General features: G+C 66.6%; 55 protein-coding genes and 1 pseudogene (1 of these 56 running past the window's edge). 29 read left to right on the plus strand and 27 right to left on the minus strand.

The genetic code is table 11. The features are described from left to right. Positions 1-62: 62 nt before the first annotated feature. Both ACFVTE_RS14530 and ACFVTE_RS14535 read right to left on the minus strand, forming a co-directional pair. Positions 63-1465, minus strand: a pseudogene (locus tag ACFVTE_RS14530) (GntP family permease). A 74-nt stretch (positions 1466-1539) separates the two neighbouring features. Next, positions 1540-2118: a gluconokinase gene (locus ACFVTE_RS14535; protein WP_387101469.1), complete on the minus strand. Its 579-nt coding sequence runs from the start codon at positions 2116-2118 to the stop codon at positions 1540-1542. 190 nt (positions 2119-2308) lie between these two features. On the opposite strand from ACFVTE_RS14535, the gene ACFVTE_RS14540 reads away from it, so the two are divergent. Continuing rightward, on the plus strand, positions 2309-3043 hold the full coding sequence (locus tag ACFVTE_RS14540; RefSeq protein WP_387101471.1) for a FadR/GntR family transcriptional regulator: 735 nt from the start codon (positions 2309-2311) through the stop codon (positions 3041-3043). Positions 3044-3124: 81 nt separating this feature from the next. Here the strand turns inward: ACFVTE_RS14540 and ACFVTE_RS14545 are convergent, their stop codons facing one another. After that, positions 3125-3292: a hypothetical protein gene (locus ACFVTE_RS14545; protein ID WP_387101473.1), complete on the minus strand. Its 168-nt coding sequence runs from the start codon at positions 3290-3292 to the stop codon at positions 3125-3127. Positions 3293-3409: 117 nt separating this feature from the next. Between ACFVTE_RS14545 and ACFVTE_RS14550 the strand changes: the two genes are divergently transcribed. Then, positions 3410-5251: a tetratricopeptide repeat protein gene (locus tag ACFVTE_RS14550; RefSeq protein ID WP_387101475.1), complete on the plus strand. Its 1842-nt coding sequence runs from the start codon at positions 3410-3412 to the stop codon at positions 5249-5251. A 29-nt stretch (positions 5252-5280) separates the two neighbouring features. On the opposite strand, the gene ACFVTE_RS14555 is transcribed toward ACFVTE_RS14550, so the two are convergent. The 7 genes from ACFVTE_RS14555 to ACFVTE_RS14585 all read right to left on the minus strand — a co-directional run bounded on the left by ACFVTE_RS14555 (position 5281) and on the right by ACFVTE_RS14585 (position 10651). Further along, a complete protein-coding gene (locus ACFVTE_RS14555) occupies positions 5281-6534 on the minus strand; it encodes a plasmid pRiA4b ORF-3 family protein (protein ID WP_387101477.1) in 1254 nt (417 codons plus the stop codon). A 65-nt stretch (positions 6535-6599) separates the two neighbouring features. Further along, positions 6600-7499, minus strand: a complete 900-nt coding sequence (locus tag ACFVTE_RS14560; protein WP_387101479.1) for a patatin-like phospholipase family protein — start codon at positions 7497-7499, stop codon at positions 6600-6602. A gap of 273 nt (positions 7500-7772) precedes the next feature. Continuing rightward, positions 7773-7976 (minus strand): cold-shock protein, encoded by a 204-nt coding sequence (locus ACFVTE_RS14565; protein ID WP_076798513.1) that lies wholly within the window; start codon positions 7974-7976, stop codon positions 7773-7775. Positions 7977-8198: 222 nt separating this feature from the next. Next, complete coding sequence (locus ACFVTE_RS14570; protein WP_387101481.1) at positions 8199-8546, minus strand: PRC-barrel domain-containing protein; 348 nt, start codon at positions 8544-8546, stop codon at positions 8199-8201. Beyond that, positions 8533-8964 carry a hypothetical protein gene (locus ACFVTE_RS14575; protein WP_387101483.1) on the minus strand — a complete coding sequence of 144 codons (432 nt, stop codon included), beginning with the start codon at positions 8962-8964 and terminating at the stop codon, positions 8533-8535. Before ACFVTE_RS14575 ends, ACFVTE_RS14570 begins: the two co-directional genes overlap by 14 nt. Then, positions 8961-10187 carry an Nramp family divalent metal transporter gene (locus tag ACFVTE_RS14580; RefSeq protein WP_387101485.1) on the minus strand — a complete coding sequence of 409 codons (1227 nt, stop codon included), beginning with the start codon at positions 10185-10187 and terminating at the stop codon, positions 8961-8963. Before ACFVTE_RS14580 ends, ACFVTE_RS14575 begins: the two co-directional genes overlap by 4 nt. Beyond that, positions 10184-10651 (minus strand): hypothetical protein, encoded by a 468-nt coding sequence (locus ACFVTE_RS14585; RefSeq protein ID WP_387101486.1) that lies wholly within the window; start codon positions 10649-10651, stop codon positions 10184-10186. The genes ACFVTE_RS14580 and ACFVTE_RS14585 overlap by 4 nt, the downstream gene beginning before the upstream one ends. Before the next feature lie 233 nt (positions 10652-10884). Here ACFVTE_RS14585 and ACFVTE_RS14590 point away from each other — a divergent pair, with 233 nt between their 5' ends. From ACFVTE_RS14590 to ACFVTE_RS14610, 5 genes are all read left to right on the plus strand, one after another. Further along, positions 10885-11271 carry a TfoX/Sxy family protein gene (locus tag ACFVTE_RS14590; protein WP_387101488.1) on the plus strand — a complete coding sequence of 129 codons (387 nt, stop codon included), beginning with the start codon at positions 10885-10887 and terminating at the stop codon, positions 11269-11271. 2 nt (positions 11272-11273) lie between these two features. After that, a complete protein-coding gene (locus tag ACFVTE_RS14595) occupies positions 11274-12536 on the plus strand; it encodes a flavin-containing monooxygenase (protein ID WP_387101490.1) in 1263 nt (420 codons plus the stop codon). A 147-nt stretch (positions 12537-12683) separates the two neighbouring features. Next, positions 12684-13160: a hypothetical protein gene (locus ACFVTE_RS14600; RefSeq protein WP_387101492.1), complete on the plus strand. Its 477-nt coding sequence runs from the start codon at positions 12684-12686 to the stop codon at positions 13158-13160. A 26-nt stretch (positions 13161-13186) separates the two neighbouring features. After that, positions 13187-13708, plus strand: coding sequence for a trehalase-like domain-containing protein (locus ACFVTE_RS14605; RefSeq protein ID WP_387101494.1), 522 nt, complete (start codon positions 13187-13189; stop codon positions 13706-13708). Then, a complete protein-coding gene (locus ACFVTE_RS14610; protein ID WP_387101496.1) occupies positions 13644-15050 on the plus strand; it encodes a glycoside hydrolase family 15 protein in 1407 nt (468 codons plus the stop codon). The genes ACFVTE_RS14605 and ACFVTE_RS14610 overlap by 65 nt, the downstream gene beginning before the upstream one ends. 83 nt (positions 15051-15133) lie before the next feature. Here the strand turns inward: ACFVTE_RS14610 and ACFVTE_RS14615 are convergent, their stop codons facing one another. Next, a complete protein-coding gene (locus ACFVTE_RS14615; RefSeq protein ID WP_387101498.1) occupies positions 15134-15478 on the minus strand; it encodes a carboxymuconolactone decarboxylase family protein in 345 nt (114 codons plus the stop codon). A gap of 128 nt (positions 15479-15606) precedes the next feature. On the opposite strand from ACFVTE_RS14615, the gene ACFVTE_RS14620 reads away from it, so the two are divergent. From ACFVTE_RS14620 to ACFVTE_RS14630, 3 genes are read left to right on the plus strand one after another with little or no spacing between them, the layout of a single operon-like run. Further along, positions 15607-16479, plus strand: a complete 873-nt coding sequence (locus ACFVTE_RS14620; RefSeq protein ID WP_387101500.1) for a helix-turn-helix transcriptional regulator — start codon at positions 15607-15609, stop codon at positions 16477-16479. Next, positions 16476-16883: a cupin domain-containing protein gene (locus ACFVTE_RS14625; RefSeq protein ID WP_387101502.1), complete on the plus strand. Its 408-nt coding sequence runs from the start codon at positions 16476-16478 to the stop codon at positions 16881-16883. Before ACFVTE_RS14620 ends, ACFVTE_RS14625 begins: the two co-directional genes overlap by 4 nt. 37 nt (positions 16884-16920) lie before the next feature. Then, on the plus strand, positions 16921-18141 hold the full coding sequence (locus ACFVTE_RS14630; protein ID WP_387101504.1) for an MFS transporter: 1221 nt from the start codon (positions 16921-16923) through the stop codon (positions 18139-18141). Between the two features lie 125 nt (positions 18142-18266). Here the strand turns inward: ACFVTE_RS14630 and ACFVTE_RS14635 are convergent, their stop codons facing one another. Beyond that, a complete protein-coding gene (locus ACFVTE_RS14635; RefSeq protein ID WP_387101506.1) occupies positions 18267-18950 on the minus strand; it encodes a response regulator in 684 nt (227 codons plus the stop codon). A 536-nt stretch (positions 18951-19486) separates the two neighbouring features. On the opposite strand from ACFVTE_RS14635, the gene ACFVTE_RS14640 reads away from it, so the two are divergent. Together ACFVTE_RS14640 and ACFVTE_RS14645 are read left to right on the plus strand one after the other, a co-directional pair. Next, a complete protein-coding gene (locus ACFVTE_RS14640; RefSeq protein WP_387101508.1) occupies positions 19487-20200 on the plus strand; it encodes a hypothetical protein in 714 nt (237 codons plus the stop codon). A 2-nt stretch (positions 20201-20202) separates the two neighbouring features. Continuing rightward, complete coding sequence (locus ACFVTE_RS14645) at positions 20203-20781, plus strand: hypothetical protein (RefSeq protein WP_387101510.1); 579 nt, start codon at positions 20203-20205, stop codon at positions 20779-20781. A 207-nt stretch (positions 20782-20988) separates the two neighbouring features. Here ACFVTE_RS14645 and ACFVTE_RS14650 read toward each other — a convergent pair whose 3' ends face one another. Together ACFVTE_RS14650 and hisC are read right to left on the minus strand one after the other, a co-directional pair. Further along, a complete protein-coding gene (locus ACFVTE_RS14650; RefSeq protein ID WP_387101512.1) occupies positions 20989-22437 on the minus strand; it encodes an amino acid permease in 1449 nt (482 codons plus the stop codon). 83 nt (positions 22438-22520) lie between these two features. After that, positions 22521-23630 (minus strand): histidinol-phosphate transaminase, encoded by a 1110-nt coding sequence (gene hisC, locus ACFVTE_RS14655; protein ID WP_387101513.1) that lies wholly within the window; start codon positions 23628-23630, stop codon positions 22521-22523. Positions 23631-23723: 93 nt separating this feature from the next. Between hisC and ACFVTE_RS14660 the strand changes: the two genes are divergently transcribed. Both ACFVTE_RS14660 and ACFVTE_RS14665 read left to right on the plus strand, forming a co-directional pair. Continuing rightward, positions 23724-24227 (plus strand): Lrp/AsnC family transcriptional regulator, encoded by a 504-nt coding sequence (locus ACFVTE_RS14660; RefSeq protein ID WP_387101515.1) that lies wholly within the window; start codon positions 23724-23726, stop codon positions 24225-24227. 120 nt (positions 24228-24347) lie between these two features. Further along, on the plus strand, positions 24348-26009 hold the full coding sequence (locus tag ACFVTE_RS14665; RefSeq protein WP_387101517.1) for a thiamine pyrophosphate-binding protein: 1662 nt from the start codon (positions 24348-24350) through the stop codon (positions 26007-26009). A gap of 161 nt (positions 26010-26170) precedes the next feature. Here the strand turns inward: ACFVTE_RS14665 and ACFVTE_RS14670 are convergent, their stop codons facing one another. From ACFVTE_RS14670 to ACFVTE_RS14685, 4 genes are all read right to left on the minus strand, one after another. Next, positions 26171-26905: a hypothetical protein gene (locus ACFVTE_RS14670; protein ID WP_387101519.1), complete on the minus strand. Its 735-nt coding sequence runs from the start codon at positions 26903-26905 to the stop codon at positions 26171-26173. Between the two features lie 142 nt (positions 26906-27047). Continuing rightward, on the minus strand, positions 27048-27476 hold the full coding sequence (locus ACFVTE_RS14675) for a YybH family protein (protein ID WP_387101521.1): 429 nt from the start codon (positions 27474-27476) through the stop codon (positions 27048-27050). A 151-nt stretch (positions 27477-27627) separates the two neighbouring features. After that, positions 27628-28137 (minus strand): hypothetical protein, encoded by a 510-nt coding sequence (locus ACFVTE_RS14680; protein ID WP_387101523.1) that lies wholly within the window; start codon positions 28135-28137, stop codon positions 27628-27630. A 551-nt stretch (positions 28138-28688) separates the two neighbouring features. Then, on the minus strand, positions 28689-28928 hold the full coding sequence (locus tag ACFVTE_RS14685) for a hypothetical protein (protein WP_387101525.1): 240 nt from the start codon (positions 28926-28928) through the stop codon (positions 28689-28691). Positions 28929-29139: 211 nt separating this feature from the next. On the opposite strand from ACFVTE_RS14685, the gene ACFVTE_RS14690 reads away from it, so the two are divergent. Genes ACFVTE_RS14690 through ACFVTE_RS14705 form a run of 4 tightly spaced genes read left to right on the plus strand, consistent with a single transcriptional unit; the run spans position 29140 to position 35936 of the window. Further along, positions 29140-30639: a DUF3375 domain-containing protein gene (locus tag ACFVTE_RS14690; protein ID WP_387101527.1), complete on the plus strand. Its 1500-nt coding sequence runs from the start codon at positions 29140-29142 to the stop codon at positions 30637-30639. After that, entirely contained in the window at positions 30636-31289 is a 654-nt protein-coding gene (locus tag ACFVTE_RS14695; protein ID WP_387101529.1) for a DUF4194 domain-containing protein, read from the plus strand. Before ACFVTE_RS14690 ends, ACFVTE_RS14695 begins: the two co-directional genes overlap by 4 nt. Next, on the plus strand, positions 31286-34681 hold the full coding sequence (locus ACFVTE_RS14700) for an ATP-binding protein (RefSeq protein ID WP_387101531.1): 3396 nt from the start codon (positions 31286-31288) through the stop codon (positions 34679-34681). The genes ACFVTE_RS14695 and ACFVTE_RS14700 overlap by 4 nt, the downstream gene beginning before the upstream one ends. Next, positions 34671-35936 carry a Wadjet anti-phage system protein JetD domain-containing protein gene (locus tag ACFVTE_RS14705; RefSeq protein WP_387101532.1) on the plus strand — a complete coding sequence of 422 codons (1266 nt, stop codon included), beginning with the start codon at positions 34671-34673 and terminating at the stop codon, positions 35934-35936. The genes ACFVTE_RS14700 and ACFVTE_RS14705 overlap by 11 nt, the downstream gene beginning before the upstream one ends. Positions 35937-36044: 108 nt before the next feature. Here the strand turns inward: ACFVTE_RS14705 and ACFVTE_RS14710 are convergent, their stop codons facing one another. Next, positions 36045-36350 carry a hypothetical protein gene (locus ACFVTE_RS14710; protein ID WP_387101533.1) on the minus strand — a complete coding sequence of 102 codons (306 nt, stop codon included), beginning with the start codon at positions 36348-36350 and terminating at the stop codon, positions 36045-36047. A gap of 13 nt (positions 36351-36363) precedes the next feature. On the opposite strand from ACFVTE_RS14710, the gene ACFVTE_RS14715 reads away from it, so the two are divergent. From ACFVTE_RS14715 to ACFVTE_RS14725, 3 genes are all read left to right on the plus strand, one after another. Continuing rightward, on the plus strand, positions 36364-36507 hold the full coding sequence (locus ACFVTE_RS14715; protein ID WP_387101534.1) for a hypothetical protein: 144 nt from the start codon (positions 36364-36366) through the stop codon (positions 36505-36507). A 68-nt stretch (positions 36508-36575) separates the two neighbouring features. Further along, a complete protein-coding gene (locus ACFVTE_RS14720) occupies positions 36576-37598 on the plus strand; it encodes an FxLYD domain-containing protein (RefSeq protein WP_387101535.1) in 1023 nt (340 codons plus the stop codon). A 230-nt stretch (positions 37599-37828) separates the two neighbouring features. Continuing rightward, entirely contained in the window at positions 37829-38611 is a 783-nt protein-coding gene (locus tag ACFVTE_RS14725) for a GntR family transcriptional regulator (protein ID WP_387101536.1), read from the plus strand. Between the two features lie 53 nt (positions 38612-38664). Here ACFVTE_RS14725 and ACFVTE_RS14730 read toward each other — a convergent pair whose 3' ends face one another. From ACFVTE_RS14730 to ACFVTE_RS14740, 3 genes are all read right to left on the minus strand, one after another. Further along, on the minus strand, positions 38665-39906 hold the full coding sequence (locus tag ACFVTE_RS14730) for a S8 family serine peptidase (protein WP_387101537.1): 1242 nt from the start codon (positions 39904-39906) through the stop codon (positions 38665-38667). 273 nt (positions 39907-40179) lie between these two features. After that, complete coding sequence (locus ACFVTE_RS14735) at positions 40180-40503, minus strand: hypothetical protein (protein WP_387101538.1); 324 nt, start codon at positions 40501-40503, stop codon at positions 40180-40182. Positions 40504-40894: 391 nt separating this feature from the next. Then, on the minus strand, positions 40895-41680 hold the full coding sequence (locus ACFVTE_RS14740) for an IclR family transcriptional regulator (RefSeq protein ID WP_387101539.1): 786 nt from the start codon (positions 41678-41680) through the stop codon (positions 40895-40897). A 178-nt stretch (positions 41681-41858) separates the two neighbouring features. Here ACFVTE_RS14740 and ACFVTE_RS14745 point away from each other — a divergent pair, with 178 nt between their 5' ends. Together ACFVTE_RS14745 and ACFVTE_RS14750 are read left to right on the plus strand one after the other, a co-directional pair. After that, the gene (locus ACFVTE_RS14745) at positions 41859-42674 is read left to right on the plus strand and encodes an Asp/Glu racemase (RefSeq protein ID WP_387101541.1); all 816 of its coding nucleotides are present in this window, start codon (positions 41859-41861) and stop codon (positions 42672-42674) included. Between the two features lie 12 nt (positions 42675-42686). Continuing rightward, positions 42687-44063, plus strand: a complete 1377-nt coding sequence (locus tag ACFVTE_RS14750) for an SLC13 family permease (RefSeq protein WP_387101543.1) — start codon at positions 42687-42689, stop codon at positions 44061-44063. Between the two features lie 76 nt (positions 44064-44139). Here ACFVTE_RS14750 and ACFVTE_RS14755 read toward each other — a convergent pair whose 3' ends face one another. Continuing rightward, on the minus strand, positions 44140-44760 hold the full coding sequence (locus ACFVTE_RS14755) for a flavin reductase family protein (protein ID WP_387101545.1): 621 nt from the start codon (positions 44758-44760) through the stop codon (positions 44140-44142). Positions 44761-44802: 42 nt separating this feature from the next. Between ACFVTE_RS14755 and ACFVTE_RS14760 the strand changes: the two genes are divergently transcribed. Next, positions 44803-45549 carry a haloacid dehalogenase type II gene (locus tag ACFVTE_RS14760; protein ID WP_387101546.1) on the plus strand — a complete coding sequence of 249 codons (747 nt, stop codon included), beginning with the start codon at positions 44803-44805 and terminating at the stop codon, positions 45547-45549. Between the two features lie 89 nt (positions 45550-45638). Here ACFVTE_RS14760 and ACFVTE_RS14765 read toward each other — a convergent pair whose 3' ends face one another. The 3 genes from ACFVTE_RS14765 to ACFVTE_RS14775 form a co-directional block, all read right to left on the minus strand. After that, positions 45639-46556: a hydroxymethylglutaryl-CoA lyase gene (locus ACFVTE_RS14765; RefSeq protein ID WP_387101548.1), complete on the minus strand. Its 918-nt coding sequence runs from the start codon at positions 46554-46556 to the stop codon at positions 45639-45641. Continuing rightward, on the minus strand, positions 46556-47875 hold the full coding sequence (locus ACFVTE_RS14770) for a CaiB/BaiF CoA transferase family protein (RefSeq protein ID WP_387101549.1): 1320 nt from the start codon (positions 47873-47875) through the stop codon (positions 46556-46558). Before ACFVTE_RS14770 ends, ACFVTE_RS14765 begins: the two co-directional genes overlap by 1 nt. A 124-nt stretch (positions 47876-47999) precedes the next feature. Next, the gene (locus tag ACFVTE_RS14775; RefSeq protein WP_387101551.1) at positions 48000-48788 is read right to left on the minus strand and encodes an IclR family transcriptional regulator; all 789 of its coding nucleotides are present in this window, start codon (positions 48786-48788) and stop codon (positions 48000-48002) included. Between the two features lie 139 nt (positions 48789-48927). Between ACFVTE_RS14775 and ACFVTE_RS14780 the strand changes: the two genes are divergently transcribed. From ACFVTE_RS14780 to ACFVTE_RS14800, 5 genes are all read left to right on the plus strand, one after another. After that, positions 48928-49773, plus strand: coding sequence for an ABC transporter ATP-binding protein (locus ACFVTE_RS14780; RefSeq protein ID WP_387101553.1), 846 nt, complete (start codon positions 48928-48930; stop codon positions 49771-49773). Beyond that, positions 49770-50633, plus strand: a complete 864-nt coding sequence (locus ACFVTE_RS14785) for an ABC transporter permease (RefSeq protein ID WP_387101555.1) — start codon at positions 49770-49772, stop codon at positions 50631-50633. Before ACFVTE_RS14780 ends, ACFVTE_RS14785 begins: the two co-directional genes overlap by 4 nt. 31 nt (positions 50634-50664) lie before the next feature. Further along, positions 50665-51741 carry an ABC transporter substrate-binding protein gene (locus ACFVTE_RS14790; protein ID WP_387101556.1) on the plus strand — a complete coding sequence of 359 codons (1077 nt, stop codon included), beginning with the start codon at positions 50665-50667 and terminating at the stop codon, positions 51739-51741. 79 nt (positions 51742-51820) lie between these two features. Continuing rightward, complete coding sequence (locus ACFVTE_RS14795) at positions 51821-53818, plus strand: aconitate hydratase (RefSeq protein WP_387101557.1); 1998 nt, start codon at positions 51821-51823, stop codon at positions 53816-53818. 32 nt (positions 53819-53850) lie between these two features. Continuing rightward, positions 53851-55038 carry an MFS transporter gene (locus tag ACFVTE_RS14800; protein ID WP_387101559.1) on the plus strand — a complete coding sequence of 396 codons (1188 nt, stop codon included), beginning with the start codon at positions 53851-53853 and terminating at the stop codon, positions 55036-55038. 126 nt (positions 55039-55164) lie between these two features. On the opposite strand, the gene ACFVTE_RS14805 is transcribed toward ACFVTE_RS14800, so the two are convergent. Continuing rightward, on the minus strand, positions 55165-56249 hold the 3' portion of the coding sequence (locus ACFVTE_RS14805) for a helix-turn-helix domain-containing protein (RefSeq protein ID WP_387101561.1). 418 nt of this gene lie beyond the right edge of the window; 1085 of the gene's 1503 nt are visible here — the last part of the coding sequence; the start codon falls outside the window, past its right edge — the gene reads right to left on this strand; its stop codon occupies positions 55165-55167.

The following is a 56249-nucleotide window of genomic DNA, read 5'->3' on the forward strand; positions in this document are numbered from 1 at the left end:
ATTCCGAGGGGGGGCGGCCGGCAGATCTGCCGGCCTCCCGCCGTCGTACTTAAGAACGGGACCTAACCCGCGAGCCCGGCCACGGCGAAGATGGCTGCGGCGATGCCGAAGCCCATCACGCCGATCAGGGTTTCCATGACGGTCCAGGTCTTCAGCGTGGTCTTGACGTCCATGCCGAAGAAGCGGCCCACCATCCAGAAGCCGGCGTCGTTCACGTGCGAGGCCACAACGGAGCCCGCGGCACAGGCGATGACCAGCGCGGCCACCTGCATGCCGTTCATTCCGGCCGCTGCAACACCGGGGGCGATCAGGCCGGCGGTGGTGGTGAGGGCCACGGTGGCGGAACCCTGGGCGATGCGCAGGATGGACGAGATCAGGAACCCGGCCAGGATGAGCGGGATGCCCATGTGCCCCAGGACGTCGGCCAGCGCGTCGCCGATGCCGGAGGTGCGCAGCACGCCGCCGAACATGCCGCCGGCGCCGGTGATGAGGATGACCGAGCAGACCGGGCCCAGCGAGGATTCGAGCAGGTTCTCGAGGACGCCGTTGTTCACACCGCGGCGGGCGCCGAGGACGAACATGGCCACGAACACCGTGATGAGCAGCGCCACCGGGGTTTCGCCCAGCGTGCGCAGGAACTGGAACCACTGTTCGTTCTTGACGGAGGCGGGCAGCACACCGGAGGCGGCCGCGGTGTTCAGGCCGGTGTTGATGAAGATGAAGAGCAGGGCAGGAGCAGCAGGCCCATGATGGTGCGGAAGCGCGGCGGGTGGGACTCGGCCTCGGCGGTGGCGTGGCCCAGGAGTTCCGGCACCGGGAGCTCCAGCTTCTTGCCGGTCCACAGGCCGTACAGGTACGCGGCGAGGTACCACGTGGGGATGGCGGTGAGCAGGCCGGCGATGGTGACCAGGCCGATGTTCGCTTCGAAGAAGGCCGACGCCGAGACCGGGCCCGGGTGCGGCGGCAGGTAGATGTGCATTACGGAGAAGGCACCGGCGGCGGGGAGGCCGTAGCGCAGCACTCCCCCGCCCAGGCGGTGGGCCACGGCGAAGACCACCGGGAGCATGACCACGAGGCCGGCGTCGAAGAAGATGGGGAAGCCGAAGATCAGCGAGGCGAGGCCCAGCGCGAACGGGGCGCGCTTCTCACCGAAGATGCCGATCATGTAGTCGGCCAGCACCTTGGCGCCGCCGCTGGTTTCCACGATCCGGCCGAGCATGGCGCCCAGGCCGACGAGCAGGGCCACGGTTCCGAGGGTCGTCCCGAAACCGTTGATGAGCACCGGGACCACCTGGTTGGCGGGGATGCCCGTGGCGAAGGCGGTGCCGAGGCTGACCAGGATCAGGGCAAGCAGCGCGTGCATGCGCAGCCTGATGATCAGGAACAGCAGGACGCCGATCGCCACCGCCGCGATGAGCAGCAGTGGTCCTGCGCCCAGCGTTTGTGTCCATCCTTCGATGGTCATGATTCTCCTTTGAAGCAGATTTCTTGGGGGGTGGGTGCCGCGCGTCAAATGTGCGCGGCACCCGGGTGATGCAGTTAGTTGGCGCCGGGCGCCAGGTTGGAGGGGAGCTCCTCGTTGGTGGGGAGCCCGTTGGCAGGGAGCTGCAGCGCGGCCAGGATGGCGGCGATGAGTTCCTCCGGGGAGCGGGTGATGTCGAGGCGGAGGCTTCCGGTCTCGAGTTCTTCAGCGGTCAGCGGTTCCAGGGTGGCCAGCTGGCTGGGCAGCAGCGTCGGCGGCATGAAGTGGCCCTCGCGTCCCTGCATGCGCTGGCTGAGCAGCTCGGCGTCGCCGTGCAGGTGGATGAAGAGCACGCGGCCCTCGGCTTCGGACAGCAGCTTCCGGTAGCTCTGCTTGAGCGCGGAGCAGGTGAGCACGGTACTGTGGCCGGCGCGGGCCTGGTCCGTCATCCAGTTCTGGATCTGCTGCAGCCACGGCCACCGGTCCTCGTCCTGCAGCGGGATGCCCTGGCTCATCTTGTCGATGTTGGACTGCGGGTGGAATTCGTCCGCCTCCGCGCTGGCCCACCCGAGGTGCTTGGACAGGGCCGCGGCGATCGTGGACTTGCCCGAACCGGCAACGCCCATCACCACCAGATGCGTGGCTGGATACTGCATGTTTACCTCCGAAGAAGACGTCTTTGGCTTGTGGAAGAAGCTCAATCTGCAGCCCGGCTCGAACTGCGCTGGAGATAAGGTATCACCAATTCATCTAAAAGATACTATCTTTGCGTGTCACAGGTCATACCTTTGCCGTCTTCTTCCGGTACGCTGGAGGAGCGCCTCAGCGCAGAGGAAAGGCAGGATCATGTCGACGGCGACAGAAGACCGCGCGGATAACGCGTACGACGGCGGGTTGTCACCCGCCATGCACGAACGCGTCCTTGACGCCGTGGGCGTGGCCATCGCGTCCGGCGCCCTGGCGCCCGGAAGCCGCCTGACCCTTGAAGGCCTCCAGCAGGAGTACGGCATATCGCGGACGGTGGCGCGGGACACCATGAAGGTCCTCGAGTCGATGAACCTGGTCTACTCACGCCGGCGCGTGGGGATCGTGGTGCAGAGCCCGGACCTCTGGAACGTCTATGACCCCAAGCTGGTGCGGTGGCGTCTGGCGTCTGAGCGCCGCGCCGAACAGTACGCCAGCCTCACAGAGCTGCGCATCGCCGTCGAACCCATTGCAGCGGCGGGTGCCGCCCGCCGGGCGAGCGCGGCGGAACGGAGCCAGCTTGTGGCTTTGGCCGCGGACCTGCGCCGGCTGGGGGAAGCGGGAGAGCTTGAGGGATTTCTCGCAGCCGATATCGCGTATCACCGGTTGCTGCTGAAGAGCTGCGGCAACGAGATGTTCTCGTCCCTTGAGGGGATGGTGGCGGAGGTGCTCACCAGCCGCACGCATCAGGGACTCATGCCGTTCAAGCCCCGGCCCGAGGCCCTCGACGCCCATGAGGAAGCGGCCGCGGCCGTCGCTGCCGGGGACGCCACGGCAGCGGAGAGCGCCATGCACCACATCCTGGACGAAGTGCGCGAGGCGATGGGGCTGCACTAGGCGCTGATGGGCGGGCGCGGCTAGAGCCTGCCGAAACCAAGTCTCCTTGATTCCGGCAGGCTCAATCAGCGGTAAACGCTTCTACCAGAGCCGCGCGCTCGAGTACGGGACGCTGGGCAGGTCTCCCGCGTTCCACAACTCGTCGGAGCGGACACTGGGGGTGTGTCCCCGGCCGTCGGTCAGGACGGAGCGGACGGTGGCGGTGACAACCCAGAGTCCGGTGAGAAGTAGGATAACGAGCAGTGCCATGGTGTTTGCGCCTCGATGGTTGTGCGGATGGGGTGATTTCAGTGTCCGCAGCCGCCGTGTGAGCAAGCGTGTGAACGCCCGCTGACTCCGCGGAGGGCCGGGGCTAAAATGGCGCGTATGGCCGAAAGCACCATTCGGCTCCTCGGTCCGCCGGCGATCGAGTCCACTGACAGCGCTCCCCCGCAGCCCAGGGGCCGCAAGGCCTGGGCCGTGCTGGCCTACCTTGCGCTCCAGCCCGGCGGCGCCGGGCGGCCGCGGCTGGCAACGCTGCTGTTCCCGGATGCTGCCGATCCGCTCGGCGCCCTCCGCTGGAACCTCTCCGAACTCCGGCGGACGCTCACCGGCGTAACGCTCGACGGCGACCCGCTACGGCTGGCGTTGCAGCCGCCGTGGCGATGCGACGCCGTCGAGCTTCTCGGGTTGGGTGCCGTCGCAAGGCCGGACCCGCACAGCCTGAACGGCCAGCTGCTCGAGGGGCTGTCCTTCGTCGATTGCCCGGTGTTCGACTCCTGGCTGGCGGACCAGCGCTACCGGCTGGAGAACTGCGCGCAGTCGCTGCTGTACGAGTCGTCCGTGTCGGCCCTGGCCTCGGGCGATCCGCGGGAAGCTGCGGAGCTGGCCACGCGGGCCCTGCAGCGGGACCCGTTCCACACCGACTGCAATGCCGTGCTGGTCAGGGCGCTGGTGGCCATCGGTGAGCACCGGCGTGCGCGCGAGCACGTGGCCAAGTGCGCCAACCTTTACCGCGGCGAACTGGGCCTGCCGCTGCCGCCCGAAATCCGCATTGCACTGTCCGGCGCCGAACCGGAGGCAGACCCGGGGATTCCGGCCACGGTGGCGACCGTAAGGTCCTATCTCGACGCAGGCGGCGCCTCACTCTCCGCCGGCGCCGTGGACCGGGGGCTGGACCAGCTGCGGCTCGCCGTCGTCCTGGCGCAGCGGACGCCTGACCGGCACCTCCTCGCCGAATCCCTGGTCACGCTCGCCGGGGCGATGATCCACCAGGCCGGCGGCCGCGGCGCGGAGGTGGCAGACTTCCTGCACCGGGCGCTGTCGGCCGAAACACGGCCGGCCGAGGCTACTGTTGGGGCGCGGTCGGAAAAGTACGACGGCGCGTCCCCCACTTCCGCTGCCGCTTACCGCGAGCTGGGGTACCTGTCCGTCCAGCGGGGAGTTCCGGACCGCGCGGCCGGCTGGCTGCAGCGGGCCGGCCTTGCCGCGGTCGGATTCCCTGACGAGCAGGCCCGGGTCCTGGCGATCCAGGGAATGCTGGCGTCCGATACCGCCCGTTATGGCGACGCGGTGGAGGCGCTGACCGCATCCGTCAGGCTGGCACGAGAGGCGCGGAACCGGCGGCAGCTGGCGTTCAGCAGCGCACTCCTCGGCCGGGTCCGGCTCCTGCGCGGGGAGCTGGAGTTGGCGGCCGAGACTTTGGACCACGCACTGCAGTGGATCCTCGCCGAGCACTGGACCGCCTTCGAACCTTTTGTGGCGGGAGTCCGCGGCGAAACGTATCTCGCGGCGGGCGACCTCGAGGCGGCAGCGGAGATGATCGACCGGTCGTGGGTGATGGCGGACCTGGCCGCGGACCACTGCTACATGGCCCTCGCCGCAGGGGCGGAAGCGCGGCTGTTCCTGGCGCACGGCGACCTCGTCGCCGCGCAACACTGGGTGGACAGGGGGATGGAGCCCAAGCCCTGGTACCTCTGGTATTCGGCCCGGCTGCTGGACGTTGCCGCGGAGGTGGCCATCGCGGCAAGATCCGGGCGTGCGTCAGACGTGGTCGAGCGGCTCGGGGCGCTGGCGAGCCGGAGCGGGATGCGCGAGTTCGTGGTCCGGGCGCAGTCCCACCGCGCCGTGCTCGGTGACGAAGCCGCCGCCCAAGCCGTTCCCTGGCTGGCGATTGAGATCGACAACCCCGCACTGACGGCATTCCTGGCAGCCCGCGGGCAGCTGTGAGCTCAATCAACGGAAATCGCGTCAGCCGCCTATTCACCGTTGAGCAGCCCCTGCACCTGAAGCAGGAACTTTCTGCCGCCGTCGGTCAGCTTCGGAAGGTCCGTGAGGTGGCCGCCGCCGACCGTCAGCTTCAGGCAGTTCAGGGTCCAGCGAGTGTGAAGATACATTTCTCGGGCCACGTCCACCGGGACGGGCCCGGTCTTGATGCGGAACCCTGCGACGTTGAGCGTGTCGGCGATGACCCGTTCCCGCTCGTCCCAGCGTGGCGTGGTCCCGTCGAGCATCCACCGCACCACGACGCCGTTCACGACGACTGCCGCTTCGTCCGGCGGGTTGCCGATGGCGTCGGCGAGATAATCCCACAGGGGACGGCCGCCGTCGTGCATTTTGCGGCCGGCGGGCGAGAGCAGCAGCCGGCCCTTGGACTTCCGGAGCAGTTTCCAGTCCTGAAGCTGCTCCCGGAACCGCAGGACGGGCGGGGTCTGGGCTTCGCGGTTGGCCCTGCCGGGCCAGCTGTCCTTCAAACCGAGGGCTTCAAAGGCTTCCACGACAAAGGCTGGCTTGAGGTAGCCGTCCTTTGTCAGCGGCAACCCGTCGGATGGAACCTGCGACAGGAACCAGTGGACGGAACGGACCACGGCGTCGACCTCGCCATCCGTGGGCGGCTCCGGCCAAAGCTGCAGGGCGAGCTCGTCCAGCCGGGCGTTGAGGTCGCCGGCGTCGAACACGTCCGGTGTAAAAGTTGTGGCGTCCTGGCCGGTGGCGAACTTGTACCAGCCGGCGGCGTCCTCATATTCCGGGTGCCCGGGATCACCGAGGACCTCAATGAACCGTGCGTAGCCGCCTATGCCGCCCGCGTCCTCCACCGGGCCGCGGTTGGCGCCGCCCGTGCAGCGGAGGCTCTTCGCCGGAAGTTTGGCGGGCCCCATCAACTCGATTGTGTGCGTCCAGGAATCGCCGAAATCGTATTCGTATTCGAAGTCGGCGGATCCGGTCGCCTGCGCATCCAGGAGTTCAGAGAGCACGACGCCGGATGCCGCCTCGGCGTCGATGTCATCGGCCGCTTCATCCGGGCCAACGATGACGCGCCGTTCTCCGTGGATGTCAATGCAACGGATCCCGTAGAGGTGCCGGTTTTCCCACCCGAAGGCCGCCTGAATCGCGCGGTGGAATTCCGGGATGGTGATGGTTTCGGGCAGTTGCAGCTGCCGCCAGATCTCCGGTTCGGTGCCCTGAATGCTGATTCGCAGGTTGAAGGCGGGGACGGCGTCGGTTGGCTGCATGAGTGCCATTGTTCCAGAGCGCGGAGTGGTTGACTTTTGGCCAGTGGTTGGGTGTGCCGCCGACCTCATTGCCAGAATTCGGTGAGCTGTCCGGCGAGGGCCCTGCCTTGGTGGTATCCGGCCCCTGCGGCGGCCGGGCGCAGCGACAGGTCCATCGCATTGGCGCCGAACAGGTGCTCGGAGCTGCTGTCCGGAAAGATCGTTTGGACCTTGCTGCCGTGTGCGCGCAGCTCGTCGATCTGCGTGGCGAGATGCATGCCCCAGTCCTCCGGAGTCCGTGACCTGCCGCCGAACGGTGACAGCACCAGCACCTGTGCGTATCCGGCTGCCAGGTCGGCGTTGTCGGCGTTGGACCGGTAGCCGCCGTCGATGTACCGGCTGCCGCCAATGCCGTAGGCGGCGCCACTGGAACAGCTGGCGGCCACGGCGTCCACCAGGTCCACCCCGCTGTCACGGTCAAACACGACCGGTTCACCGGTACGGGCATCGACCGCCGTGATGAGCATTCGCTGTTGCGGCCAGAGTTGGCTGGGAAGGCGGGCCGCGACGGTAGAACGCCATTGCGTTTGCCGGGTGCCGTCCGACCCCGCATCCAACTCGAGCGCCGCGGCACCCAGTCTGCGGCGCATGTCGGCCGCGTCATCAGCGGCGGCGATGATCTTGCCCGTCCTCTCCATCTGGTTCATGACGGGCTTCACCGGGGCCGGTCCACGGCCGGATCCGGCCGGGCCAGTCCGTGGTTGGTTCGCGGCGGCGAGGATGTCCGCAAAGAGTTCAGCCGGGGTCGCGCCTGTTATCTGGGCCGCGGCGGTGGATCCGGCCGACGTCCCGACGATCAGATCGGCGTCGGTCACATCCAGCCCGGCCTCAGACAGGCCGGCGATGACGCCGATCAGCCACGCATTGCCTGTGGATCCGCCGCCGCCGAGGACCAGCGCCCGGCCTGGAAAAGGTGTTGTGTTCATGGGAGTCGCCCTTCGCGATGTGCCTGTTCGGCGCTCCCGGTGGCAACTGGTTCAGTCGCGCGATCGTGGACTGCAGGGAGCACCCATTGCGGATACTGCGTTCATGGGTCTCACCTCCTGCCAACCGGTCACGATCGCCACGACCGTAACATGCTGCTGCACGGCACGCAATCAGCGGGTGCGGCAGGCTCAATCAGCAGGTTAAACAAAAGCAGGGCCCGTCAAACTGGCGGGCCCTGCTCGAAACCTAACGGTCCCGGTTATCCAGGGAAATTAGAGAGCCTGGATGTTGACGGCCTGGGGACCCTTGGGGCCCTGCTCGGTTTCGAAGGAAACCTTCTGGTTCTCTTCGAGGGAGCGGAAGCCCGAGGAGTTGATCGCGGAGTAGTGCGCGAAAACGTCCTGCGAGGAGTCGTCCGGGGAGATGAAGCCGAAGCCCTTTTCAGCGTTAAACCATTTGACGGTACCAGTAGCCATTATTTTTGTCCTTCGTGAAGGTGGAGGAAAAGTCCCGACTTTCGGGTCCTCCGGTGTGGGGTGTTCAAAACCGCTACTTCAGAAGAACGCGGACTTTCGACCGCGCGTACTGCCTGAACTACACAATGCAAACACAACAACGTGTTCAACTCTACAGGACATCCACCAGCGCAAACGCCAAACTTGCAGCAACAACCATTCTGGGAACCACCAAATAGGAAACTACTCCTGCCCGTTCCCGTCCAGCGCCGGACTGTACGCCGTGTATCCGGGCCGCAGCCGGACGGAGCGCTCGCCCAGCACCGCAATGTCCTCCCACAGCACGAAGAAGGATCCGCGGTGCCGCCAGCGCAGCAGCTGGGGCAGCGGCCACGGCTGCGTCAGATCGTTCCGTTCGTACCCCAGGAAGGACGACCAGCTGTGCGGGCTGACCACCAGACCCAGCAGCCGGGCGTCGGCCATCAGCCGGCGCGGGGCGTCGTCCACCACAAACCGGGCGTCGGCCACGCGCCCCAGCCGCACGCCGTCGTCGTCATGTACCGGGGTGCCCAAAAGATCACCGAGAATCACGGCGGCCTCCGTACCCCGGAATCCGGGCGATGATCTTGTCCCGGATCCAGCGCTCCACCCAGTCGGCGTCGAGGCCCTGGCCGCTGACGCCGAGCCGGACCACCACGCCGACGTCGGCCACGTCCGTCCACGGGATCCGGATCAGCCGGGACGACGGCGGCCTGCCGCCGAAGATGCGCGTCCCCAGGACGGGGCCGGTCAGCAGCGCGGTGAGCACCGGTGCCGGCGTCCCCTCGGGAATCATCGTGCCCGGGGGAAGCTCCGGCGCGCCCTCGGGGACGCCGAGTTCGAGGTCGTCCACGGTGGTGACGGGGACGCCGTCGGTGTCCAGCACCTGGCGGTCCAGCAGGTGCAGCTGGGCGTCCAGGGTCTGCCCGGCGACCGGCGGAACGGAGGGCAGCGGGCGGGATGTTTTCATGCGCCGGCTCCTGTCACGATCATCAGCGGTATGGCTGCCAGCGAGGCCACGAGGATCACCACAAGGTAGATCATTGCCACCACATTCACGCCGCGGCCGTTCACGTGTTTGCCCATGTACTGGGGGTCGTTGGCCACGATCAGGATGGGCAGGTACGTCAGCGGCAGCGCCACGGCCGAGAACACCACGGAGTATTCGGTGACCAGCACAGGGTCCACGCCGGTGGCCAGCACCGCCAGCCCCACCAGCAGGCAGATGATCATCGACACATGGAACCGGGCCGCCTCCGCGGGCTTGCGGAACTTGCCCCAGGACCAGCCGAAGAACTGCGCCAGCGTGTAGCCGCTGGACAGTGTCGTCTCCAGCGCGGCACCGAACGTCGCGGCCATAACGCCCAGAAGGACGACGGCGAGCCCCAGTTTCCCTGCACCCTCCGCCACCGGGAGGATCACCTGGGAAAGGGACGTGACGGCAATCCCGGCCGGGAGAAGCACGACGGCGGCGCACCCGGCGATCGCGACGGACAGCAGCCCGCCGAGCGGGAAACCCACCAGCACGTTGATCCGCGACTGGATCAGGTCCTTGATCTTCCACCCCTCCTCCACAGCCCCGGAGGAGAAGAAGAACACCTCGTACGGCGTCATCGCGGCGCCGAACAGGGCGATGGCAAAGTACCAGTAGGTCGCGCCGGTTTCCTCGGCCGGAACGGCGGGGATTGCCTGGCTGGCCAGGTTGCCCCAGTCGGGCTTGAGCAGGAACAGCGCCACCGCGAAGACGATCAGCGTCAGGCCGAGGAGCCCGGTGACGTTTTCCATGATGGAGAACTTGACCCGCCAGATCACCAGCCACACGGCCACCGCCGCCAGCGGAATCCAGAGCAGGTAGTTGACGCTGCTGGCCAGCTGCAGGGCCAGGGCGATGCCACCGATTTCCGCGGTCACCGTCATCAGGTTGATGAGGAAGGACGCGGACAGATTGGCCAACCCGGCCCGCGGCCCCAGCCGTTCGCGGATCACCTCGAACGTGGCCCGGCCGGACGCGGCCGCCACCCGCCCGGACATGTTGGCGAACACGCAGATGCCCACGACGCCGACGGCCACCACCCAGACCAGGGACATGCCGAACCGGGATCCGACGACCGCGTTGGTCACCAGGTCGCCGATGTCCACGAAGCCGCCGATGGCGGTCAGGATGCCGAGTGCGACGCCGAGCAGGCGTTTCATTTCTTGCCCACCTTCGACGTGAGCTGCTCCAGCGCGTCTCCAGCCGCGGCGAGCGCCTTGTCTCCGTCCGAAAGGGACGGCCCGCCGTCGTCGGACGATACGGCGTTCCGCGCGGTGGTGAGGCTGGCGGCCGAACTGTCCAGCACCTTCAGTGCCTCCTCCCGCACCTGCCGGTCCTCGGGCGTGCTGGGTGAGAGCCGCAGGACGGTGTCGCGGCTGGTCTGCACCTCCTTGAGGGCGTCGTCCAGCGCGGTGGAGGTGGCTGCCTTGGTGAGCTTGCCGCCGGAGTCGAGGCCGACGGCGAGCCTGGCGGTGGCGATGGCGGAGAAGCTGTCCTGGGCGGCTGTGGACACGGCATCCGTGACGGCGCTGCCGGCTGAGCAGGAGGTGAGGACGGCTGTGAGACAAGCCAGTGCAACGAGTGTTTGGCGGCCCGTCCGGGCTCCGGCTGGCCTGGTCAGCACCTTTCCTCCAGCCTCCGGGCAGGCCCGGTTCGTCCGAACGCCGCTGCAATTAGTTGCCCTGAGCTATGTATAGCACTGCGCGCCGGCAAACAGCAGACCACTGCGAGGGGCAAGTTGCCGGCTCTCTCAAACGGTGGCCGGGGCCGCCGGGCGGGCGTATGATCCGGGCATGGGGCGTCATGCAGCCGCGCCCGCGACATGCCGCCTGAGCCCTACTACCCGGAGGTGCACCGATGGAAATGCCCAAGGCGACCGAGGCGGACAAGGAACACTTCCGGGCCGTGGTCCCTGACCATCCCGGGGTGGTCATCAAGCCGATGTTCGGAAACCTGGGCGCGTTCGTCAACGGAAACATGTTCGCGGGCCTGTTCGGGTCCACCATCGGCATCAAGCTCTCCGACCAGGACCGGGAGGCGCTCGAATCCGGGGAGCGCACCGTCCCCTTCGGTCCCGCCGAGCGCCCGATGGGCGGGTACACCGGACTGCCGGAGATCTGGAACGAGGAGGGCGACGGCGATGACGCCCGCGCCCGCGCCTGGACGGAGAAGGCGTTCGCGTACGTCGCCAGCCTGCCGCCGAAGGCCGCGAAGGAACCCAAGCCCAGGGCCGCCAAGAAGTAGCCATGTCCCCGTCCCCGGCCGCTGCGCGGGAAATCGACACCCTGGTCATCGGGGCGGGTCAGGCCGGCCTGGCCACGAGCTACTGGCTGAGCCGGGCCGGCGTCGAACATCTGCTGCTGGAGCAGCGCCTGGAACTGGGCGGCGCGTGGCAGGACCGCTGGGACTCGTTCTATCTGAATACGCCGAACTTCGCATTCCTTCTGCCGGGCATGACGTACGACGGTCCCGAGCCGGACGCCTTCCTCCCCCGCGACGAGGTGATCGAACTCTTCCGCGAGTACGCCCGGCGGATTGACGCGCCGGTGCAGCTGGGGACCGAGGTGACACACCTTGCCCGGGCGGATGGCGGGTTCGCCGTCGACACCAGCCACGGAAGCTGGCTGGCGCGGAACGTCGTCCTCGCGAACGGGGCCTATCAGGTGCCGCGCGTTCCGCCGTCGGCCGCCAGGCTCCCCGGGCACATCACCCAGCTGCACAGCCACGACTACCGCAACCCGGCGCAGCTGCCCGGCGGCGCGGTGCTGGTGGTGGGGACCGGGCAGTCCGGCGGCCAGATCACCGAGGACCTGCTCGCCGCAGGCCGGGAGGTGCACCTGTCGGTCTCGGCCTGCCCCGAGGCGCCGCGGCGCTACCGCGGGCAGGACACGTTCTACTGGCTCCTCGAGGTCAACCTGCACGGGCCCGACTACGGCATCAACGGCCTGCAGCTGGCGCAGCTCCCGTCGCCCGCCGCGCGCTTCATGTGCAATCCGCTGGTCTCCGGCAACGACGGAGGCCACAGCATCCGCCTGCGGGACCTGGGCCGCCGGGGCGTCCGGCTCCATGGCCACTATGAGGGAACGGACGACGGCGTGGTCACCTTCAGCGACGACCTCGCCGCCCGCATCGCGCTGACGGAATCGGCGTTCGGGCAGCGGATGCAGGTGATGCTGGACGCGTACATTTCGGCCGCGGGGATCGAGGCGCCTGCTGCGGAACCCGTGCCCGCGCTCGACTGGCAGCCCTCCTCCTCCGGGGCGCGCCTGGACCTCGGCGCCGAGGGCATCAGCTCCGTTATCTGGAGCACCGGCTACGGGCTGGACTTCGGCTTCCTGGACATCCCCGTTTTGGATGAATGGAACTATCCGCGCCATTCGCGGGGCGTCACGGAGGTTCCGGGGCTCTATGCGGTCGGGCTGCCGTGGCTTACGAAGCACGCATCGTCGACGGTGGCCGCGGTGGGAATGGACGCGGAATACGTGGCGGCCCACCTCGCCGGGCGCTAACTGCAACGCGGGGTCACTTAGCGCCCAATCCGGGGCCTTCATTGGGCGGGAAGTGACCCCGCGTTGGTTCGGACACCCTTGCCCAGCGTCAGCGAGCAGTTCTAAAATTGAGTAACTTAATTTTAGAACTGCGGGGCGGAGGTTGAGATGGACTGGCAAGGCTGGGCGCTGTTCGGGCTGCTCGCCACCACAGCCCTGACCGCCGTCATGATCGCGTTCCAGATGGCCGGCTGGACCCGGCTCGACCTGCCGCTGGTCCTTGGCAGCATCGTGACGCCCGATCCGGACAGGGCGCGGATCGCCGGCTTCTTCATCCACCTTGCCGCAGGGCAGGTCTTCGCCCTCGGCTACGCGGCGGTGTTTGCGCTGCTGGGCCGGGCCAGCTGGTGGATCGGCGCACTGCTGGGACTCCTGCACGTCGCCGTGGCGCTGACCGTCGTCCTTCCGCTGCTGCCCGGCGTCCATCCCCGGATGGCCAGCACCCGGGCAGGTCCCGCAAGCCGCGCGGCACTGGAACCTCCGGGTCTGCTGGGCCTGAACTACGGAATCCAGACCCCGGCGGTGGCCGTGGCGGCCCATCTGGTCTATGGCTCGCTGCTCGGGCTGCTCCTCACGGCCGGCTGAGCTCCGCGGGAGAAGGCGAACGCAACATGGCCAACGCTGAGTCCCCGGCCCTCGCGGATTACGGTCTGCTGGGAGATACGCGCACAGCCGCCCTGGTCTCGGCCGACGGCGGCATCGACTGGCTCTGCGCGCCAATCTTCGACGGCGAACCCGTCTTCGGCGCCCTGCTCGGCGGCCCGGAAGCTGGTACTTTCCGCATGGGCCCCACCCGTCCTGCCAAACCCCTCCTCCGCCGGTACCGGCCGCACACCGCCATGCTCGAGACGGTCTGGGCTACTGATGGCGGCACATTGAAACTCACGGAAGCGATGGTGGCGGAGGTCTCGGGCCGCCTGCTGCCCACGACTCTCCTCGTCCGGCGACTGGAGGCCGGCGGCGCACCGGCGGAGGCCGCCGTCGTTTTTGACCCCCGCTTCGGCGAACGCCACCTCCGTCCCCGCGTCCGGCAGGACCGGCACCTGGTGCGAATGGGGTGCGCTGGCGATGTCGCTCGGCTGCAGCGGCGGCCTGCGCGTGGAGCCGGGCACGACGACGGCAGTCACCGTTGAGCCCGGACGTCCGGTCGTGATGGTGCTCGGCCTGGCGTACACGGAACCCCTGGTCTGGGTCGATCCGGAGACCGCGTGGGACCTGGTGGAGGAGGACGAGGCCCGCTGGCGGGAGTGGGCGTCCGGCATCAGCGAGGACGTCCCGTTCCGGGAAACCGTTGTGCGGAGCCTGCTGACGCTGAAGCTGCTGACTTACTCCCCCTCGGGTGCGCCGGTCGCGGCTCCCACCACGTCCTTGCCGGAGGATCCGGGCGGCATCCGGAATTGGGACTACAGGTACGCGTGGCCGCGGGACGCCAGCATCGGCATCGCCGCGTTCCTCGGGCTGGGCAAGGATGCGGAGGCCCTGAACTTCCTGAACTGGCTGCTGCATGCGAGCCGGCTGCAGCGGCCCAGGCTGCCCGCGCTGTTGACCCTGACCGGAGGGCACGTTCCCCGCGAGCGCACGCTGGCGAACTGGCCGGGCTACGCGGGCAGCGCTCCGGTGCGGGTGGGCAACGGGGCCGCGCACCAGCACCAGCTCGACGGCTACGGCTGGGTGATTGATGCGGCGTGGAACCTGGTCCTGCAGGGGCACCGGCTCAATTCGGAGACGTGGCGGGCGATGCGCGGGTTCACGGATCTCGTGGCCGGGCGCTGGGTGGAACCCGACGCGGGCATCTGGGAAATCCGTGCCGACGCCGCGCACCACGTGCATTCCAAGATCATGGCCTGGCTCGCGCTGGACCGGGCCCTGCGTATCGCCGAGACCCACCGGATCAGCGCCCGGTGTCGGCGCCGGTGGGAAGCGGCGCGAGGCCAACTCTCCGCCGACATCCGGACCCAGGGTTTCGACGCCGGCCGGAACACGTACACCCGCTCCTACGGATCGGCGGACCTGGACTCGGCGCTGCTGATCCTGCCGGTGACCGGCTTCGAGGATCTTGGCTCAGAGCGGCTGCGGGGCACAGTGGATGCCGTATGGAAGGAACTGTCGGCAGGCTACCCGTTCCTTTACCGCTATCCCCCGGGCCAGGACGGCCTGCCCGGGGATGAGGGTGCCTTCCTGCCCTGCTCCTTCTGGCTCGTGCAGGCACTTGCTCTGCCAGGTCGGGCAGCGGAGGCGGCGGAAATGTTCGAGGCGCTTCTTGGTGTTGCGGGTCCGCTGGGCCTGTTCAGCGAGGAGATCGATCCCGCCACCGGAACCCTGCTCGGGAACTACCCGCAGGCCATGACCCACGCGGCGCTTGTCCAGGCGGCGCTGGCTCTTCGGGACGCGGCGCGGGAACCAGCGGCTGGGAACATGCCCCTGGTCGAGCCTGCCGAAACCAAGCCTGTCGAAACCAAACCCGCCGCCGGCTGAGCGAGAGTTTTTGTCCAGATAATGGCCTCTAAGGCCACCTGAACGGCCATTATCTGGACAAAAACTCAACCCGGCGCCAGAACTCAGTTTTCCTGTGCCGTCTCGGCGGTAAAGACCTTCTTCGCGACAGCCATAGCGGACATCGCCTTGGGCCAGCCGGCGTAGAACGCCAGGTGGGTGATCGCCTCGATGAGCTCCTGCTCGGTCAGTCCGTTCTTCCTGGCGTAGTCGAGGTGGAAGTTCAGCTGCTCGGTGTTGCCGCCGGCGAGGAGCGCCGCGACGGTGATGAGGCTGCGGTCGCGCTTGGAAAGCTCCGGGCGCTCCCACACCTCGTCGAAGAGGACGCGGTCCGTGTAGTGGACCAGGCCTGGCGCGAAATCTCCGAACGCGCGCTGGCCGCCCGTCCAGCCGGTTGTCTCGTCAGTCATGGGTGTTCCTTTCAGAGGGGTCGGATGGCACAAGTCAACGCTCCTACAGCGCCCGCGCGGGAGGCCCTGTAGATACGGGTACTGGCAGAGACTCCCTCAGGACCGGATGTGAAAGTAGCGTGGTCAGCATGGACAACCGCCACGAAATCCGTGAGTTCCTCGCCACCCGCCGGGCGAAGCTCACCCCGGACCAGGCAGGACTGCCGACGTTCGGGGGCACCCGGAGGGTCCCCGGCCTCCGCCGCGAAGAGGTCGCACTGCTGGCCGGAGTCTCGGTGGAGTATTACACCAAACTCGAACGCGGCTCGCTGGGCGGGGTGTCCGAAAGCGTGCTTGAGTCGCTCGCCGGGGCGCTCCAGCTGAACGAAGCCGAACGCGAGCACCTGCACAATCTGGCGCGCGCGGCATCACCCTCGGCCCGGCCCCGCCGCAAGCCCAGCGAGGCGGTGACCCCGAGCATCCAAAGGCTGCTGGACTCGATGGTCGGCGTGCCCGCGTTCGTCCGCAACGGCCGGCTGGACGTCCTGGCGATCAACGGGCTCGGGCGTGCCCTGTACTCGGAGGCCTACGCGCAGAACCCGGACACCGTGAACCTGGCACGGTTCAACTTCCTCGACCCCCGCTCGCACATCCTGTACCCGGACTGGGACAAGGCGGCCAGCACCGCCGTCGCGATCCTCCATACCGAGGCGGGCCGTGACCCGTTCAACAAGTCCCTTACCGAGCTGATCGGGGAGCTGTCCACCCGTTCGGAGGACTTCCGCGCCCGGTGGGCACAGCGCAACGTGCGCCTCCACCGCGGAGGCTACAAGGACTTCCACCACCCCGCCATCGGCGACCTCCACCTGGCGTTCGACGCCCTCGAGCTCCCCAACGCGCCCGGACTCACCCTGACCGCCTACAGCGCCGACCCAGGAACGCCGTCGGAAGACGGGCTTCGGCTGCTCGCCACCTGGGCGGCTACCGAAACGACCACCACGTCAAACAAGGAGAATGCGTGAACATCGAGCCCGCCAAACCCACCGGCAAGAACCCGCCCGAGCAGTTCGCCGGCGACGTGTGGCTGGACCCCATCGCCCTGCCGCACGATAGCGACCAGCGCATGATCGTGGCGACCGTCCGGTTCGCCCCCGGCGCCCGCACCGCCTGGCACTCTCACGCCCGCGGACAGTACCTCCGCGTCACCCAGGGCGTGGCCCGGTTCGGCGGCCGCGACGGCAAGATCATCGAGGTCCACCCCGGCCAGACCCTGTACACCCCGCCCGGCGAAGAGCACTGGCACGCCGCCGCACCCGGCTGCTTCATGGAGCACATTGCCATGCTGGAGAACGGTGACGATCCCGCGACGACAACCACCTGGCTGGAGCACATCACCGACGACGAATACAACGGCGCCCGGCCCTGACATCACAGGGAACAAACCCGCCTGCTTCCGAAAACACATGACCCAAACACACCCCCAACCCGGCCGGACCGCCGCCCCCGCCGAAGGCCGCGGCTTCGTCGCGGCCACCGTCGCGTTCGTCTCCGTGTTCGCCGCCGGCGCCTCGGCCATTCCCCTCTACGACACGTACCGCACCGCCGACGGCCTGACCAACGACCAGTTCTCGCTGGTCGCCGTCGCGTACTTCGTCTGCGCCGTGTTCGCCCTGCTGGTCCTCGGCCGCCTCTCCAACCACCACGGGCGGCTCCCCGTCTCAGTTGCCGCGCTGCTGCTCGCCGCCGCCGGCTGCCTCACCCTGCTGTGGGTGCACAGCTTCCTGCCCCTCCTGCTCGGCCGTATCCTCCAGGGACTTGCCGCGGGCCTTGCCTCCAGCGCCATCGGCGCCTACATCGTGGACACCGCGCCGCGGCGCCCGCGGTGGCTTGTCGCGGCTGTCACCACTGCCGCCGCCACCATCGGCCTTGCCCTCGGCGTCTTCCTCTCCGGAGTGCTCGTCGAGTTCGGGCCGGCCCCGCGGCAGCTCACCTTCTGTGTGTTCGCCGCGGTCCTGCTCGGCTGCGCGGCCGCCCTTGCCACCCGCCCGGAGACTGTTGCCCGCACGCCCGGCGCGTGGTCGTCGCTGATCCCGCGGCTCGCCGTCCCGACGGCGTCACGCCCCTATCTGCCCCTCGCATCCGGAGTTTTTGTGGCCACCTGGGCGTTCGGCGGCTACTTCACCTCGTTCGGCCCCTCCATCGCGGCCGACGACCTCGGCTCGCACAGCCCCCTCGTCGCCGCCGCCGTCTTCGCTTCCTACATGGCGCCGAGTTTCCTCGGCGGGTTCCTCGCGGGACGCTTCACTCCGGCGGCCGCGCAGCGCACCGGGATGACGCTGGTCGCCGCCGCAGGAGTCGGGCTCGCCGTCGCCAGCACCGCCGGAATCCTCGGCCTGTTCATCGGCGCGGGCGTCGTGGGCGGCATCGGGATGGGCCTGGCCACCTCCGGCAGCATGAACACGCTCCTGCCCGAGGCGCTCCCCCGCGAGCGCGCCGGCCTGCTCGCCGTGATCTACGCGATCTCGTACACCGGGTCCGCCGTCCCCAGCCTCATTGCCGGACAGGCCAGCCGGGTCCTCAGCCTCCCCGTCATCACGGCCGGCTACGCCGCCCTCGCCGTCCTCGTCTGGATCGCCACACTCATCGCCGCCCGGAACCCTGCTCCCGTCCCCGGCCGGTACTGACGGTACGGATTTTGGTGCCGCGCCGCCGTCGGAATGCCCGACGGCGGGAGGCAAGTCCGACGGCGGGACGTAGGGTGACCGCCGTCGGCCGTCAGTGCGGTCTTTGCCCAAGGTAACGGCCGCCGTCAGTTGCCGAGGAGCCGGCGTTCGTGGGCGAATGCGATCAGCTGGAGTCTTGTCCGCAGCTCCAGCTTGTCCAGCACGCTGCGCAGGTGCGTCTTGACGGTGGCCTCGGAGACGAACAGGCCCTCGGCCATCTCTCCGTTGGTCAGTCCCTTGGCGGCGAGGAGGAACACATCCCGCTCCCGGGCCGAGAGAACATCAAGGACTGACAGATCGGGCCCGGCAACCGGAGCCTGCCGCGCCGCGTGTTCGAACAAGGAGTGCACCGATCCCGGCGCGATGACGGAATATCCGGAGTGGACGGTCCGTATGGCCGCGAGCAGGAACTCCGGCTCGGCGCTCTTGAGCAGATATCCGCTGGCCCCTGCCTGGACGGCTTCGACGACTGCCTGGTCCCGGTTGAAGGTGGTCAGCGCGATGATCTTTGGCTTGTCCGTGTTGTTGGCACCGGCCTGGCTGATGATCCGGCTGGTGGCGGTGACTCCGTCCAGGACGGGCATGCGCAGGTCCATCAGCATCACGTCCGGGCGGCGCTCGGCGGCGAGTGCCACGGCCTGCTCCCCGTCGGCGGCGTCTCCGGAGAATTCCATGTCCTGCTGGCTTTCGATGAGCATACGGATACCCGCCCGGAACAGTGGCTGGTCATCCACCAACGCCACCTTGATGTGCGATGCGGCCTCACCCACGACTGTCAGCTTCCACCGCGGCGGACACGGCCACGAGCGGAACGCCGTTTCCGGCCAATCTCCACCCGGAAGCCAGAACATTCTTTCCGACAGCAAGCCTGCGATACCGAAACCAGTCGCCCCGCGATGGTCAACGCCCCATTTGGGGTAAGTCGCAGGCCAGGCGGGCAGAGTCTGCAGGGTTTTCCCAGTGACTCCCGCCCACACTTGGGCCCGTTACACCTCAGGTCTCTGTATCTCCAGGGGGAGAACGAACTCGCGGCTGTTAGTTGCGGGTCCGTTGCATGTCAACCCATATCAATGGCTGGAGGAACCTCCTTCCCTGACCGAGGCCCGAGTTTTTGGGCAGATATCGCGACTTGAATCGAGCCAAACGACGATTATCTGGACAAAAACTCGGGTCCGACCGGGACCGGAGACAATGCCAGTCCCTGGATTTACAATGGGCATCCACAGGCAGGTGCGCGGGCGCTCCTGCTTCGTTCGTGGACGGTGCGACGCCGGCCCGGACGGATCATGAATGGGGATGACTGATCATGAGCGACGGCGCACCTGACTCCGCACCGGAACCCGGCGCCGTCCCGCCGCGTAGGCCGCCGAATCCCCCGGGCGTCGGGTCAGCCAGGGAAAGTACGACGGCGGCCAACGGGCCGGCTGCCCCGCCCACCATGGCGGTGGCCAGCAGGGAGGAAAATTCCCCGCCGGCGCTCGACAACTACGCCGAGTTCATCGCGCGGCTGGACGCCGCGGCCGGCAAACTCACTCCGCGGCGGGATGCCCTGGCCACGGCCCTCGGCGCCGCGGAACTTCTCCTCACCCAGAACCAGACAGGGCTGGAGCTGTGGGGCCAGCGCCTCTCGCTCATCAGCCAACTCCTCGCCCGCCACAGCGGAGCCGATAAGGCGCGGAGATACAGCACCCTGCGGGAACTCCATGACGTGGCAGCCAAGATGGAGCGGATGTTCGCCAGCCGCACGCAGCGAATCCAGGACGTCTGCCGTTCGATCGGGGAACGCCGGGACCAAATCATCACGTCGCTGTTCGAACTTGAGAAGAGCAGGGTCAAGCTGACGTCGTCCCGGATGCTCGCGCTGGAGCGGGAAAATCTCCGCAGGGTGGCCGATGATCTGTACCTCTCCCCCGTGGGCACCGGACTCGGCTTTCCGGATCCGGACCTTCGGGAAAGCCTTCGGGAAGCGCGCGAGGCAATCATTCTGGCCGAGGCCCTGCTGGAAGTGAAAGGGAACTGATCATGCCAACTCCAAAGATCCAATCCCGGGAAGTCTGCAGTTTCACTTCCAAGCAATGGAGCGGCAGGCCGGCCGACGGCGCGGGCGCCACCTTCGGCGGGTTCTCCGTCATCGGCTTCGTCCTGTGCCTGCTCCTGATGACCTTCACCCCAGCCCTGAGGGATGTCGGCGCCACGATGCTGTTCGTTGCGGGCTTCGCCACGGCGTTCACGGTCCTGGCCATCATGGGCAGGAACTCGACCGAGCGGGCGTTCCTGCAGTGCCTGACCGGGACCGTCAATGAGGTGGTTCTCGAACTGACGGCGGACCGGACGAACCAGCTCACGCCGGACGGGCTCCGCTCACTCCTCGTCGAGGGCGCGAGCCTCCCGCTGCTGGTGAACGGGGTGTCGGGCCTGCGCCTGAAGGCGGTCCGGCAGGCCTCCCCCAAGCCTAAGCAGAATGCCAATCCGAAGGCCGAGGTGGTCACCACGACGCGGATCGTCATCGCGGCCACGCCGCCGGACTACGGCATCCGCAGCTTCGACCGGCTCCTCGACACCGTAACGACGGACCCCGGCTTCAATGCGGCCGCTCCATAGCCCAGCCGCCGGCGCCGACCCGAGTAGGGCCACCTCACTGCAACGCGGGGTCACTTAGCGCCCAATGTGGGGCCTTCATTGGGCGCTAAGTGACCCCGCGTTGGTGTCGTGGGCAACGAAAAAGGAAGGCGCGCCCGGTCTTCCGGACACGCCTTCCCCTTTCCGCGGAACCCCCAAGCAATTGCGCGGAATCCTTCAAGCCGGGGTTCAGTCGATGAGCACCGGGGGCTCGACGCGTTCGGGAGACTGAACGCGGTCCGGGGACTCAACGCGGTCCGCGGACATGACGCCGAACGAAGTCTTGGCGGAGCGGTGGTGCAGCCAGTTCGCCACCGCCAGGAGGGCCACGAGCCCGAACGTGCTCAGGAGCTGGGGACGGGAATCCTCGCCGATGAAGCCCACCGTGAAGATGGCCGCGAGGATCAGCAGGCCAAGGCCCGTCAGCCAGGGGAAGCCGGCCATCCGCAGCGGAAGGGCAATTCCGTCACGGTCCGCGCGGAGGCGCAGCGCAAGTTGGGCGAGCAGCGCGGACGTCCACACCAGCAGGGACGTCGAACCCACGATGTTCAGCAGGAGGGGAAGCACCTTCTCCGGGAAGGCCACCTCGAGCACGGCCGTGACGACGCCGAAGGAGACGCTGGCCAGGACTGCCACCACCGGGACCCGGGCCTTGGACAGGGAGGCGAGGACGCGTGGCGCTTCACCGCGTTCGGCGAGGGAGAACGCCATCCGGGAGGCGCCGTAGAGGTTGGCATTGAGGGCCGAGAGCAGTGCCGCGACGGCAACGAAGGTGATGGCGGTGGCTGCACCCGGCATGCCTGCGGCGTCCAGCACGGCAGCGAACGGGCTCTTCAGGCCGGCCGACCCCACAGGAACCACGGCCGCGATGATGAAGATGGCGCCGATGTAGAAGATGAGGATGCGCCAGAGGACCGTGCGGACGGCCTTGCCGACGCTGCGGGCAGGATCCTTGGTTTCGGCTGCGGCCACGGAGACAATCTCGGTGCCGCCGAAGGCGAATGCCACCACGAACAGCGCAGTGGCGATCCCCCCGAAACCATGTGGAGCAAAGTCGCCTCCGGTGAAGGTTGCCAGGCCCGGCGACGCGACACCCGGCAGCCAGCCGAAGAGGAGGGCGGCGCCGATGAGCAGGAACCCGACGATGGCGGCCACCTTGAGCAGCGCGAACCAGAACTCGAATTCGCCGAAGTTCTTCACGTGGGTGAGGTTCACAGCGGTGAGCACGGCGATGAACACGAAGGCCATGAGCCATACCGGCAGGCCCGGGAAGATCGTGGCCAGCAGGCCAGCCGCACCCAGCGCTTCAGCCGCGATGACCACCACCAGCTGCAGCCACCAGAGCCAGCCCACCGTGGCACCGGCCACGGGTCCGAAGGCGCGGGCGGTGTAGACGGAGAAGGCGCCGCTGTCCGGGTTGGCGGCGGCCATCTCGCCGAGGGCCCACATCACCAGGATGATGAGGGTGCCGGCCACCAGGTAGGAGATCAGCACCGCCGGGCCGGCGGCCTGGATGCCGGCACCAGAACCGATGAAGAGGCCAGCGCCGATGGCGCTGCCGAGTCCCATCATCGTGAGCTGGCGGGGTTTGAGGGCGGCGCCAAGCGCCGGGGCAGACGTCATTGTCCGTTGTTCCATGAAGAGTCCTCTGGGTTGTCTGTCGAACAGATAGAGATCGAACGGGTAAAGATGGAACGGTAAAGGTGGAACGGGTAGTGGTCTCAGGCCGCGTGGGTTGCCAGGACGGCTTCCATCACCCGGAGCACGCGGTCGTTGGAGGCGGGGTCGGCAACGGTGATCCGGACGCCGTCGCCCTGGTAGGCGCGGACCATAATGTCCGCCTGGTCGAATGCGGCCACGAGCCTCGCCCGGAGGTCATCGTCGGCGCGGATCCACAGGAAGTTGCCCTGGCTCGGCTGCAGCTTCCAGCCCTGGGCCGCCAGCTGTGCGGCCAGCCGCGAGCGCTCTTCCTTGACGACGGCGACCCTCGCCTGCATCTCGTCGGTTGCGTCCAGCGAGGCGATGGCAGCCTTCTGGGCCAGGGCCGTCACGGCGAACGGAATGGCAGTCCTGCGCAGTCCCTCGGCGATTGCCGGCGCGGCCACGGCGTATCCCACGCGCAGGCCGGCGAGTCCGTAGGCCTTCGAGAAGGTGCGGAGGATGCACACGTTCGGGTACTCGCGGTAGAGCGACAGCGAGTCGGGCCCGCTGCCCGCCTCGGCGTATTCCACGTAGGCCTCGTCGATCACCACGAGGATGTCGGAGCGGATGGACCGGAGGAACGCCTCGATGCGTTCATGGCTGATCGGGACGCCCGTCGGGTTGTTGGGGGTGCAGAGCAGGACAATCCTGGTCCGTTCGGTGACGGCGGCGGCCATGGCGTCGAGGTCGTGGCCCTCGGCGTGGTCCAGCGGGATGCGGACGGACCGGGCACCTGCCAGCTCCACCAGGATGGGGTAGGCCTCGAAGCTCCGCCACGCGAAGATCACTTCATCCCCGGCGTCGCAAAGCCCGGTGATGATCTGCTGCAGAACGCCGACGCTGCCGGGTCCCACCGCGACCTCGTCGGCCGTGACAGCAAGGTGTCCGGCGATCCGTTCCCGGAGTTCGACGGCGGCCATGTCCGGGTAGCGGTTCATCCTGCCTGCCGCTTCGGCCACCGCGGCGGCTGCCGCGGGCAGGGGTTCGTAGTGGCTTTCGTTGCTGGCGAGGGCTGCGATGTCCTCGCCGGCACTTCGCCGGCCCGGGACGTAGGACGGGAGACCGGAGACCGCTGCACGCAGGGTGGGGTGCGCGGTTTCCGGAGCCATCAGTATCTGATCACTGGTCATGGGTCTTGATCATGGAAGTGACCCCGGCCACATTGCAAGATACTCTGGATGCCTTGGGATTTCTGCTCAACTTCTATCGTCTGTGGTGAAAATATGACCAGCCCGGCTCCCCGCACCTTCGATTCCCTGGACGCCAGGATCATCCTCGCGCTCGACAAGGACCCGGAAGCCAGCGCCCTGGCACTTTCCCGGACGCTCGGCGTCGCACGCAACACCGTGCACGCGCGCCTGGCGAAGCTGGAAAGCGGCGGCGCCCTCAGGTCCTTCAGCCGGAGACTGGACCCCGCGGCGCTCGGCTACGGCCTGCTGGCTTTCCTCTCACTGGCCATCAGCCAGGCCCGCGCCAAATCGGTCGAAAGTGGACTCGAAGCGATTCCGGAGGTCATCGAGGTGCATGCCACCACGGGAGATGCGGACCTCATGGCCAAGGTGGTGGCCCGGGATACGGCCGATCTCTACCGCATCACCAACCAGATCCTGGAAATCGACGGGATCCAGCGGACCAGCACGGCCATCTCCGTCGTGGAGCTCATGCCGCCCCGCTACGACGGCCTGCTTGCCCGGCTGTCACAGCAGGAGAGCCGCCAGCCCGGCTAACTCAGAGTGACCCACACCACTTCTGGGCATATTTTCACTAAAAGGACAGGAGAACTGACAAAAATCCCAGCCAAAACCCGGTCTCTTGCCTATCCACGATCCAGATCCGACGATTCCTGCATGACTTCTCTTACAGTGTCCGGCCGGGTGGCGCAGGTTCTCAGCAGCTATGTCAGCGATGTGTTCGGTGTGATGGGCAACGGCAACGTCTACTTCCTGGACGCCGCCGAGAAGGAGGGCCTCCGCTTCACCGCGGTGCGCCATGAAGGTGCCGCCATCGCGGCGGCGGACGCCTACTACCGGGCATCCGGGCGCCTCGCCGTGGGGACCACCACCTACGGCCCCGGCTACACCAACGCCCTGACGGCCCTCGCGGAAGCGGTCCAGGCGCAGATCCCCGTGGTACTCGTGACCGGCGACGCACCGAGCAGCGGCCCCCGCCCCTGGGACGTGGACCAGGCGGCCATCGCCGCAGGGCTGGGCGCGGCGACCTTCACGGTGACCCGTGATGCCGCCGGCTCCATTACCCAGGAAGCGGTGCAGTACGCACTTGCCCGGCGCACCGCCGTCGTGATTGCCGTGCCGTACGACCTGGCGGCCGTTGAGGCGGCGGACGAAGAGCTTCCCGTGCCGCCGACGGCGGCTGCCCTGAGGGACGACGCCGACGGCGGAATCGGCCGGGTGGCCGAACTGCTCGCCGGCGCGAAGCGGCCGCTCATCCTGGCCGGCCGCGGTGCGCACCTCGCCGGTGCCGGCCCCGAACTCCGGGAACTCGCCGACCGCCTCGGCGCGCTCACAGCAGGGACGGCGCTGGCACTGAACCTGCTGGCGGGCGAGGGCTACCTCGGCGTCGCGGGCGGCTTCGGCACGGATGCCGCCGCCGGGGTGATGGGCGAGGCGGACGTGGTGCTTGTGGCGGGAGCAAGCCTGAGCCCGTTCACGATGCGCTTCGGCCACCTGATCAGCCCGGACGCCACCGTGATCCAGATCGACGCCGCCCTGGAGCCGACCAACCCGCGAGTGGACCTGTTCGTCAGTGCGGACGCGAAGGCTGCCGCGGGCCGGCTCCTCCGGCTGCTGGATGACGCCGCCGCGTCCAAGGCCTGGCGCGCGGAAGCACTGACGCGTCTGGCCGAAGGACCCGGCCACCACCCCGGCAGCGCGGAGACCGTGGACGGCCGCCTAGACCCCAGGGCGCTGGCCACGGCACTGGATGCCGTCCTGCCGGAACGCCGCACCGTGGTCCAGGACGGCGGGCACTTCCTGGGCTGGGCACCCATGTACTGGCGCATCCCGCGCCCGCAGGACCTGGTCATGGTGGGCACGGCGTTCCAGTCGATCGGCCTCGGCCTGGCCAGCGCCGTCGGGGCCTCCCGGGCCGTGGACGACGGCAACACCCTGGTGCTGGCCGCGGGCGACGGCGGATTCCTGATGGGCCTGTCCGACCTGGAGTCGTTGGTGGGCGCGGCGAGCAGCGCCGTCGTCGTGATTTACAACGACGCCGCCTACGGGGCCGAGATCCATCAGTACGGTTCGCAGGGCCTGACCGAAAAGCCCATGCTGATCCCCGAAGTGGACTTCAGCGGGATTGCCCGCGCGATCGGGGCGGAATCCGCGATCATCCGCAAGCTGTCGGACCTCTCCGCGCTCACGGAGTGGATCGACGCCGGCGCCAAGGGCACGTTCGTGGCCGACTGCCGCATCACCTCGAGCGTCCGCGCCCCGTGGCTGACTGAGTGGATGAAGGCCAAGGAGGCTGAAAAGGAGAAGGTCGCCAGCTGACGGTTGCCCTACTGCAACGCGGGGTCACTTAGCGCCCAATGAGCGCCCTTAATGGGGCGCCAAGTGACCCCGCGTTGGCCTTTTAGCAGCCACGATCTGGACAAAAAGTCAGGGTCTCCCGAGGTGGCGAAGGAAGCAGGCCCGGTGCCTTCCCGTTTCTCCTAGGGCTCGACAACATTCACGAGTTCCGACCTGCTGCCCGACTGGAGATCCTCGGTCAGGACCAATGTTTTGACCTCGGGGCAGTAATATTTGTGCTCCCGTGCATTCTCAAGCGGCGACCAATCCAACACCTTGACGCAGTCGGTGTATTTGCCGGCTTTCGTGGAGACGGTCTGGCCGGTGGCGACGGTATCCCTCATGTCCTCCGCGCTGCCAATGTAGAATTCCTGCCGGTAGGAATCGCCCACGCGCTGGTCGGCCTTCATCCAGATCCCGGCTTTTGCCCCGTCTTTTCCATGGAGGAAGCTGCCCCCATGGTGCAGCAGGAACCCGTTCCAATAGTTATTCACATCTTCCCCGAAGTACCACACGTCACCGTTCTTGTGCTGCGCAAGGTAGTCCCTGGTTTCCTCCACCAGCTGGCCGTTTTTGTATTCCTTGTCCAGATAAACGACGGTTTCAAAGCCCTCGATCCGCTTTTTCTCCGGCAGGATCTCAATCTCGATCCGTTCGGCAGGTCCTCCCTGGGCGGCCGTCTCATATGTCATTTTCTTGCCGATGGGGAGTGCGAAGTACTTATTGGTGATGTTGGTGCTGAAATCTGCCGGACTGATCTCGGGGTTGTACTCCCCGGCCCGGCTCCTTTTCACGTTGTCGTTGTACAAAAACACTCCCCCGCCGACAACCAACAACAAGACCAGGACACCCAGAAAGATTTTGGTCCGTAGAGGCATGACCTTTTCCCACTCCTCACTGAGTAGAAATTCCTATAAAGGGTCAGGGCAACGCTGCCCGTGGCCATAGAAAAAAGGTAGTGCAGTCCGCCCTAAAGCAGAACCCAGCAAACAAGACGCGCTGGGTCGACGAGTGAGCGTCTTACTGGATTACCGACTCGGGCGCCTGTGCACCAACCCGGGGATCAGCCTGGCGGTGGACAAGCAGCCATTCGTTGCCCTCCCGCCGGTAGATGTTCGTCGTGCGGAGGGCCACGTCATCCAGATCGGCACGTCCCGCAACCCGAACCCTGAACCGCTCGATGAGCACCACGTAGGCAAGGTCCCCTACGACGGCGGTGGCCTGGTTTTCCAGGGAGATGACCTCTCCGTCACGGTAAATCGCCGCTGCCTTGGCGACAGTGGTCGTGACGTTGTCCCACCCTCGGGAAACGCCGCCGAAGGGATTGGCCAAAGTCACCTCGTCATTCTTGGCGAACAGCGCCTGAAAGGGCCCAGGATCACCCTTCACGATCTCGCCAAGCGCGGCACCCAGACGCTCGACCACGCCATCAAAGTTTGAATCAACCATCACCCTCACCACTCCCAAACGACCAAGCCTTCTGGCGCTGAGCCCAGTATGCGCCCCGCGGTCCTGGATAGCGCCTGCTCGCTTGCAGGTGCATCGCTTGTAGGTGCCCGGCCCCGCTGCGGCTTGCAGAGCGGGCGGTCACCCCAAAGGCTTATGCTCCCTTTGTCCTGGCCTGGACCAGGTTGGCGAAGGGCAGCTTTCCGTAAATCCTGACGAATTCCGCGTGGTACGCGGCTTCGGCATGATTCACCTCCTCTGGTGCCAACTCCTTCCACGCGATAACCAGCGACTGGGAGCCGGCGAGTTGCCAGATGAGCCGCCCGTCCCAATGGCCGACAGGCCTCCCGCGGCCGAAGTCAGTGAACTCCTGAATATGCTTTCGCAGTCCGCGGTTGCCCGTGCTTCCTGGGCCGGCTTTTCCGATGTACAGGACATCCGCGTTCTCGATCCACTCGGCCTCCAAGGCGGGTTGGGGCAGGGATGGATCCCGCTTTTTAAAGCGGGCTCCCAAGCTCTTCGCAAGGAACACCCGTTCGAAGCCCTCGGGTTTGAGCACCACATAGATTCCGGGGGCCCGCGGAACCCGGTTGATATCCAGCTGATCAAATGACCTGAATCCAACGAAGCCGTCGTCTTTTAGCGTCTGCTTGTTGATCTGCAATGCGTGTTCCTTAAATCGGACGGCTGCCGGCCGGCTCCAATGGGCTGAGAGCCAGCGGGTGAGGAGAGCCAGCGGGTGAGGAGAGCCAGCCGGTGAAGCGGGCGGCGGCGGGTGGGCGTCCTTGTCTATGAGGACATCACCCTTGACGACGGCGAACATGCCGGCGGGGGTCGGTGACGATGGTCCGGTTATCGCCCTTGCTTGTTCCCACGGTGACCGTGGCACACCTTTGACAGCGACCCCACCAACCGGTGAAGTCTACAGACACTAGGGCAGACTGGGGCATAGGGGCTTCAAACAGAAGCCACAGAGGGGGCCTCATGCTTTTTGACTTCATACTCTTTCTCGTCGAGGGCGCGCTGACTTTCGCCGAGCAACTGTTCCTTCGCGGCAGGGCTTCGGGCAAAGGCAGGGCCCGCAGGAGTTTGGAGCGAAGGAAGGCTCAACGCTGCGAAAACCTGAAGGCCTGACGCCGGGGCAAGGGCGTGGCCGCCGCAGCATGCGTGGAATTTTCGTCCAGATAATGGCTTCCGGAGGCCCCTTAGCGGCCGTTATCTGCACAAAAACTCCGGGCCCTGCGTCGGCGGGCGCCGGCCGCTTGCCCAGACCCGCTGGTCGAGCCCGTCGGAAGCAGATTCAGTCGTCGCCGAAGCGGGCAAGTGCCTCGATGTAGACGGCGGCTGTTTCGTAATCGCCCCTGTGGTGTACTTGGCGATGATATTCGCCAGGTCGTGTTTGATCACCCAATGCGCGTCATACGGTTCATGCGGACGGGGAACAAAGTCGTTCATGATGTCCATTCCTTCCAAGCTATGGAATGGATGGTGACCCCGTTCGGGCAAGATCACCGAAAGTTTCAGGCAAGATCGGCGAAGGTCTTATGGGTGCAATCGGAGCCCGGCCGGGATGGCCCACCGCTACTGCAACGCGGGGTCACTTGGCGCCGCATTGGGGCCCGGAATTGGGCGGTAAGTGACCCCGCGTTGCCTTTGAATGTCCGAGGTGACCCTTAGAGTGAACTACCAGGACGTGAGGCGGAGCAGCGAGGACCGGATGGACTACTACGCAATCAACGCGCTGCGTGAGAACCATGCAGGCTGGTCCCTGCTGCGCGCCCAGAATGCCCCGCTCGCGATCTCGTTCTTCATGGCGGCCTTCACCGGACCGAACCAGAGAAACCTCGGCCGGCAGCGGCTCATCGACAGCCTCGACGACGTGCTCTTCGGCCTGCGCGACGCCTACGGCGAGGACAAGTTCCCGCGCCAGGCCGCCGAGTACCTGGATGACTGGGCCGCACCGGAAAAGGCCTGGCTGCGGAAGTACTACATCCAGGGCCAGGACGAGCCGCGCTACGACCTCACCGCCGCGGCGGAGGACGTGGTCCGCTGGGTGGAAAGCCTGCGGGGACGGGACTTCGTGGCCACCCAGTCGCGGCTCACCAGCATCTTCGCCGTCCTCGAGCGGCTCGTCCAGCAGTCCGAGACGGACCCCGAGGTACGCCTGAATGAGCTCCAAAAACAAAGAGACAACATCGACGCCGAAATGCAGCGCATCCGCGACGGCAACATCCGCGTCATGTCGGCGCCCGAAGCGCTGGACCACTTCCAGCAGCTGCAAGCACTGGCCAAGGACCTGCTGAGCGACTTCCGCGAGGTCGAACAGAACTTCCGCAAGCTGGACCGCCAGGTCCGCGAGCAGATCGCCACCTGGGACGGCACCCAGGGCGAGCTGCTGGAATCGATCTTCGCCAACCAGCAGGACATCAGCAGCTCCCTGCAGGGCCGGACGTTCCAGGGCTTCTGGGACTACCTCATGTCCCCGGAGTCGAGGAGGAAACTGCAGGAACTCCTCCAGCGCGCCACCCAGATTGAGGCACTCGCGGAAACCGACAACCTGCACGCCGTCGCCAACCTGCACCAGGACTGGCTGCCCGCCGTCGAGCAGACCCAGGGCACCGTCCGCCAGCTCTCCCAGCAGATGCGCCGGCTGCTTGATGACAAGGTGTTCCTGGAGAACAAGCGCATCATGCAGCTCATCCGCAGCGTCGAGTCCGGCGCCCTCGCCACCAGGGAGCAGCCCCCGCACGGGGACTTCATCGACATAAGCGCGCCGTCAGTGGACATCACGCTCCCCTTCGAACGCCCGCTTTATGAGCCGAGCCGGCGGGTCATGTTGGAGGACAACATCGAAACCGCCGACGACGCCGACGTGGACGCCGGTGCCCTGTTCAGCCAGTTCCACGTGGACAAGGAACGCCTCAAGGCCAACATCGACGCCGTCCTCGCCGAGGCCGAACAAGAGCAGGCAACCCTCGCGGAGGTCACAGAGAAGCACCCGGTGGAACAGGGGCTCGCGGAGATCGTGGCCTACTACCAGCTGGCCACGGAATCGGACTGGGCCACCATCAACCCGGACGCCGAGCAGCGGATAGCGTGGCAGCTGGACGACGGCAGCATCCGCGAAGCCACCCTCGAACAGATCATCTTCGGAAGGCCCGCATGAATCCGGCAGCGAATTTCCCAGCCACAGCCGAAACGGACAGCCGCACGCCCGAGGAACTTCCCGGCGTCGTCACCCGGCTCTTCAAAGGCGTGCTGTACGCCGAGGGGGACGAGAAGCTCTGGCAGTCACTGCTGGGCCTGTCCTCGCAGGTCCGCGACTACGTCTCCGTGCTGGGGCTGGACCTGATCCTGGACGAGTCCGAGGGCTACGCGTTCCTGAAGTCGCGCGAGGACCATGACGGCACGCTCCCCCGGCTGATCCCGCGCCGACAGCTGACCTTCAACGTCAGCCTGCTGCTGGCCCTCCTGCGCGGCCGGATGCTGGAGTTCGACACCAACAGCAGCGAGCTCCGGCTCATCATGACGGAGCAGGACATCGCGGACATGGTGGCCGTCTTCCTACCCGAGTCCAGCAACGAGGCACGGATCATGGACCGGCTCGCCACCGACATCAGGAAGGTGGTGGACCTCGGCTTCCTGCGCAAACTCCGCGGCCAGCCCGGCACCTACGAGGTGGCCCGGATCCTCAAGGCGTTCGTGGACGCGCAGTGGTTGGAGGAGTTCGATGCGCGGCTGGCGGACTACCGCTCGTCGCTTTCGGGAACAGGGCCCGCCGGAGCCGGCCCCGCCAAAGAGGAGGACGCCAAGTGACCGCCGACCTGCAGGACACGCTGTTCAGCCTGGAGGAAAAAACGGACGACGGCGGGACTCCCCCGGGCTTCCGGCTGCACCGTCTGGAGCTCCTCAACTGGGGCACGTTCCACCAGGGCGTGCGGACGTTCCGGCTGGACGGGGCGAACAGCCTGCTCACCGGGGACATCGGCTCGGGCAAGTCGACGGTGGTGGACGCGATCACCACGCTGCTGCTGCCGGCCAACAAGATCGAGTACAACAAGGCGGCCGGCGCGCAGAAGAAGGAACGCTCGCTGATGTCGTACGTGCGCGGCTTCCACAAGAGCACGCGCAGCACCGGCGGCGAGTACTCCAAGCCGGTGGCGCTGCGCAGCACCGGGGCGCTGACCGTGGTGCTCGCCGTCTTCCACAACGCCGTGCTGGGCAAGTCGGTCACCCTGGCCATCACGCTGTGGGCCACGCAGGAGGCGGGCCAGCCCAGCCGCTTCTACTCCCTCGCCGAGGCGGACCAGTCCATCGCGGCCGACTTCTCCAACTTCGGCCAGGACCCGGCCAAGCTGAAGAAGAAACTCCGCGCCGCCGGCGCCGCCGTGCACGACACCTTCGAGCCCTACGCCGCGGCCTTCAAGCGGCAGTTCGGCATCAGCGGCAACCAGGCCATGGAGCTGTTCCACCGCACGGTGTCCATGAAGCAGGTGGAGAACATCACCTCCTTCGTGCGCACCAACATGCTGGAGGAGGACAACATCGGCGAGCGCATCGGCAACCTCATCCACCACTTCGACGACCTGAAAAAGGCCCACGACGCGGTGCTGCGGGCCAAGGACCAGATCGCGCTGCTGACGCCCATCACGGACGGCGCCGCGCAGCACGCGAAGCTGAGCCGCGAGGACGAGCTGGCCCGCCAGCAGCGTGACCAGCTGCACCCCTGGTTCACCGACCGGAAGCTGCAGCTGAGCCTCGAACACCAACGCGAACTGGAACGCACCGGCGAACGGCTGCAGGAGGACAGCACCAAGCTGCGCACCGAGATCACCGGAAAGCGGCACGAGTTGTCCGCCGTCCAGGAAGACATCCGCACCAACGGCGGCGGCCGGCTCGCCGCGATCGACGCCGACATCGCGCGGCTCGCCGTCGAATCACGGACCCAGCGCCAGCGCTTCGACACCTACGCCGAGGCCGCGAAGGACCTGGGGCTGCGTCCGCCCGAGGACCCAGTGCTCTTCGACGGCAACAGGGCACGGCTCGGCGACGTCGAGAAGCAGCTTGCCGAACAGTCCGACGATCTGCAGGACCAGCGGACCAACCTGACCATCACCCGCACCGAACTCAACGCGCGCCTGACCGAGATCGGCAAGGAGCTGCGCAGCCTGCAGTCCCGACCCAACCTGCTGCCGATCCCCCAACTGGAGCTCCGCCGTCGGCTGTGTGACGGCACGGGCATCGCGGAAGCGTCGCTGCCGTACGCCGGGGAGCTCCTAAGGGTAAGGGACGGCGAGGGCGCGTGGGAGGGTGCGGCGGAACGCACGCTGCACGGCTTCGCGCTGTCCCTGCTGGTGCCGGCCGAACACTATGCGGCCGTGAGCAGCTGGGTGGATGCCAACAACCTGAGGGGCCGGCTGGTCTACCTGAGGATCGGCGAAGCGCCCACGGCCAGGGCGGCGGAGCCGGGCACGCTGGCCGCGAAGATCGCCATCAAGCCGGGCACGCCGTTCCGCAACTTCCTGCTGGACGAGCTCGCCACCCGGTTCGACCACTTCTGCTGCGACACCCTTGAGGATTTCCGCCGCTACCCCAAGGCGCTCACGGTCAACGGGCAGCTCAAGGGCGGCCGCGGGAGGCACGAGAAGGACGACCGGCGGGAGCTCACGGACCGGCGCAACTACGTGCTCGGCTGGGACAACCACGACAAGATCAGCCGCTTCCTCGCCGAGCAGGACGAGGTCAGGGGCCAGCTGAAGGTCACCGAGGCGCAGCTGGCCAGGGTGAACGGGAGCCTCGGCGCGCTGGGCCGGCAGAACCAGCAGCTGGGCACCGTCCGGTCGGTGGCGGACTTCGCCGAGATCAGCTGGCATCTCACGGCCCGGCGGATCGAGGAGCTCAAGGCCGAGAAGCTTGAGCTGGAAACTGCCAGCGACGTGCTCAAGCAACTGACCACCAAGGAGTCCGCGGTGACCGCGGAGCTGGAACGGCTGGAGGAGCGGGCCGGCAAACTGCAGCAGCGACTGGGCGAAAATAATAAGGACTCGAAAGACATTGCTGAGGCGATTGCGGACTGTCAGGAAACTCTCGCCGAGACTCCCCTGACGGACGACGGCGGGGTGCTGGCCGCCGTCGAACATCTCACCAAAGCGGCACTCGGGGACAAGACGCTGACGTACAAGAACACGGGCTCCGCGGAGAGTTCAGTGCGGTCCGGGCTGACGGACACCATCGACGCGCTCTCCAAGCGGATCGCCCGGGCGGCGGAGGGCACTGTCCGTCTGATGGCCGATTTCCGCAACAAGTACCCGAACGAGACCACGGACATCGACGCCGCGCTCGAGGCCGCGGCGGACTACAACCGGCTGCTGGAGCAGCTGGTCAGCAACGACCTTCCCCGGTTCGAGGCGCACTTCAAGGAGTCGCTGAACCAGAACACCATCCACGAGGTGGTGGCGTTCAACGCGTTCCTGGACAGCCGGCGGCAGGACATCGTGAACCGGATCGGCGAGATCAACCAGTCGCTGGCGGGCATCGAGTACAACCCGGGCCGGCACATCCAGCTGGAGCACCAGAACAGCTCGGACCAGGACGTGCGCGAGTTCGGCGTGGATCTGAGGGCATGCTCGGAGGGGACCATCGGCGACGAGGACCAGTACTCGGAGCAGAAGTACCTGCAGGTGGAGCGGCTGATCGAGCGCTTCCGGGGACGGGACGGCCTGACCACTCTGGATGAGCGGTGGACGGCGAAGGTCACGGATGTTCGGAACTGGTTCACGTTCTCGGCGTCGGAGAAGTGGACCGAGACGGGCGAGGAGTTCGAACACTTCACGGATTCCGGCGGCAAGTCGGGCGGCCAGAAGGAGAAGCTGGCGTACACCATCCTCGCGGCGGCGTTGGCGTTCCAGTTCGGGCTGGGGTCCGGGGTGACCGCGTCCAAGAAGGCGAACAGCGGGCGGAGCTTCCGCTTTGTGGTTATCGACGAGGCCTTCGGGCGGGGGTCCGACGAGTCCGCGCGCTACGGGCTGCAGCTGTTCCAGCGGATGAAGCTGCAGCTGCTGATCGTCACGCCGCTGCAGAAGATCCACGTGATCGAGCCGTTTGTGTCGCACGTGGGCTTTGTGGCGAACACCAACGGCGATGATTCGCAGCTGCGCAACATGACCATCCAGGAATACCGGGACGAACGGGACCGGCGTGCCGGTTGAGTCCTGGACCACCGTCGCCGGGTTGCGGGCGCTGTCACTGAAGGCGTGGAACAGCGGCGCGCTGCTGCGGGAGCTGCTGGAACCGTCGGGCGCGTATCCGCGCCGCCGTGTGTTGAAACGTCCGATGGCGGAGGGCCTCCGGAGCGATTATGCTGCGGCCCAGCGGTGGGCGGCTGAGCTGTTTGCCGGGGTTGGCCCGTACGAGCTGGAAACGGCGGAGGTCGGGCGCCGGACCGTGGGCTCCAACCGGATCCCGGCCGCGGCTGTGTTTGCCACCGTGGAGGACGAGGTTGGCTTCATCGGAAAGTCCCGGGAGGCGGCGCGGTTTCGGGACCTGACGGCTTCCCTCGGTGAGCTGGATCCGTTGCTGGCTGGCTGGGCGGCGCGGCGGCCGTTGAAGCTGCTCGAGCTTGGTTCGGATGCTGTGACAGCAGCACGAGTGGCGCTGTGGCTGCGGGACAATCCTGCGCCGGGAATCTACGTCCGGCAGCTGGGACTGCCCGGAGTGCACACGAAGTTCATCGAGCGGCACCGGCAGGTTATTGATCAGCTGCTTGCCGCTCTTAGGTGTGGCTCCCATGGCCGCGAGCTGGACGTCGATGCGGAAGCGTCAGTCGAAGTCCCCGAGCCAGATGCGGCCGAGTCTGATGCTGCCCTGGAAAGCGGTGCCGGCCGCACTCCCGCGGCACGCTTCGCCCGGCGGCACGGGTTCCACCATCCGCCCGAACTCGTACGGTTCCGAATCCTCGACCCTTCGATTCCTGCCCTTGGCGGCGCCCGGGACATCACTATCACTGCCGAAGCATTCAGCACGTTGCGGCTGCCGGTGCACACCGTGATCGCGACTGAGAACCAGGTCAACTTCCTCGCATTACCGGAACGGGCCGGAACGCTGGCCCTGTACGGTGCCGGGTATGGCTTCTCGTCGATCCGTGACGCTGCATGGCTCCGCGAGTGCGTGGTCCTGTACTGGGGCGACATCGACACGCACGGTTTCGGGATCCTGGATCAGCTCCGCCGGGTTCACCCGCACGTAGCCAGCGTGCTGATGGACGAGGAAACCCTGCTCGCGCACCGGGACTTCTGGACCAGTGAGCCATCGCCGTCGCCGGCCGGGCTGACCCGGCTTAGCGCCGAAGAGTCGACACTCTATGAAGCGCTGGGCAACGACACCTACGGACCAGCCGTCCGCCTCGAGCAGGAACTCATTCGCTGGGACTGGGCGCTGAACCGACTCCACCCCGGCGCTGGTTGATCCCTAATCGAATCTGATGTCCCACCATCTGTCACAGGCCGTGGTAGGTGTCGCCCCTGGAAGGTTGGCCTTCTTCCCCGACACGGCCTGTGGCCTTGTGATGATGAGTTAGGAGCCGAACGCCGCTGCGTACTGTTTGTTGACGCTGGGGCTGAGCTGGCCACTAACCCTCAGCAGGACGGTTCCCTTCAGGTGGTGCCACTCGGTGCCGAAGACGGGGCCCGCTTCTTTCAGAACTCGCAAGATATAGGCGGACCGTACCTTCGCGTCCGCCTCGTTCTCGAACACTTCAACCACGGCCCCTCCGTCGATGCCGGTCTCCCCGGCCCTGGCGCCGGTGTCTGTGATCCAAGCCGCAGACGTGTACTGGTTGGGCCGGCCCAGGAGTTTGTTCGAGTCCAGCACCTCGGTCACCGTGGTGATCTTCGTGATGCTAGCAATCTTCAGCCTCAGGGAGGAAGCAACCGATGTTGCATCAGCGGCTACGGTCGGAGTCGGCGTGGCGGTTGGGGTCGCCGAGGGCGTGGGCGTAACTGAAGCTGCCGAAGAAGAAGCGGCTGGCGTTGCCTGATTGGAGCTTTGGGTGGAAGGTGCCGAGCAAGCGGCCAGAAGTAGTGCCATCGCCCCTAGGACGACCAAATGTTTACGCATACCGCCGATGCTAACCAGAGGCTGTCGCGGTCACCGAAATGCGACGTGGCCCGACTTCGTTCATGTCGGTTCTGCCCGGAGGCGGTCCCGGACGTCACAGAACATCCGGATGCATGCATTACCGGCATTACATGTACTAATTACCCGTATAGATTCATCCTGCCCGCTGTCGACGAAGACACGAGCAGCAAGCACTCCGAGGGGGACACATTGAATAAGCATTTGGGCGCTGTCGCGGCAGCATTGCTGGCATTGGCGGTCAGCGGCTGTGGCGCATCAGCCACACAGACTGGCGGCGGCACTGCAGCCGCCAGCAGCACTGAGTCGGCAGCACCGGCCACGACTTCGGCACCGGCCGAGGTGAAGATGGGAACCACGGCAGACGCCATCGCTGCCGGTTGGCTCGCCGGTAACGCCAAACCGATCTTCCCAGCAGGCGGCGCGGGCAAGGTCGACGTCGTCGCCTCGGCCCCTATCAAGGTCGATATGATCGGGTCCGTTACAGTGCCTGTGGCTGTGCGGAATGGCACCAATGAAACGATCACCAGTGTCGACGTCTCCGGGGCTGCCATGGATGCAACTGGCAAAATCCTGGCCTCCGGACGCAGCCAGGGCTTCTCCCCCGCAGTGGTACCGGCAGGAGGCATCTCTCTGGGTTATGTCTACTTTGACGCGAAACTGCCCGCCACGGCCAAGCTCGAATTCACGGTGGCCTCAAAGCCTCTGGAAGGCGATCCCTACTTCCAGGATCTGAAGGTCAACCAGGCCAACGCCGTGGGGACGTCGGTCACAGGGAAGGCAACCAACACATCCAAAAACAAGCTGAATGGGCCCTATGGAGTCCATGTCACTTGCTTTGACGCGAAGGGCAAGCTGCTGGGCAGCCAAACCGGATTCGCCACCCCCGATGCTGATCTGGCTGCCGGACAGAGTGTGACCTTCCAGGTGGACTTCTACAACGAGCCGTGTCCCACGTTCCTTGTCGGCGTTTCGGGATACGGGCCGCTGTAAGCGCCAGCGCGTCACCCTCCGGGCGGATAGTCGCTGGTTACCAAGAACTTCGCGGCGACCGCCGACAGAAGGTGCCCGTCCGCAGCCAGATTGCTGGCTGCGGACGGGCCTTTGTTTGGCTTCCCGGTCGCCGCGAGAATTCTGAAGCGACCAAACGCACCTTGTCCAACAAGCCCGTACCACTTGCTAGGCTGGAGACTCCCCAAAGCAACACGCAAGCGAGGCAAAACGTGCACGAGGACGCCGTCCGGTTCCTGTCCCAGCCGGTGGAGGCGCAGCCCGGCTCACCGCTCCGGGTCGCCGTCTACTCACGGATCGCCGAAGCCATCCGCAACAACCTGCTGCAGCCCGGCTCCATGCTCCCCACCGAGACCGAACTCGGCACCGACATGAAGGTCAGCCGCACCGTCGTCCGCGAGGCCCTCATGCTGCTCGAGGAGGACGGCCTCATCCGCGCCCGCCGCGGCGTCGGCCGGTTCGTCTCCGACACCCTCCCGCGCATCGGCATCGAACGCATCCGCCCCTTCGAGGAAGTCCTCGGCGGCCCCGGCCACCAGGTCCAGATCAAGCGCATCCAGGTCGAGAAGCAGCCAGCCTCCGAATTCGTCGCCCCCGGCGTCGGTGTCGAGCCCGGCAGCGACGTCTGGCTCTGGGAGTCCGTCCTCATCCGCGACGGCGAACCCATCGCCCACCTGCAGGAAAACATCTCAGCCCTCCCGGTCAGCTTCGCCGGCGGCGCCGCCGCGCCGTTGGAAATCACGGACGACGGCGGCACCACCTTGCTCACGGCGCTCAACAAGGCGGCAGGACGGGGACTGGGGCCGGGCGAGTGCCAGATCGGCCTGAGCCAGGTCGGCCCGAGCCGCGCGAAGCTGCTGGACCTCCGGGCCTCGGACCCCGTCCTCGTGCTGACCCAGTACGCCCGGCACGCCAACCGGCCCTTCTACCTGGCCAAGTGCCTCATCGCCGACCGTGCCGGACACCTCTCGGTGATGCAGTCACTCCAGTCTTGAACGAAACGGCTCCCCCAGCCGAGCCGGCGGAGCCGTTTCGTTTAGAGCGATGCCTACCGGACGGCCTTGTCTGCGTTCACGCGGCCATAAGCCCAGAACGTGCCGGTGCCGGAAATCTTGTCTGCGGTCGATTCCACACTGGCCCGAACCGACGCGTTCGTGGCGCCGGGGTGGGAGCTGAAGGCAAGAGCCGCAGTTGCGGCGACGATGGGCGAGGACATCGAGGTGCCGTTGCCGACGTCGTAACCGAATGAGCGGCTGTTCTGCGTCCCCAGGACGAACGTGTGGTTCGGGAACGTTGAGTAGACGTTGACTCCGGGCGCCGCGATGTCCACCCAGCTGGCCCCGTAGGTCGAGAATGATGCCTTGGCGTCCTTGTTGTCGGTAGCGGCGACGGCAATGACGTTGGGGTAGGCGGCCGGGTAGATCTTGGTCTGGTTGCCGCCGTTGCCTGCCGCGGCAACAAGCACCACGCCCTTGCTCCACGCGTTGTTGATGGCCGTCTCCAGGTTGCGTGACGCCCGGACGCCGATGCTCATGTTGATCACCTTTGCACCGTTCGCCACTGCCCAGTTGATGCCGTTCGCAAGGCTTGAGCTGGATCCGACCCCGCTGTCGTTGAGCACCTTGCCGGCCAGGATCGTGCAGCCCGGGCACGTCCCGGCAACGCCGACCGTGTTGTTGGAACTGGCGGCGACAATGCCGGCCACGTGGGTGCCGTGGCCGTAATTGTCTTCATTGGTTGCCGCGCCGCTGAAGTTAGCACGGAGTACGACCTTCGGGCTGATATCGGCGTTATCGGTTGCGACACCCGAATCGAGCACCGCGACCTTGACGCCGTTCCCCGTCGTGACGCTCCATGCCTCGACGGCGTCTACGTCGGCATCCGCTGTTCCCCCGGCCACCGTAAGCGTGCTGGCCGTATTGGTAAACGACTGGCCCGTGTTCTGCAGGGCATACTGGCGGGGGAAGTACTGGTCAGAGGTGGTTGCGGTAACCACCTCGTCCGGCTCGGCGTACTCGACGGCGGGGTTCCGGCTCAGCGCTTCGATGAGTGAGGATTCCTGCCCCGCGGGCACCTTGACAACGTGGGCGCCGGTGCTGCCGACGCCGGCACCCTCGCTGAGGCTGTGCTGACGCAGCACCCCCGCGGCCGCGCCGTTGTCGCGGAACTTGACGATGATCTGGCCAGTGGCCTGCTGCGGCTCCGTCGACGCATTGCCAGGTCCAGCCACGGTGACTGCACCAAAACTGAGGAGAACCGCGGCGACGCTGGCGATAACAACTTTTTTCATACCGAGCATATTGCGCCAATCTTCGTCGGCTAGGTAGGGTCCGCCGAAATAAACGCCTATCGAGTTTTCAGAGAAACTGGGGGTCGGAGACACTAACAGCCCATGATGGACCCCGACGGCTCGTTCCAAATGCGCTCTCTAGAGTTGTGAAAGCGGCGGTTAGGAGACAGCGGTCGTTTGTTCGCGGGAAAGAAAACCTGAACGGAAAAGAAGAAACCCCGCAGCAAGAGACTGCTGCGGGGGTTCCTCTGCAAAGGTGGTTCGGCGACGACCTTACTGGACAGCGCCGGCGGAAGCCTGCTGTTCCACCACCGGTGCGGAATCCGCGGCTGGCTGCGGAGCTGTGGCAACCGGGACAGGCAAGGCATCGATTTTCACAAGTGCCCGATAAGCACCGACGATCATCATGATCGTGCCAGACAGTGCTGCGCCAAATCCCAGCACGGCCAGGAAGATGAGGAACCCATTACTGCCACGGCTGTAGTAGGAAGATGCTGATGCAGCAGCCGCGCCAGCGAAAATTGCACCAAATATGTAACCGGAAATCGACAACAGAACGCCAGAAGCAAAGATCCCGGCGGAACGCTTGAATTGCAAAATAACCCCTTGAAAGTGCGGATGACTTCGATAGATTACACGAATGTTGAAGCATCAACTGACGCCTGGAGGGATGACTCCTGACGCACATTCCACTCGCTTTTAAGGGTTAGGGCGGGCGCCGATCAAGACTCGAAAAATCGACATGTGCTGCACGCCTGGCTTTAACGCCTTACGCGCCGATTCGGATACCTAGCTACCCAGCGTCCAGAGGCGGTTCCAGAAAATTAGGCGACGCTACGTCCAACCCAGCTTCCGCCGTCGAACTTTCCGGAGAAAACGCCGGCAGCGTCTCCATCTCCCCCAGCGCCCGCGGCACCGTACCGGACGCGGCCAATAGCCCCGCATCTCCCCCTGCCGGGGCGCCGCAGCCATGCCTACTCCGGCGGGTTCACCCGATGGCTTGGCTGCTGTCGTACCCCAGTGCACGGCTGGCTTCCAGTCCCGCGCGGGCTACCACCGGCCCCAGCCGCTCGACATCGGCGGGCCCGATCCGCTGGGTAGGGAAACCCAGGCCCACAGCGCACGCAAGCCGTCCGGCATGGTCGAAGACCGGCGCGCTGATGGAGCCCACGTCCTGGTTGCGTTCACCGAAGGCCGCGTAAAACCCCTGCCGGCGGGCAACCGCCGCCTGCTCCCGGAGCGTCTCCAGGGACACCGGAGTGTCCGGCGTAAAGCCCTCAAGCGCGTGCTCGTCCAAGGCATCCCAGGCCCCGGGGTCAAACGCCAGGAAAATTTTGCCGGGGGCACCGGCGTGCAGCGGCATAACCATGCCCACCATGAACGGCCGCATCACCACGTGCCGCGTCTCGGCTACCGCAACGATGGTCCGGAAGGCTCCGTCCCGGACGTACAGGCAGGCGGTTTCCCCGGTTTCGTCACGCAACTGCTGCAGGACCGGCTTCACCAGTCGGACCACGTCCAGCCCGAACGTTCCGGGAGTAGCCCAGCGGACCAGGCCGATCCCGATCCGGTACCGGTCGCCGTCGCGGTCCAAAAATCCTTCACGGAGCATGTTCTGGACCAGCCGCTGGCAGGTGCTGGACGGCAGACCCGTCTTGCGGATGATTTGCTGCAGCGTCGGCTCGGGCTCCTCCACCGAGAAACAGTCCAGAATCTCCGCCACCTTGTGCAGGACCAACAAGGGGGAAGCCCCAGCTCCCGGTTCCTTCACCACTGTTCAAACGCCCCTTCGATTTTCTTACCCCGGAAGCCTCCAGCTTAGTGAGCCGGGAGCAGCGTCAGGACGTGATCCATTTGACATCCCCCAGGAGTGACCCACATCATGGGATTACAACCCACTCTATGGGTTTACCCCCTAAAACACATCCTCAGCACAACGACGTGGAGAATCCATGAGCACCGCAGCAGCCTGTGAAACCGCCCCCGAGCCCAAGCGCCCCGGGATGAGCCGTGTGGGACTGATCGTCCCCAGCTCCAACACCACCATGGAGACCGAGCTGCCGGAACTGTTCCGGCGCCAGGCCGAGGCAACCGGCCACAAGTACACCTTCCACTCCGCCCGCGCCGGCATGAAGAAAGTCACGAAGGAAGAACTGCTGGCCATGGTGGGCAAGGCAGCCCAGTGCGCCGAAGCGGTCTCTGACGCCGACGTGGACGTCATCGCCTACGCCTGCCTGGTGGCCGTCATGGCCCAGGGCCCGGAAGCCCACGAGGGCTCCGAGAAGGTCATCGCAGACGCTGCCGCCGGCAACGGACACCCCGCCCCGGTCACGAGCAGCGCCGGCGCTCTGGTCCGGACCCTGCATGAAGTCGGCGCCCTCAAGGTCGCCATGATCACCCCCTACATGAAGCCGCTGACCAAGATGGTGGTGGACTACATCGAGGGGTCGGGCATCACGGTGCTGGACGCCATCAGCCTCGAAGTGGCGGACAACCTCGAAGTCGGCTGCCTTGACCCCCAGAACCTGCCCGCGCTGGCCCGCAGCCTGCAGCGCGAGGGCGCGGACGCCGTCGTCCTGTCCGCCTGCGTCCAGATGCCGTCGCTCGCCGCGGTCCAGGCCGTGGAGGACGAGCTCGGGCTCCCGGTCATCACGGCGGCCACCGCCACCACGTACGAGATCCTCAAGGCGCTCGGCCACCAGCCCGCCATCACCGGCGCGGGCAGCCTGCTGTCCGGCGCCGGTGTCATCACCCCGGCTAACGCGTAGGCGGTTGGCACCATGTCGCTCTCACTCATCGCGTTCCTGGTGCTGGTGGCGGCCTTCGCCGTCGGTTCCTTCACCAAGATCAACGCCGGACTGCTCGCCACCGTCGCCGCATTCGGCGTCGGCACCCTCCTGGCCGGCATGTCCATCAAGGATGTCATCGGTCAATTCCCTGCCGGGCTTTTCTTCATCCTGGTCGGCGCTACCCTGCTGTTCGCCATCGTACGGATCAACGGCACCATAGACCTGCTGGCCTACTGGGCTGAACGGCTCGCCGGCGACCGGAAAATCCTGGTCCCCATCCTGATGTTCCTGCTGACGGCAGCGTTGGCCTCCGCCGGCGCATTCACGCCCGCCGCCATCGCCATCGTCGCGCCGGTGGGCCTGGCGCTGGGCATGCGGTTCGGCATCAGCACCCTGGCCATGGGCCTGGTCATCGTCCAGGGCGCGAACGCCGGCGCGTTCTCTCCGGTCAACCCCTTCGGTGTCCTCGGCAACAAGATGCTGGCCAGCGCCGGCGCCGCTGACGGTTCTTTCAAGCTCTACGCGTACTGCTTCATCTTCAACGCCATCCTGGCCGTGATCGCCTACGTCCTGGTACAGGCCATCATGAAGCGCCGGGCAGCCAAGGCAGGTGCCGCCGGCGGCGACAGTGCCGTGAAGAACGACGGCGGTGCTGACGCACCCGCAGGGAGCGGCGTTTCCGGTTCCGGCGGCGCGGGAACGGCCGTGCTCACCGCACCGGCCCAGACCTCGGTGACCGCCGGAACCAGGACCCGCCCGGAGAAGGTGGCCGCCACCCCCATGCGCATCCTCACGCTGGTGGGCATCGCCTCCCTGCTGGTGCTCACCACCGTCCTGGGACTTGATGTGGGAGTTGCCTCGCTGGTCATCGCCGCGGTACTGATCGTCCTGGACTCCAACGTGCAGAAGCCGGCGGTGGAAAGCATGCCGTGGTCGGCCATCATCCTGGTGACCGGCATCGTCACCTACGTGGGCATGCTGGAGAAAATGGGTGCCCTGAAGGAACTCCAGGAAGGCATCGCCGGCCTGGGCAACAGTTCCCTCGCGGCGCTGATTGCCAGCTACGTGGTGGCCATCGTTTCGGCCTTCGCCTCCACCACCGGAACCCTGGGCGTCATCAGCCCCGTGGTCGTACCGATCGCCATGGACCCGCTGCTCACCCCCGTGGGAGTGGTGACGGCCATCGCCATCAGCTCCTCGGTGGTTGACGTCAGCCCCATGTCCACCAGCGGGGCCCTGCTGATGGCGAGCGCCCAGCCCAAGGACGAGCGGATGTTCTTCCGTGCACTGCTGCTGTGGGCCATCGCGATGATCGGCGTGGTGCCGCTCCTCGTCTGGTTCCTGTTCGTCCAGCTCGGACTCGGCTAAGAGCCCAGGCTGAAAGGAAAGGGACGTCCTGGCCGGACGTCCCTTTCCCTTTCCGGACAACGCTGGCCGGCCGGTCCTAGGCCTTGGGCCGGAAGTGGCCCGGCCAGTCCTTCAGCCGGATCCGGGTCAGGTCCTGGATGTCGCCAAGTGTGCCCCACTCATCCAGCCCCAGCCGGGCCAGCGGCTCGAGCAGGTCGATCCGGGGGTGGCTTCCGTCGAGCACGGCATCGCTCACGGCGGCATGGGACACTTCGCCGAAAACCAGGGTGGAGTCCCCCATCGGCAGCACGGAATGGAGGCGGCATTCCAGCACCGCCGGCGATTCCTTAACGCGGGGTGCGGCAACGGTGAGGCTCGGCTCCCGGGTCAGGCCGGCGGCGTCGAACTCGCTGACGTGCGGCGGGAAATTGGTGCCGGTGGCGTTGACCTCTTCCAGAAGTGCGGCCGGGGCCAGGTTCACCACGAATTCACCGGACGCGGTGATGTTGCGGAGCGAATCCTTCTCGCCCACCGAGGTGAACTGCACGATGGGCGGGTTGGTTGAGGCTACCGTGAAGAAGGAGTGGGGGGCCACGTTGTCGATGCCCTCCGGAGAAACGCTCGAAACCCACGCGATGGGCCGGGGCACCACCACGGCGGTGAGCAGCCGGTAGAAATCGCGGGCGGACGTCGCCGTGGGACTGAAATCAGTTCGCATGCTGCCAGACTAACCATGCGGCAGCCAGGAAGGAGAAAGCACATGGGGTTCGAGCCCTACCGTTCACCATCAACCGGACGCCCGGTGCGCGCCGTCCTCTTCGACACCTTCGGGACCGTGGTGGACTGGCGCACCGGCGTGGCACGGGAGGTGGCAGCTTTCGCCACCGCGCACGGGCACACGCTCGACGCCCACGCCTTCGCGGACCACTGGCGGGCCCTCTACCAGCCGGCCATGGAAGCGATCCGTTCGGGAACGCGTGGGTTCGTCACCCTGGACACGCTCCACCGCGAAAACCTGGACCAGGCACTCCGCCAGCACGGCGTCGAGCCGGACCGGCTGGACACGGCTGCGCTGGAGGAGCTGAACACATCCTGGCACCGGCTGCCGGCGTGGCCGGACAGTGTGGAGGGCCTGGCAAGCATCCGCCGCCACTACGTCGTGGGGCCGCTGTCCAATGGCAACACCTCACTGTTGCTGGACATGGCCAGGAACGCCGGCCTGCCGTGGGATGTCATCATCGGTTCGGACATGACGCGCACCTACAAGCCGTTGCCCCATGCCTACCTCCGGACGGCGGGGTTCCTGGACCTCGAGCCCGGCGAGGTGATGCTCGCGGCGGCCCACAACAGCGACCTGCGGGCTGCCAGGGAAGCGGGCCTGGCAACGGCCTTCATCGCACGCCCCACCGAACACGGCCCCGGCCAGACGGCGGACCTGGCCCCGGAAGGCGACTGGGACCTCGTAGCGTCAAGCATCACTGAACTGGCGGACCGGCTCGGGGCCTGACAACACCGACCTGACACAGGGTCCTTTCCTCGTGGCATAAAGCACGACGGCGGCACCCCCTGCCTGCCGCCGTCGCCGAAGCGATCGCGCTAGGCTGCCGCGGGGAACGCCCCTGCCCCTGCCAGCCCTGACCGCGGAGCCGTACCGACCAGGCCGGAGATCCAGCGGCCCAGTTCCGTCGCTTTCTGCACGTCGATGCCTGTCTGGAACCCGGCGCGCCCGAGCATCCACGCAAGGTCCTCCGTGGAGACATTGCCCGCCGCGCCGGGAGCGAACGGGCACCCGCCGAGACCGCCAACGCTGCTGTCGAACACGTCGACGCCCGCTGCCATCGCCGCATAGGTGTTGGCCAGCGCAGTATGGCGGGTCTCATGAAGGTGCGCCCTCAACTGCAGGCCGGTTTCCTCGCGCAGCCTGGCGAAAGTCTCGCCTACCTGCCACGGCACGGCGCACCCGATGGTGTCTGCCAACGCGACTTCCGCCAGATCCGCCCGGCCAATCGCAGTGCGGACGACGTCGAGAGTATGTTCGATCGGGACGTCACCCTGGTAGGGGCAGCCAAAAGCGACAGCCGCGGTGACGCTGAGCGGAATGGATGCCGCAGTGGCGATGTCCGACACTTCCTCCAGGGCCGCAAGAGCCGCTGCAACAGTGGTGTTCTGGTTGGCTGCAGCAAATGCATCAGTCACCGGCAGGACATAGTTCATCTCGTCCACCCCGGCGTCGACCGCGCGGACGGCTCCCCTGGTGTTGAGTACGAGGCCGATATAGCTCACGGCGTCCGTGCGCGGGACCGCTGCCATGACGGCGTCGGCATCGGCCATCTGGGGTACAGCCTTGGGGTTCACGAAGCTGACGGCTTCGATCCGCCGGGCACCCATCTGGATCAGCTCTTCGATGAGCCGGACCTTGTCCTTCGTGCTCACGGGGGTCTTCTCGTTTTGCAGGCCGTCGCGCGGGCTGACGTCCACGATCGAGACGGGCCTGGTTTCATGGGCAAACGCCATCAGATTGCTCCTTCGTTACGGGCATTCTGCAACTCTTCGTCGGTCAGGTTCAGGAGACCCTGGTACACGTCGGCATTGTGGGATCCGTGCACCAGAGGCCCGTTCCAGCTGATTTGGCCAGCGGAGCGCGTGAGCTTGGGGACGATTCCCGGCTGGACCACTGCGCCCAGCTCGTCGTCAGCCACTTCCACAAGCATGTCCCGGGCCTTGAGCTGCGGGTCTTCGAAGATATCTTCAACCGTGCTCACGGTGCTGTTCGGAACGGCATGTCCATCGAGCAGGCTGACCAGCTCGCCGGCCGTGTAGCTGCCCGCCCAGTCGGCGATGATGCCTTCAAGCTCCTCCTGGTTGCGGCCGCGCTGCGCATGGTCACGGTACTTCGGGTCCTCCGCCAGGCCGGGCACGCCCATCGCCCTGGCCAGGCGCACGAAGACCGAGTCCTGATTGGCCGCTATGACAACCCACTTGCCGTCGCTGGAGCGGAAGATGTTCGACGGCGCTATCCCCTTGAGCCCCGAGCCGCTGGGTCCGGGAACAATACCGGCGGCGGCGTAGTCCGGCACAGCGCTCTCCAGCAGCGAAAAGCACGCCTCAACGAGCGACACATCGACCACCTGGCCGGTCCCTCCGCGGGCATCCCGCCAGTACAGTGCCAGCAGGATCCCCTGCAGGGCATACAGCGAGCCGAGGCTGTCGCCCAGGGAGATGCCTGTGCGGGGCGGCGGCTGGTCGGGGTAGCCGTTCAGGTGCCGCAACCCGCTGCGCGCCTCAGCGACGGAGGCATACCCCGGCTTTGACGCTTCCGGACCTGTCTGTCCGTACCCGGAAACCCGGGCGATGATGAGGCCGGGATTGATCTTCCACAGCTCCTCAGGACCGAGGCCAAGCTTTTCCAAGGTGCCCGGGCGGAAGTTCTCCAGGATGACGTCGGCCTCCTCGCAGAGCTCAAGAAAGAGCTCCCGGCCTCGCGGGGTTTTAAGGTCCATGGTGACGCACTTCTTGCCGCGGGACTGCACGGACCACCACAGGGTGTGGTCCTTGACCCGCGCACGGCCCCATTCGCGCATGGGATCCGGCCGGTCCGGGGATTCGACCTTGATGACTTCGGCGCCGAAGTCTGCCATCTGCCGTCCCGCGAAAGGCCCGGCGATGAGGGATCCCAGTTCCAGGACCCGCACTCCGGACAGAGGGCCGGCACCATCGCCGGTGATTGCGGTCCTGTCTGCAGTGGCTGATAGTGCTTCTTCAGCCAGCCTGCGGCCGCCCTCGTGCGCGGCGTCCTTGCCGCGCGTCGCTGTGCCGGTTTCGTAAACCTTCATCAAATCTCAACTCCTGATTCCTGATGCGGACCCGGTGGGCGCCGTACGCGCGGACGGAAGGTCCAGGACGCTCCGTCGCACGGGAACCAGTATGCACTCATCTCTCCATATTGTGAATATCAAATCACGATATGGGCACCTGTTCCGATGGAAGGCTCCCGCCGATCAGCCGGGTCCCTTCGGCAGCAGCGGCGACGACGGGCTCTATCCACGAGGCGCACACGTCGTAGGGCATCCTCATGGTGGGGCCCATAACGGTGAGCGCACCGTAGAGCTCGGCCTGCGGACCGAAGATCGGAACGGACAGGCCGCTGGCCCCGGAAACCCGCTCCCCGGTGGTGATCGCAAAACCGTCGGCACGGGTCTTGGCGACGGCGGCATCAAGGCTTGCCGCGTCCGTGATGGTCTGGTTGGTGATGGACCGGAGCCCCGACCCGTAGACCCTCTCCGCCAGGTCGGTGTTCCAGGCGAGCAGCACACGCCCTGCCGAACCGGCGTGAATCGGCATGATGTCCCCGACCTCGACCGCCCTTCGAAGAACCCGCCGGGTCTCGGCCAACGCGACGCAGACCCTGCTTCCCTGCGATTCCCTGAAAATGCAGACCGTCTCGCCCAGCTCATCCCGCAAGCGCCGGATCACGGGTGTCAGCAGTTCCAGGAAATCGAGACCCTGCCTGGCGGGCGCCGCCCAGTGGGCCATGCGGATCCCGATCCGGAAATGGTCCCCTCGCCGGTCGAGCAGTCCCTCGTGCACCATGTTGGTGACCAGGCGCTGCACCGTGGAGTGCGGCAGTCCGGTCTCTGCCCGTAGTTCGGCGAGGCTCATTTCAGGCCGGACCAGTGAAAAGGCATCCAGGATGGACGTGATCTTCTTCAGCACCAGCAACGGGGCGGCGTTTTCGGTTGCGCTCATGGATCGATCCCGGTTCCTTCTTCTCCCAAAGTGGGGCCGCGGCACTCACAGCCCCCTTGTAGTGTGACAGACGTTACTGTTAGCCTTGCGTCCACTATATGGCTATCGACTCACAATGTGGTTTAGCGGGAGAACAGCAATGACGCACCCCTTACAGCCTGGACCTTCGAAGTTCGCGGTTGAACTCAACGGATGCACCAAGGAGTTTGCAACTCCCGGCGGTGGATCCTACTTCGCTGTCCGGGACATCGACCTCAAGGTTGAGCCCGGACGGTTTGTCTCCATCGTCGGGCCAACGGGATCGGGAAAGTCCACCATCCTCAACATGGCTGCGGGACTCCTGAATCCTTCGTCCGGCACGGTCCATAGCTTCGGTGAGGCCGTCCACGGGGTGAACCGCCGCGCCTCCTACATGTTCCAGCAGGACGCCCTGCTGCCATGGAAGACCGTCATCGACAACGTCAGCCTCGGGCTCACCATGGCCGGGGTCTCCAAGGCCGAGGCCTACGACGAGTCCCGCCGCTGGCTTGAGAAGGTGGGATTGAAGAACTTCGCTGACCGGTACCCCCACCAGCTCTCCGGCGGCATGCGCAAGCGAACCGCCGTCGCCCAGGCGTGGATCGTCAACCCGGACATCCTGCTGATGGACGAGCCCTTCTCCGCGCTGGACGTTCAGACGCGGCAGATCATGGAGAACGAACTCCTCCAGCTCTGGCAGGAATCGGACAAGGCCGTCGTGTTCATCACCCACGATCTGGACGAGGCCATTGCCCTGTCCGACGAGGTGGTCATCCTCGGGGCCGGACCGGGCAGCACCGTCGTCGGCAGCTACGAGATCGACATCCCCCGCCCGCGCGACCTCCTGGACATCCGGGACGATCCGAAATTTGTCGAGCTCCACAGGGAAATCTGGGGGCGCCTCAAGGTTGAGGTATCCAAGACCTACGAATCGGCACGGGAAGAGGAAGAGAGCAACGCGGCATGACTGTGGCACCAGTTTCCAAGAAAACACAGCGCTTTCCCCTCCGCAAGGAACGGGGTGCGCCGCCGGCCCAGAACTCCAAACGCAAGCGGGGTGAAGCCTCGAACTTCTCCATCCGGATGGGACAACTGGCCCTCGCCGCCGTTGTCCTCGGCGCGTGGGAATTGCTGGGACGCGTTGGCGTCATCGACCCGTTCTTCTTCCCCCTGCCCTCCGACATCCTGATGACGGTCTGGCTCTGGATCTCCAGCGGCTTCGTCTTCCCGCACCTGTGGATCACCCTGCAGGAATCGATCCTCGCATTCCTGACGGGTGCGGCGGCCGGCCTGTTCCTGGGCTTCCTCCTGGCAAGGGTCCGTTTCCTGGAGCGCCTCCTGGATCCGTTCCTGCAGATGTTCAATGCCCTTCCCCGGGTGGTGCTGGCCCCGATCTTCCTGCTGTGGTTCGGCCTCGGGATCTGGTCAAAGGTCGCCTTCGGCTTCACCCTGGTGTTCTTCATCGTCTTCTTCAACACCCTCGAGGGCGTCAAGAGCGTGGACCGGGTCCTCGTGGACAACGCACGCATGCTGGGGGCGTCGGAGAAGCAGCTCCTCCGCCACGTCTTCATCCCCAGCGCCCTGACCTGGATCTTTTCCAGCCTGCACATCAGCGTAGGTTTTGCCATCACCGGCGCCGTGGTGGGTGAGTACCTCGGGGCTTCCGCCGGTGTGGGCTACGCCATCGCCCAGGCCCAGGGTGTCTTCGATACCAAGGGGGTCTTTGCGGGCATGTTCATCCTGATGTTCGTGGTCCTGATCATCGACCTCCTCGTCAACCGTCTCGAACGGCGCCTCCTGAGGTGGCGCCCGGTCCGGTCCTCGTAACCCATTACCATCACCTCCTGAAAGGGAACCCATGACACAGCACCAAACCCGGCACCGGCGCCGGAACCTCTTCCGTCCCCTGATCCTGCTTGCCTCCGCTGCCTTGGCCCTCTCCGCCTGCGGCGCCCCCGCGGCTGCACCTCCGGGCCAGGGCGGGACCGGCGCTGCCGGCGGGGAAGGCGCCAAGGTGATCATCGGCGTCGGCGGCCAGACGCTCCTGACCTACCTTCCCACCACGCTGGCCCAGGAACTGGGCTACTACAAGGATGAGGGCCTGAACGTCGAACTCCAGGACCTGCAGGGCGGCTCGAAGGCGCTCACCGCGATGGTGGGCGGCAGCACAAACGTCACCAGCGGATACTACGAGCACACCATCCAGATGCAGGCCAAGAACCAGCCCATCAAGGCGTTCGTCAACATGGGCCAGTCGTCCGGACTTGCCCTCGTCGTTTCGCCGAAGAATGAGGGCAAGATCAAGTCCATTGCGGATCTCAAGGGCAAGAACGTCGGCGTGACCTCACCGGGCTCCTCCACTGACATGTTCATTAAGTTCCTGCTGGCCAAGAACGGCCTGAAGCAGACGGACGCCGCCGTGTCAGCCATCGGCGCCGGGTCCTCTGCCGTTGCCGCCGTGGAGCAGAACCAGGTGGATGCCGCGGTGATGCTCGAACCTGACGTCTCCGTACTCGCCAAGCGGATCGGCCACGATCCGGTGCTGCTGGAAGACGTCCGGACCGTGGAGGGGCTGAAGGAAGTATTCAACACCGGCTCCTGGCCCTCCTCCTCCCTCTACGCCAAGACCGAATGGCTGGACCAGAACAAGGAAACCGCGGGCAAGCTCGCCAAGGCCATCAACCGCACCCTCGAATTCATCGCCGGCCATTCCGGCGAGGAGATTGCCGCGAAAATGCCCGAGAAGTTCGCCGGCGGGGACAAGGTGCTCTACGCCAAAGTCATCGAGGAGCTGAAGAAGACGCTCAGCAAGGACGGAACCTTTACTGAGGACGGCGCCAAGGCGGTCCTGGAGACACAGCGGGTGGCCAACCCGGAGGTCGGGGACAAGGACATCAAGCTGGCGGACACCTACACGAATGAATTCGTAAAGTAGCACCAACCCGCAGGCACGCCATCCGCACCGGATGGCGTGCCTGCGGGCGCCGCCGCATTCCTGCGAGGAGAGCCCCCAAATGCCCGAGACACTGACCCACAAAATCCTGGCCAGCCATCTCGCGTCCGGCGAGCTGACTCCCGGCGCCGACATCACCATCGCCGTCGACCAGATCCTCATCGAGGACGCCACCGGAACCATGGCCGCCATGCAGTTCGAAATGCTCGGCGTGGATTCCATCGCGGTGCCGCTGGCGGTCATGTACGTCGATCACAACGTCCTGCAGATCGATGACAAGAACATGCAGGACCACCACTACCTCCGGACGTTCTCCGCCCGCTACGGGCTGCGCTACTCCCCCGCCGGGCACGGCATCTCCCACTACATCCACCTTGAGCACTTCTCCCGGCCGGGCCAGGTCCTGGTGGGCGCGGACTCCCACACCTCGACGGCCGGTGCCCTGGGCATGTTCGCCCTGGGCGCCGGCGGGCTGGAAGTGGCCGTGGCCATGGCGGGCTACGGTTTCGACTTTGTGTGCCCCGCCGTCGTGGGCGTGGAACTGACGGGCACGCTCGGGCCCAACGCCGAAGCGAAGGACGTGGTGCTGGAGCTGCTGCGCCGCCACGGCGTGCGGGGCGGCCGCGGGAAGGTGTTCGAGTTCTACGGCGAGGGTGTGGCGTCCCTGTCCGTCTCGGCGCGGGCCACCATCTGCAACATGATCATCGAAACCGGTGCTGCCACAGCCGTCTTTCCCTCCGATGACCAGACCCGCGAGTGGCTCCGGGCCCAGCGGCGTGAGGACCAGTTTGTTCCCCTGGCCGCAGACGCAGGAGCCATGTACGACGACGGGGAGCAGCTTGATCTTGCAGGTCTCGTTCCGCTCGTGGCGCTTCCGCACTCGCCGGGCAACGTCCGTCCGGTGTCCGAACTGCCGCGCACCGAGGTGGTCCAGGTCTGCGTCGGTTCCTCTGTGAACAGTTCGTACGAGGATCTCGCCACTGTGGCGGCCATCCTCAAGGGACACACAGTCCATCCGTCCGTACAGCTCACGGTCACCCCCGGATCGCGGCAGATCCTGCAGACGATCATCGCGTCCGGGGTGTATGAGGACCTGATGGCGGCGGGGACGCGGATGCTCGAGCCCGTGTGCGGCCCGTGCGTGGGCATCGGCCAGGCGCCAACGCAGGACGCGCCGTCGCTGCGGACCTTCAACCGTAATTTCCCGGGCCGGAGCGGCACAGCTGAGGACTGCGTGTACCTGTGCTCACCGTCGACCGCTGCCGCGAGCGCACTGCAGGGCGCGATAGTCGACGCCTCCACTGTCAGCCGCGGCGAACTCCGCCCCGCAACACCACCACACCCGGAGGTCCACGACCTGCACATTGCCGGCGTCCTGCCGTTGGAGAACCGGCGCACCATCGAGATCGAGCGCGGCAGCAACCTGGTCCCGCCGCCCCAGCCGGAACCGCTCGCGCCGGACCTCGACGCCCGGGTGCTAATCGTCGTCGGCGATGACATCTCCACCGGCGACATGGCTCCGGACGGGGCCATCGCCATGTCGGTGTGGTCCAACATCGCCGTGTGCGCGCGCTTCATGTTCCGCCGCCTGGATCCTGGATTCCACGACCGGGCCCTGGAATGGGGCGGCGGAATTATTGTCGGCGGGGAAAACTACGGGCAGGGTTCATCGCGGGAACATGCCGCCCTGATCCCGCTGTTCCTGGGGGTGCGGGTGGTCGCCGCCCGGAGCTATGCCCGGATCCACCGCCGCAACCTCATCGCGGCCGGCATTGTGCCGCTGATCCTTCCCCCTGGCGTGCAAAGCTCAACGGGGCAGCGCTGGGTGATCGACGGGCTTGCTGAGGCCTTGGCCCGTGGCGACCGCTCCGTTACCGCCCGCGTGGACGGGGACGCGGAGCTGACGCTCGGGCTCGACTTCTCGCCGGCCGAACGCACCGTCCTCACCGCCGGGGGTCTGCTGGCCCAGGTGCGGACCGGCGGGCGCTCCCTGCTGGCAACTGACGCCGTCGTCCATGACGACGTGGCAGGCGCTTCGCAGAGCCGGTCCGCACGGTGACACAGGCCGCCGTCGAACCGGATCGAAAACGAGTGCGCCGGCCGGGACAGCGCGCCACGGCCATCGCCGCACTGACAACTGTGGTGGCGGTGCTGCCGGTGTTCCTCGTCGGCGGCCTGGCCGTCCAGCTCGAGCAGGACCTGGGCATGACGGCGTCGGCTCTGGGTGTCGCTGTGGCCACCTTCTGGGCTGTGTCGGCACTGCTGTCTGCCCCGGCGGGGTATGTGGCGAACGGACTCGGACTTCGCCGCGGGGTTCCGCTCGCCGTCGGGCTGGGGTTCGTGGCGCTGGCCGGCATCGCGTTTGTCACTCCGCACTGGGCCTGGCTGATTGTCTGGCTCGGTGTGGCCGGTGCAGCGAACGCCCTTGTCCACCCGCTGTCCAACGGCCTGATCGTGGACCAGGTGGCGGTCCGCAACCGCGCCTTCTCATTCGGCCTCAAGCAGGCCGCCATTCCGACGGCGACGCTCACCGCCGGGCTGTCGGTCCCGGTTTTCGCGCTCACCGTGGGGTGGAGCTGGACCTTTGCGCTGGCAGCACTGTTGGCGACGTCCTTGATCCCGGTGCTCCTTCGCGCCCTCCCCCGTGACGGCACCGTCCGCCGGCGCTCCGGCAAAGCTGCCCGTGAGCCGCTTCCCCGGAGGCTGAAATCCTTCCTTTTTGTGACCGCGGCAGCCAGCGCGCTGGGATCCGGGCAGGCCAATGTGGTGGGTGCTTTCACGGTGGCCATGGCTGTGCAGGCGGGGTTCGATGCCGCGGGCGCGGGCCTGCTGCTGGGCGCTGCCAGCGTGGCCGGGATCCTGGCGCGGCCGCTGGTGGGTATCGCTGCCGACCGGGGAATCGGCGGCTCGATGGCCACCGTGGCCCTGATGATGGGGGCTGGAAGCCTGGGGCTGCTCGGCATGGCGTCCGGCTTCCCGGTCGCCTACGGAGCGGGCGCCGTCGTCGCGTTCGGGTTGGGTTGGGGCTGGAACGGCCTGGCCCATTACGTGGTCTCACGCACGGCGCATCCGTTTACCATCCAGGCCACGGGGATCACGCAGAGCGGCACCTACATCGGCGGAACGCTGGGGCCGCTGCTGTTCGGGATCGTGTTTTCCCAGTTCGGTCCGGCCGTGGGGTGGGCGCTGGCAGCTGTGGTGGCGGCAGCCGGGGCAGGGGCCTCGCTGATCGCGTTCCGCTTGGAGAAGGGTTTGCGCGGCGGGCCCGCCTCCGCGTAATCCGAACCCTTCAATCAGCTCAGGCCAAGGCCGCACCCGGGGTGAGTGCCGCCGTCGTGCTTTCCGAACCTGTGCCGGGCAGGGATGCTCTGTGCACGGTTTGCGCGACCAGCCGTTGGCCCAGGCTTACTTCGGGCCGGTAATTCCCAGGCGGGCCATCCGGCGGTAAATCGTGGCCCGGCTCATTCCGAGTTCAGTGGCGGCCGCGGCCACCGTGATGCCCGGCCGGGAAAGGCACCGGATGATCTCGTCCCTCTCGACGGCCTCGATGCGGGTTAGATGTGGCCCGGTGCGTCCCACGAGCCGGGAGGGCAGATGCCGCACATCGATGGCTTCCGTGCGCACGGCCGCGTCCTGGACCATGTTGAAAAGTTCGTCCACATTGCCCGGCCACCCATAGCCCGTCAGCGCGTGTTCGGCAGCAGCCGTGAAATCGACTTCACGCATACGCGTTTGGCGTGCGGCGTACCTTGCCAGGAGCATCACATCAGCGGGGCGTTCGCGCAAGGCAGACACCGGCACCACGGTTTCGACCATGGCGGCCAGGGGCTGCGGTACGGCGGCCAGTTCCTCCGCGGTCATGGCCCAGGTGATCGCGGGCGGACTGCCGGCCGGTGCAGGCAACGATTGAACCGCGGCGGCAGCCCGGGCGCTCAGGTCCTGCGCTGCCCAGGCGGGCAGGAGGTCAACGTTTTCCACGATCACAGCAGTATCGGGCTTGGACAGCTCGGGGGTCCAGAGCGACAGCCACGCCTCCACGTCTTCAGGCTCGGGAGCTGCCGCGCACAGGATGCGGCTCCCGGGGCGCGCCTGGCGGATGGCCTGCCCCACCAACGTGGCGCGCCCGGATCCCGGTTCTCCGACGGCGGCCACCACCCTGTTTGCCCCAAGGGCCAAGGCCGCATGGTCCAGGGCCTCCGTCCAGTCCGGGGACATGGCGCTCAGCGTTCCCGCACCGGGCTCAACCCGGCCCCGCTGCACCCGGAAGACGCCGCCCTTGGGTCCTGCTTTCGGCCTGTGGCCACCCGACTTGGCGAGCATGAGGGCAGCCGTGTTGCTCGCTGCCGACTGGGCCAGGGCCAGGAGCAACTCCGGCGAAGACTTGGACCAGGTGGTGATGTTCACGCTGCCCTCGAGACGTCCGCTGAGGGGATCGATCACCGGGACGGCAGCGCAGGTGTACGTCCGGAGGCTTGCGCTGTAGTGTTCCT

Origin of the sequence: Arthrobacter sp. NPDC058097, assembly GCF_042884885.1 — a bacterium.
Lineage (GTDB): Bacteria > Actinomycetota > Actinomycetes > Actinomycetales > Micrococcaceae > Arthrobacter.

Coding starts and splice junctions, on each gene's coding strand:
- ACFVTE_RS14535 (WP_387101469.1), bottom strand. CDS start 2,118: ATGCAGTATCCAGCCACGCATCTGGTGGTGATGGGCGTTGCCGGTTCG.
- ACFVTE_RS14540 (WP_387101471.1), top strand. CDS start 2,309: ATGTCGACGGCGACAGAAGACCGCGCGGATAACGCGTACGACGGCGGG.
- ACFVTE_RS14545 (WP_387101473.1), bottom strand. CDS start 3,292: ATGGCACTGCTCGTTATCCTACTTCTCACCGGACTCTGGGTTGTCACC.
- ACFVTE_RS14550 (WP_387101475.1), top strand. CDS start 3,410: ATGGCCGAAAGCACCATTCGGCTCCTCGGTCCGCCGGCGATCGAGTCC.
- ACFVTE_RS14555 (WP_387101477.1), bottom strand. CDS start 6,534: ATGCAGCCAACCGACGCCGTCCCCGCCTTCAACCTGCGAATCAGCATT.
- ACFVTE_RS14560 (WP_387101479.1), bottom strand. CDS start 7,499: ATGAACACAACACCTTTTCCAGGCCGGGCGCTGGTCCTCGGCGGCGGC.
- ACFVTE_RS14565 (WP_076798513.1), bottom strand. CDS start 7,976: ATGGCTACTGGTACCGTCAAATGGTTTAACGCTGAAAAGGGCTTCGGC.
- ACFVTE_RS14575 (WP_387101483.1), bottom strand. CDS start 8,964: ATGAAAACATCCCGCCCGCTGCCCTCCGTTCCGCCGGTCGCCGGGCAG.
- ACFVTE_RS14580 (WP_387101485.1), bottom strand. CDS start 10,187: ATGAAACGCCTGCTCGGCGTCGCACTCGGCATCCTGACCGCCATCGGC.
- ACFVTE_RS14590 (WP_387101488.1), top strand. CDS start 10,885: ATGGAAATGCCCAAGGCGACCGAGGCGGACAAGGAACACTTCCGGGCC.
- ACFVTE_RS14595 (WP_387101490.1), top strand. CDS start 11,274: ATGTCCCCGTCCCCGGCCGCTGCGCGGGAAATCGACACCCTGGTCATC.
- ACFVTE_RS14600 (WP_387101492.1), top strand. CDS start 12,684: ATGGACTGGCAAGGCTGGGCGCTGTTCGGGCTGCTCGCCACCACAGCC.
- ACFVTE_RS14605 (WP_387101494.1), top strand. CDS start 13,187: ATGGCCAACGCTGAGTCCCCGGCCCTCGCGGATTACGGTCTGCTGGGA.
- ACFVTE_RS14610 (WP_387101496.1), top strand. CDS start 13,644: ATGTCGCTCGGCTGCAGCGGCGGCCTGCGCGTGGAGCCGGGCACGACG.
- ACFVTE_RS14615 (WP_387101498.1), bottom strand. CDS start 15,478: ATGACTGACGAGACAACCGGCTGGACGGGCGGCCAGCGCGCGTTCGGA.
- ACFVTE_RS14620 (WP_387101500.1), top strand. CDS start 15,607: ATGGACAACCGCCACGAAATCCGTGAGTTCCTCGCCACCCGCCGGGCG.
- ACFVTE_RS14630 (WP_387101504.1), top strand. CDS start 16,921: ATGACCCAAACACACCCCCAACCCGGCCGGACCGCCGCCCCCGCCGAA.
- ACFVTE_RS14640 (WP_387101508.1), top strand. CDS start 19,487: ATGAGCGACGGCGCACCTGACTCCGCACCGGAACCCGGCGCCGTCCCG.
- ACFVTE_RS14645 (WP_387101510.1), top strand. CDS start 20,203: ATGCCAACTCCAAAGATCCAATCCCGGGAAGTCTGCAGTTTCACTTCC.
- ACFVTE_RS14650 (WP_387101512.1), bottom strand. CDS start 22,437: ATGGAACAACGGACAATGACGTCTGCCCCGGCGCTTGGCGCCGCCCTC.
- hisC (WP_387101513.1), bottom strand. CDS start 23,630: ATGACCAGTGATCAGATACTGATGGCTCCGGAAACCGCGCACCCCACC.
- ACFVTE_RS14660 (WP_387101515.1), top strand. CDS start 23,724: ATGACCAGCCCGGCTCCCCGCACCTTCGATTCCCTGGACGCCAGGATC.
- ACFVTE_RS14665 (WP_387101517.1), top strand. CDS start 24,348: ATGACTTCTCTTACAGTGTCCGGCCGGGTGGCGCAGGTTCTCAGCAGC.
- ACFVTE_RS14670 (WP_387101519.1), bottom strand. CDS start 26,905: ATGCCTCTACGGACCAAAATCTTTCTGGGTGTCCTGGTCTTGTTGTTG.
- ACFVTE_RS14675 (WP_387101521.1), bottom strand. CDS start 27,476: ATGGTTGATTCAAACTTTGATGGCGTGGTCGAGCGTCTGGGTGCCGCG.
- ACFVTE_RS14685 (WP_387101525.1), bottom strand. CDS start 28,928: ATGAACGACTTTGTTCCCCGTCCGCATGAACCGTATGACGCGCATTGG.
- ACFVTE_RS14695 (WP_387101529.1), top strand. CDS start 30,636: ATGAATCCGGCAGCGAATTTCCCAGCCACAGCCGAAACGGACAGCCGC.
- ACFVTE_RS14720 (WP_387101535.1), top strand. CDS start 36,576: ATGTTTACGCATACCGCCGATGCTAACCAGAGGCTGTCGCGGTCACCG.
- ACFVTE_RS14730 (WP_387101537.1), bottom strand. CDS start 39,906: ATGAAAAAAGTTGTTATCGCCAGCGTCGCCGCGGTTCTCCTCAGTTTT.
- ACFVTE_RS14745 (WP_387101541.1), top strand. CDS start 41,859: ATGAGCACCGCAGCAGCCTGTGAAACCGCCCCCGAGCCCAAGCGCCCC.
- ACFVTE_RS14750 (WP_387101543.1), top strand. CDS start 42,687: ATGTCGCTCTCACTCATCGCGTTCCTGGTGCTGGTGGCGGCCTTCGCC.
- ACFVTE_RS14755 (WP_387101545.1), bottom strand. CDS start 44,760: ATGCGAACTGATTTCAGTCCCACGGCGACGTCCGCCCGCGATTTCTAC.
- ACFVTE_RS14760 (WP_387101546.1), top strand. CDS start 44,803: ATGGGGTTCGAGCCCTACCGTTCACCATCAACCGGACGCCCGGTGCGC.
- ACFVTE_RS14765 (WP_387101548.1), bottom strand. CDS start 46,556: ATGGCGTTTGCCCATGAAACCAGGCCCGTCTCGATCGTGGACGTCAGC.
- ACFVTE_RS14770 (WP_387101549.1), bottom strand. CDS start 47,875: ATGAAGGTTTACGAAACCGGCACAGCGACGCGCGGCAAGGACGCCGCG.
- ACFVTE_RS14775 (WP_387101551.1), bottom strand. CDS start 48,788: ATGAGCGCAACCGAAAACGCCGCCCCGTTGCTGGTGCTGAAGAAGATC.
- ACFVTE_RS14780 (WP_387101553.1), top strand. CDS start 48,928: ATGACGCACCCCTTACAGCCTGGACCTTCGAAGTTCGCGGTTGAACTC.
- ACFVTE_RS14785 (WP_387101555.1), top strand. CDS start 49,770: ATGACTGTGGCACCAGTTTCCAAGAAAACACAGCGCTTTCCCCTCCGC.
- ACFVTE_RS14790 (WP_387101556.1), top strand. CDS start 50,665: ATGACACAGCACCAAACCCGGCACCGGCGCCGGAACCTCTTCCGTCCC.
- ACFVTE_RS14795 (WP_387101557.1), top strand. CDS start 51,821: ATGCCCGAGACACTGACCCACAAAATCCTGGCCAGCCATCTCGCGTCC.